The organism is Brevundimonas sp. NPDC007368, from assembly GCF_042869015.1.
GTDB lineage: Bacteria > Pseudomonadota > Alphaproteobacteria > Caulobacterales > Caulobacteraceae > Brevundimonas.
Window position 1 is genome coordinate 1 of record NZ_JBIAFA010000004.1, and the last position, 53,651, is coordinate 53,651.

Here is a 53,651-nt window from a genome sequence, read left to right on the forward strand (position 1 = left end):
CGCCCTGAACGAAGCGGCTCATACCCACCTCCTGCTGACCCGGAAGGCTATCCTAATTCGCTCGATCGGGAGGCGTTTTCACACAGCCTCGACCCGTTGCGGACATTCATTGTCGGGTTAGCATCAAGCATGGATAGATCAGCGCGCCTTGCCGAGGAACTTGAAGGAATGGAGCGGTGAATACCGAGTCGTTCTCACTCGTGCGCTCACCGACTGCGCGGCCGGCTGCTGGGGTATCTTCGGTCAGAACGAACACCTCCGAGGAAACGAAAAGCCTGCCGATCTTGATGAGCTGCGTGATTTGGCTGGAGCTATCGATCGGTTGAGAGCGCGGATTGGCGACGTTCCGTTCGCCCTCCATGAGGAGTTTGAGGCCGCCCGAGGCCCGGTTGATCCGAATGCTCCCGGCGAACCGAAGCTGGCTAAGGCCTGGCTAGAGAAGTTGGCAGGCACATAGGTCCGCTTCCCCCCGTTGCGGACCTCTAGGTCAGCTTTCGGCGTCCGGCTACCCGCACCTAGAACCAACGTCGGGATCTTTGGTCGGTTGGGCGACCGTCCGGGATGACGGGAGAGATTATCGCGTCGCCGAAGCCGCCGCCACGGGCGCGACCGGCTTGTCGGCCTTCTCGGGCTTGCGCGCCTCCCGCTTCGCCTTGTGACGCGACAGGATGGGAGCCAGGGCCTTTCGGTCCGCCGGGCTGAGTTGGTTCAGGGTCTCGACCGCCCCGGTCTCCAGCCGCGAGCGACCGCGCGCCTCGGACGCCCGCGAGCGTTCCAGCAGGGCGGCCACCGCCACCGGATCAAAGGTCTCGCCGCCAGTCAGGGCGATGGCCTCGCGCCGCGCCGCCCGCGCCTCGTCAAAGTCCGGTCGCGCCTGCATGGCGGCGGCGCGCAGCCGCGCCTTGACCTGATCGCGCACCGCCGGGTCCATGCGTTCGATGACGTCCCAGACCGGCTCGCTGCGGCCCGGCTTGTGCGCCTCGGCCACGCGGTCCTCGATCTTGTCGCGCTCCACCCACACGGCTGCGCCCGCTGCGACGGCGAAGACGTTCAGAGCGACCGAAACGGCCAGGGCGATCTTCAAACTGCGCGACGTCATCCGCCCAGAACCTCCGTGTCGTCCGCACTGATCAGACTGGCTTGATAAAGCACCGCATCCGCCTGGACGTCGGCGGTCAGATGGCTGGTCAGGTTGATCCCGAACACCACCCCGGCGCAGGCCGCCGCCGCCCAGCCGGCGCCCGACAGCCAGGCCAGAGGGCCAGGACCGCGACGGCGCGATCGCAGGCCCGCCCCCGCCGCGCTGGCGATCACCGCCTCGCGCAGGGCGTGCGACGCCGCCGGTCGCGGCGCGGCGTCCAGCAGGGCGTCCAGCCCGTCGGCCTCGCGCAGCAAGACCGCCGCACGCGGGTCCGCATCCCGCAGGGCGCGCGCCGCCTCGCGCTCGGCCTCGGGCCAGCGCCGCAGGTCGCCGCCATAGGCGTCGGCCAGAGTTTCAAAACGCTCGTACGTCATCGTCATGGTTCCAGCCCCCGCCTTACCCATTCGCCGCTCTCACTGCATCCGGCGCGTTCGGCGCCATGTCCGCCAGCGCCGTCCGCAGCGCCCGCCGTCCGCGCGACAGCAGGCTTTCCAAAGCCTCGACGCTGACGTTCATCAGCCCCGCCGCCTCGATGTTTCCCATTTCCTGATAGTGACACAGGACGATGGCCTCGCGCTGCCGCTCGGGCAGTTTCGCCAGGGCCGCCTCGACCCGCGCCCCCGTCTCCAGGGCCAGCAGGCCCCGATCCGGCGCCGGCCCGTCGTCGGGGCGATCCGGCGGCGTATCCGTCGCGATCTCGCGCCGACGCCGCAGCCGGTCGTAGCAGAGGTTCAGCCCCACCCGGTGCAGCCAGGTGTCGAACTTGGCCTGACCGGGCGTCCAGCGCGGCGCCTGTCGCCAGGCTCTCAGCATCGCTTCCTGGGCCACGTCCTCAGCCTCCGCCGCGTCGCCCAGCATCCGCTGCGCCAGCGTCAGCATGCGCGGCAGCTTGCGAGCGACCATGGCCTGGATCGCCGCGGGGTCGCCCTGACCCACGCGCCGCACCAGTTCCTCGTCGGGGTCGGCGGTCTTCGCCAATCCAGCCTCTTTCGCCGTTCACGAAACGGGCCGACGGCTGCACCGCCTTCCCCGACATCACCCTACTCCGAAGCGGGCGTCGAAGGCGACGCCGCCGGGGCCGCCTGACGGCGTTCCTGGTGCTTCTCACGCATCTCGGCGCGACGCGCCTGCATGCCAGCGCGACGCTCCTCGCCGGTCAGGCTTCCGTTGTGGTCAGCATCCAGCCGCGTGAAGGTTTCGGTCGCCTTGCGCTCGGCCTCGGCGATGACGACGGGGAAGCGACCTTCGCCGTTCCGCCCCATATGCTGCGCCCCGCGATGCATCCCGCCGCCATGGCCGCGACCGGCGTGTTCGGCGCGCAGTCCACGATGGCCACGCTCGCCACGTCCGGCCCGCCGGCCGTCCGCGCGGGGCGCATCGAACTCGGCGCGGCTGATGGAGCCGTCCTTGTTCGCGTCCAGACGGTTGAACATGGCGGCGCGGCGCTCGGCGCGCTTGGCCTGACCGGCGGCGCGCATCTCCTCGGCCGTGACCGTGCCGTCGTGATTAGCGTCGGCGGCGCGCAGGCGCTCCACGCGACGCTGGACAAAGTCGGCCTGCGACACCGGCTGGGCCATGGCGGCGCGCGCCGGGCGCTGCGGGGCGGCGGTTTGAGCCACGGCCACACCGCTGAAAACGGTCAGGACGGCGATGGCGGCCACGCCGCCAAGGGTCTTGTTCATCTCGATGGTCTCCGCGGGCCGAAGCCCGAAAAACTCCCTGTCGAGAAATAGAACGCCGCCCGGATCAGTTTCCGTCGCGACCACCGTCCAGCCCGCTCGGCAGCGCCGCTTCGAACGCGTTTCGCGCCCGCAGCCGCAACTCGACCAACTGCGCCTTCAGAGTCTCGAAGTCCGACGCCCCCGCCGCTTCCGCCAGCCGCTGCTGGAAGCCCGCCGGCTCGGCGTCCGGGTCGCCACGCCCGTCGAAGGCGCAGGCCATCAACTGCCCCAGTTGCTGGTGCGTGCGCCAGGTCTCGGCCAGGACCGCATCGTCCTTCAGCGCCTCCAGCGTCGAGACCGTCAGCGGTTCGCCCGCCGCCGCCGCGCACAGCTGGCGGTACTGGGCGACGAACTCGGCGTCGACCTGCGCCCCCGCCGACAGCTTCAGATCCCAGAACCCCTTGGGCCGCCGTTCGCGGTCCATCAGGTCGCGCATGGCCCGCACGTCCCGCGCCACGTCCACACCGGGACGCGGCCGCCGCAGCGCCGCCTCCAGCGTCGCCTCGACCCGCGCGCCGAACGCCGCGTCGCTGGCCCAGACCAGCCGCCCGCGCGTCAGGGCCATGAACTCCCAGGTCTCGGCCTCCTCGGCGTAATAGGCCTCCAGCGCCTCCAGCCGCACCGACACCGGCCCCTTGGAGCCCGTCGGCCGCAGGCGCATGTCCACCTCATAGAGCCCGCCCTCGGCGGTGTGGGCCGACAGGGCGGCGATGAACCTCTGCGTGAAGCGGCCATAGAAGAGGTCCGCGCTCCATCCCTTGCCCGCCGAGACCGCCTCGGGCGGCGCGGCATAGACGGTCATCAGGTCCAGGTCCGAGCCCGCCGTCATCTCGCGCGACCCGGCCTTGCCGAGCGCCACCACGGCGACCGCGCCCTCGAACGCCCCGCCCATCCGCTCGGCCTCGGCCAGGGCCGGCGGGGCCAGGCCCTGCATGCAGGCGTCGGCCAGCGAGGTGTTGGTCAGCCCCGCCTGTTCGGCCGTGGTCCGCCCCGTGATGATGTGCATACCGATGCGGAAGGCCTGCTCGCGGTGCAGGCGGCGCACGGCGTTCATGGCGCTCTCGAAATCCCCCGCCTCACGCGCCTCGCGCACCACCTGATCGGCCACGCCGGTATCCGTGCCCAGGGCCGTCATGAAGCGCGCGTCCAGCACCCCGTCCAGCGCCTGCGGCTGCCGCCCCAGAGCCCGCGCCAGTCTGGGCGCGAAAGCCATGACCCCGACCACCAGATCGAACAGCTTCGGCTGGTTCAGGAACAGGGCCTGGACCTGCACCCCCGCGCTCAGGCCCGAGAAGAACACCGCGAAGCGGCGAAAGGCCGCGTCCGGCGCCCCCGTCCTGGCTACGGCGGTCAGCAGTTGCGGGGCCAGCCGGGTGAACAGCTCGCGCCCCCGCGCCGTCCGCGTCGCCGGGATACGGCCGTGGTGCCAGCTGCGGATGGTGTCCGACACCGTCGCCGGCTCGGAAAAGCCCATCCGCTTCAGCGTCTCCAGCGTGCCGGGATCATTTTCGACCCCGGTGAAGACCAGACTGCCATAGGGTGACGACAGTTCCTCGCCCCCCTCGAACAGCTCGCCATAGCGGTGATTGACCCCCATCAGCAGACTCTCGACCCCGGCGTCGAACAGGACGAGTTCGCCCTCGCCCGCCAAGGCCGCCACATCGGCCCGACGCTCGGGATCGACCGGCAGGACGTGGCTCTGCTCGTCGGCCAGCATCTGCACCCGATGCTCCAGCGCCCGCAGCTCGTGATAGGCGGCGGCCAGTTCATCGCGCGCCTCGGGCGTGACATGCCCCCGCTCGGTCAGGGCGTCCAGCGCCTCCAGCGTGCGTGAGGACCTCAGCCCCTTGTCCCGCCCGCCCAGGATCAGTTGCTGGGTCTGGACGTAGAACTCGATCTCGCGGATGCCGCCGCGCCCCAGCTTCAGATTGGCGCCCGCCGCCTCCAACCCCTCGCCGGTCTTGTGGACGTGGATCTGTTTCTTGATCGACTGGATGTCCAGCACGGCCTGATAATCGAGGCTGCGCCGCCAGATGTAGGGAACCAGAGCCTTCAGGAAGGCCGCTCCCTCCTCTGCATCTCCGGCGCAGACCCGCGCCTTGATGAAGGCCGCCCGCTCCCAGTTCTGGCCGACGGATTCATAATAGGCCAGGGCCATGGGCGCGGCGACCACCGGCGGGGTCGAGGACGGATCGGGCCGCAGCCGCAGGTCCACGCGGAAGACATAGCCGTCCGCCGTCCGCTCGCTCAGCAGACTGGCCAGACCCTGAGCCAGCCGGTTCACAAAGCTCTGTGGCTCCACGCCTTCGCCCAGGGCGCTTTCCAGCGCCTCCGGCTCGAAGAAGAGCGACAGGTCGATGTCCGAGGAATAGTTCAGCTCGAACGCCCCGCCCTTGCCCATGGCCAGGACGAAGAGGCCGGGCACAGGCCCGCGCGGGTCATCCGCCGCCGAGATCAGCTTGCCGCGCCGCCTCTGGTCATAAGCCACGCAGCGCAGCGCCGCCTGCGCCGCCGCATCGGCGAAGCGCGACAGGGCGCCCGTCACCGCATCCAGATCCCAGACCCCGCCCAGATCCGACAGGGCCGTCAGCAGATGCAGCTCGGCCTTCAGATGCCGCAGCGGCGCCCTGGCCTCGTCCGCCGGGCCGTCGATGGCGTCAGTCGCCGCCAGGATCTCGGCCAGCCGCGTGTCGGGCGCCGTCTCGAGGATCTGTCGCAGCCGCTCCGGCCAGCGCCGCGCCAGCCCGGCCAGATAGGGCGAGGCCGCGAACACCGGCTCCAGCGCCCCCCAGGCCCCGTCCAGCGTCGCGCGCCAGCCGCCCTCGTCCGCCGCCTCGACCAGCCGCTCGTGGATGCGCCCCGCCGCCTCGGCGTCGCGCACCGGCCCGCACGGCTTCAGCCTCGGTCCCAGGATTCCGTCTTTGTGGGACTCGTTCATCAGGCCGCCGTCTCGCTCGCCGGGGGCAGGACCAGGGCCACGCGCAGGCCCGGCCCCTGTCCGCCATAGGCCCCCGGCCCTTCATCCAGCTGCACCCGGCCGCCGTGGGCCTCGGCCACCGCCGTCACCAGCGACAGGCCCAGACCCGAGCCCGGCTCGGTGCGGCTGTTGTCCAGCCGGACAAAGCGCTGCAGCACCCGCTCGCGATCCTCGTCCGGCACGCCCGGCCCGGTGTCGGTGACGGAAAACTCGATCTCGCCGGACGACCGGCGTCGGGCGCGGAACTTCACCGCCCCGCCCTCGGGCGTATATTTGATGGCGTTGTCGATGATGTTGGCCAGGGCCTGGGCCAGGAAGGGCTGGTTGCCCTCGATCATCAGCCCCTTTTCGATCTCGGCCGAGAATTCCAGCCCCTTGTCCTCGCCCGACGGCTCATAGAGCTCGGCCATGTCGGTCGCCAGTTCGGCGGCGTCGAACACCTTGGGATCGGGCGCCCCGCCGGCCTGAAGCCGAGCGATGGCCAGAACCGTGTTGAAGGTCTTCAGCAGCAGGTCCGCCTCGTCCAGGGCGACGCTCAGGGCGTCGACGCCCGACACCTTGCCCGCTTCGGCGTCGATCAACGCCACCTCCAGCTTGGCCCGCATCCGCGTCAGCGGCGAGCGCAGGTCGTGGGCGATGGCGTCGCCGGCGTGCCGGATCGAGGCCATCGAGGCCTCCAGCCGGTCGAGCATGGTGTTCAGCCCTTGGCCCAGCTCGTCCAGCTCGTCGCCCGAGTGCCTGACCGGGGCGCGCACCTTCAGGTCGCCCTCCTGCACCGCCGTCACCACGCGGTTCAACCCGCCCATGGCCCGCTCGACGCCCCGGCTGATCCACAGGCCGCCGCCGACCCCCAGCACCAGGACCATGATCATAGCCCCCCACAGGGCCTGGGTCAGACGCGACAGATAGGCCTCGATGTCGCCGATGTCCTCGCCGACGAACAGCTGTTCGCCGCCCGACAGGGGCATTTCCACGCCGATGGCCTGACGCTTGCGCACCCGGCCTTCCTCGTCGGTGTCGGTCAGGCGGAAATCGTCCCAGCGCCCGCCCTGCACCGCCGCGCCGGGGTCCAGCGGCGAGGTCGAGATATTGCCTGTGATCGTCTTCCGATCCTTGTCCATCAGCAGATAGAGGTAGGATCCGCCCCGCAGCGTCCGGTCCACCATGGCCTGGTTCAGGGCGTCCACGCCGCGCGTGCGATAAACCGCCGTCAGGGCCTCGACCTCGCTGCGCACCCCGGCCTCAGCCCGCGCCCGCGCCTCGGACGCCGAGGCGACATAGACATAGGCCAGCACCGCGCTGGCCGTGGCCACGAACAACGCCAGAAACAGCAGCGTCAGCCGAAACGGCGTCCGCCTGAAGAGGGAGGGGAGCTTCACTTTTCTCCCTCCCCTTCATGGGGAGGGTGGTCGCGCAGCGACCGGGTGGGGCGGGCTTCCAGATGCGCCAGAACAGCCGTCATCACGCTGTCCAGTTCATCGCGAACAGCGGCGCTGTCGAACCTCAGCGTCGTGAACCCTTCTCTCGCCAGCACGGCGTCCCTCACCCTGTCCTTCGCCGCCTGAGCCTCGACCGTATGCGTGACGCCGTCCACCTCGACGACCAGCCGTCGATCAAAACAGACGAAGTCGAGGATATAGCCTCGAAACGGCGCCTGCCGCCGAAAATGAAATCCTTGGGCGCGGAGCAGCTTCAGTTGCACCCACAAGCGCGCTTCGGGCGGCGTCAGCGCCTTTCGCATGGCGCGGGCCTTGGCGATGATCGCCATGTCCTGAAGCCCTCCCCACCCGGCCGGCGCTGCGCGCCGTCCACCCTCCCCATGAAGGGGAGGGAGAAATCGCTTCTACGCCTCCAGCCGATACCCCGCGCCGCGCACGGTCTGCAGCATGGCCTTGTCGAAGCCCTTGTCGATCTTGGAGCGCAGGCGGCTGATGTGGACGTCGATGACGTTGGTCTGGGGGTCGAAGTGGTATTCCCAGACCTTCTCCAGCAGCATGGTGCGCGTCACCGACTGGCCGGCGTGGCGCATCAGGAACTCCAGCAGCTGGAACTCGCGCGGCTGAAGGTCGATCTCGGTCGCGCCGCGATGCACGGTCCGGCCGATCAGGTTCATCTCCAGATCGCCGACCTTGAGCACCGTCTGCACCCCGCCGGTCTCGCGACGGCGGGCCAGGGCCTCGACCCGCGCGATCAGCTCGGCGAAGGCGTAGGGCTTCACAAGGTAATCGTCGGCGCCAGCCTTCAGACCCGTCACCCTATCCTCGACTTCGCCGAGGGCCGACAGGAACAGGACCGGCGTCTGATCGCCGCCCTTGCGCACCGTCTCGACCATGCCGACGCCGTCCAGACGCGGCATCATGCGGTCCACGACATAGACATCGTAGCCGCCCTTCTGCGATTCCAGCAGACCGAAAGCGCCGTCCACGGCGTGCGTCACCTCATGCCCGGCCTCGGACAGGCCGCGCACCATCGCGGTCGCCGCTTCAGCGTCGTCCTCGACCACCAGAATACGCATGGACCCCTCCCAAAATAGATTCGGCGGCGATGTTAGCGCATCGCCGCCGATCTCGTCAGTTAAGCCTTATTCAGACTTGGGCAACTTGAGCACGAACGGATTGTTCTGCGCCCCGCGCCGGACCAGCAGGAAGACGATGTCGCGTCCGGCCGTGCGCGAGTCCTGGACCGCCTTGCGGAAATCCTCGACCCCGCGCACGGGACCGTTGCCCGCCCGCATGATGACGTCGCCGGGCTGCAGCACGGCATTGTCGCCCTTGCCCCGCGCGGTGATGACCACGCCGTCGGTCCCCGCTGCGATTTCGTACTGCTGACGCAAGGCCGGCGTCATCGGCGCGACGCTGAGGCCGCCCACGTCGACCGAGACCGAGCCCCGCTGCGGCGTCGGCGCATCGCCCTCCGCCTCGCCATCCTGGCGACCATACAGTTCAGCCGTCGAGGGCCGCTTGCCCGAGGTGACGTTGACGGTCTGCGCTCGGCCGTCCCGCAGGATGTCCAGCCGCAATTGCCGGCCCGGCTGAACCGCCCCGACCTGACGCGTCAGGTCGTTGGAATCGCGCACCTCGCGTCCGTTCAGCTTCAGCACGATGTCGCCGACCTTCAGCCCCGCCTTGTCCGCCGGCCCATCGGCGGTGACGTTGTTGATGAAGGCGCCGCGACGCGTTTCCAGACCCAGGGCCTGCTGATAGTCGCGCGTGATGGGGCCGATCTCCACACCCAGATAGCCGCGCTCGATCGTCTCGCCACGGATCAGTCGATCCGTCGTTTCCTTGGCGATTCCGGCTGGAATGGCGAAGCCGATACCCACCGAGCCGCCCGTCGGCGAGAAGATCGCCGAGTTCACGCCGATCACCCGACCGTAGATGTCGAAGGTCGGCCCGCCCGAGTTGCCCTTGTTGATGGCGGCGTCGATCTGAATGAAGTCTGTGTAGGGGTTCTCATTGCCACCGATGTCGCGGGCCTTGGCCGACACGATGCCCGCCGTCGCCGTACCGCCGAGGCCGAACGGGTTGCCGACCGCGATGACCCAGTCGCCGACACGCGGCTCAGCCTTGTCCTCAAACGAGACAAAGGGGAAGTTTCCGCCGTCCACCTTGATGACCGCCAGATCGGTCAGGGGATCACGGCCGATCAGACGCGCAGTCAGCTCCCGCTCGTCGCTCAGACGCACCACGATCTCCTCGGCGTTCTCGACGACGTGGTTGTTGGTGACGATGTAACCGTCGGCCGAGATGAAAAAGCCCGAACCAGTACCCAGAGCCGTAGTCGAGTTGTCGTCCTCGCCCTCTTCGCCCGAACCGCCGCCGCGCGGCTGACCGGGGATGGGCACGGCGCCGAAGCCGGGGATCTGCAGGAACCCGCCGCCATTGGGGCGCTGCACCCGCGTCTTGACGTCGATCTGCACCACGGCGGGCGCGACCTGCTGGAAGATGTCGGCGAAGCTGAGCGGCGCGCCCTGCGGCGGCGCGAAGGCCAGGCCCGCGGCCCCGGCCGAGGGGACCAGCCGTCCCGCCTGTGCGGCGGCGGGCGCGGCCTGGGCGCCCGGCCAGCTGATGACCCCGCCCGCCGTCGCGGCGGCGGCGAAGGTCAGGCCGACGGCCGCCCCCAGAATGAACTCCTTGCGCTTCAGCATCGTCGTCCTTGCAGTCCTGAAAGGCGGAGCTCCAGAAGCTCCGTTCGCCCATGAATATAGGGCGTTACGGCCCAAGCCAATGCACGCCCTCGCGATGGTTGTCCCTGATCCGCGTTCGCCGTGAGGCGCGCTTGCGTCAGGATCGCGGCGAAAGGCTCTCGGTTTCGTCAGGTTCGGCGGTCAGGTCCGCCAGCGCCTGTTCTTCCTCCGCCGTCAGAGGCTGAACCTCGACCCGGCGCCGGCGCGACCGCCAGACGAAGACCGCCCCCGCCCCCAGCACCAGGGCGAAGGGTCCGAACCACAAAAGCCAGGTCCCCGCCCGCACCGGCGGCTGGAACAGGATGTAGTCGCCGTAGCGCCGCACCAGATCGGCGCGCACCGCCTGATCGGTCTTGCCCGCCGCGATCTCCTCCCGGACCAGACGGCGCATGTCGGCGGCGATGCCGGCCGGGCTGTCGGCGATGGATTCGTGCTGGCAGACGACGCAGCGGATGTCGGTGAACAGGGCGCGCGCCCGCGCCTCCTGCGCCGCGTCGGGCAAGGGGCGGTCCGGCGCCGGGGGCGGCTCGGCCATGGCAGCCCCCGCCATCAGGCTCAGCGCCCCGACCAGAGAAGCCAGCCGCCTCACGCCTTGGCCTCCACCGTCTTCTTGCGCGTCCCGGCGCCGACCCGCAGCCGCCGGTCCAGCAGGGACAGCACCCCGCCCAGAGCCATGATCAGCGGCCCGAGGAAGATCAGGCGCGCCCAGGGATTGTAATAGACCCGCACCGTCCAGGCCTGCTCGTGGCTCTCGGTCGCCGCCCGCTCGCCCATGACCACATAGACGTCGTCCAGCCCGCGGAAATCCAGACCCACCTCGGTCGTCGTCTGCCCGCCCGCCGGGAAGAAGCGCCGCTCGGCGGTGACGACGCGCTCGACCGCGTCGCCCGAAACCGGCATGACGGTCAGCCGTCCCTGCTCGGCCAGATAGTTCGGCCCCTCGATCACCTCGACGGCGTCCAGCCTCACCCGCCACGGCCCCGACGAGACGACGCCGCCCAAGGGAACCGCCGCCGCGGCCTCGGCCTTGAAACTGGTCTCGACCACGGCCCCCAGGATGAAGACGCCCAGCCCCGCGTGGGCCAGGGTCATGCCCCAGGCGCCCAGCGGCAGGCCCTTGGCGCGACGCAGGGTCTCGCCCAGCGGCGCCCGGAACGCCTTGGTCCGCGTCGCCACCTCGGCCACCGCACCGAAAATCAGCCAGGCCCCGACGCCCAGTCCCGCCGCCGCCAGCGCCTTCTTCGGCTCGAACAGCATAAAGGCCGCAAAGGCCGCCACGACCGCCAGACCCGCCGCCAGCCACAACCGCTGCAAGGCCCCCGTCAGATCGCCGCGCTTCCACGCCAGCAGAGGTCCGGCGGGCAGGATCAGACAGGCCACGACCAGAAGCGGAACAAAGGTCGCGTTGAAATAGGGCGGCCCCACCGAAATGGTCGCCCCCGAAATCCCCTCGAGGATCAGCGGATAGAGGGTGCCCAGCAGCACCGTCGCCGCCGCCGCCGTCAGGAAGAGGTTGTTCAGCACCAGGGCGCCTTCGCGGCTGATCGGCGCGAATGCCGCGCCCGACCGGATGGCCGGCGCGCGCAGGGCGAACAGGATGAAGGCCGCCCCCGCCGCTGCGCCCAGGATGGCCAGCAGCATCATGCCCCTCTGCGGATCCACGGCGAAGGCGTGGACCGAGGTCAGCACGCCCGAGCGCACCAGAAACGCCCCCAGCATGGAGAAGGTGAAGGCCAGGATGGCGAGGAAGACCGTCCACCCCGCCAGCGCCCCGCGTCGCTCGGTGACGATGGCCGAGTGCAACAGGGCCGCCCCCGCCAGCCACGGCATGAAGCTGGCGTTCTCGACCGGGTCCCAGAACCACCAGCCGCCCCAGCCCAGCTCGTAATAGGCCCAGAAGGAGCCCAGCAGGATGCCGACCGTCAGAAAGGCCCAGGACGCCAGCGCCCACGGCCGCACCCATCGCCCCCAGGCCGGATCGACCCGTTTCTCGATCAGGGCGGCGACCGCCAGCGAGAAACAGACCGAAAACCCGACATAGCCCGCGTAGAGCAGCGGCGGATGGACGGCCAGCGCCGGGTCTTGCAACAGCGGGTTCAGCGACGCCCCCTGCACCGGGGCCGGGTCCAGACGCGCAAACGGGTTGGAGGTAAAGACGGCGAAGGCCAGGAACATCGTCGACAGCGCGCCCTGCACCGCCACGCTCGAGGTCTTCAGCCCGAACGGCAGACCCCGCGCCAGCGCCAGGGCCCCGCCGAAGCCGGTCATGACCAGGCACCACAGCACCAGCGAGCCCTCGTGGCTGCCCCAGGCGGCGGCCACCTTGTAAAGCATCGGCTTGTCGGTGTGGCTGTTCAAGGCCACGTTCGATACCGAAAAATCAGACACGGCGAAGGCGTAGATCAGCGCCGCGAACGCCAAGGCCGTCGCCGCCGCCGAGGCGATCAATGCCCCGCCCCCGGCCCCCGCCAGCACCGGACTCAGCCTCAACCGCCCCGCCGTGGCCAACGCCGTCGTCAGCGCCGCCAGAACCAGCGCCAGAATCAGCGCGAACGCCCCCAGTTCGACGATCACAGGCTGCGGCTCGCGTTGCTTGGCGGGGCTTCGCCCGTCTCGGGACGCCACTCGCCCTTTTCCTTCAGGCGGTCGGCGACTTCGCGCGGCATATAGGTCTCGTCGTGCTTGGCCAGCACCTGGCTGGCCTCAAACACGCGGTCGGGACGGAACGATCCCTGCGCCACGATGCCCTGCCCCTCGCGGAACAGGTCGGGCAGGTCGCCGTGATAGCTGACCTTGCTGCGTCCCGCGTTGTCGGTGACGACGAAGACCACCGTCCCGTCCGCGCCCTTGACCACGCTGCCGGCCTCGACCAGCCCGCCCAGACGGATCACCCGCCCGACCGGCGCGGCCCCCTCGGTCACTTCGGACGGCGAGAAGAAGTAGGTGACGTTGTCCTTCATCGCCCACAGCGACAGGCCGACCGCCAGGGCCAGCACGGGCGCCGCGGCGGCCACGATCCACAGGCGACGCCGCGCCTTGGGCGATTTGGGAAGCCAGCTCATGTCAGGACATCACAGAAGGGTTGCAGCGCGGGCTCATCCGGCCCCGCCCAGTCGATTTTGCAGGTCCGCCCGGCGCGGATCGTTCGGCTCCAGCGCCGCGATCAGCGGCCCCCAGACCGCCGCCGCCCCGGCCTTGTCGCCGCGCTTCAGCGCCGCCTCGCCGAGGAAGTAGCGCGCCCCCAGTTGGTTCGGATCGCGCTTCAGCGCCTCGCGGAAGGCCGCCTCGGCGTCGCCGCCGACCGCGCCCTCGTTGGCCCGAACCAGGCTTTCGCCCAGCCGCGCCCAGCTTTGGGCGTCGTCCGGCTGGATCGCCAGCGCACGGCGGAAGGCCGAGGCCGCGCCGATGGGATCGCCCGCCTCGAACCGGGCCGCGCCCAGCATGGTCAGGGCGCGATGGTCGTCGGGGCGGTCCTTGACGATGCGGCCGATCACCGCCGCCGCCTGGGCCGGCTCCAGGGTCTCGGGCGAAGAGGCCCAGTCGCGCACCCGCGTCTCATAGGCCTGATCCGCCATGCCCGGCGCGCCGAGCCCCAGATAGAGCGCCAGCGACGCCGCCGCCGTCAGTCCAATGCCCCCCAGAACCCACAGACGATCCCTGGCGCCCACGACCGGCGCCCGCGCGTCGCGGCGCGCCGCCAGCAGCCGCCGCCCGGCCTCGGCCCGCGCGGCGGTCCAGCCCGCCTCGTCCAGCAGGCCGCGCGACTTCAACCGATCCAGCTCGGCCAGCTCGCGTCCCGCGGCGTCACGATCAACCGCAGCCTCGGCGTCGGCCCCGCGTCGCGCGCCGGCCAGCACCAGAAGCCCAGCCATCGCCGCGGCCAGTCCCGTCATGATCCAGAAGATCGTCATGCCCTGCGCTCTAGCGGATCAGGCGCGCCGACGCGAGGCTCCCGAGGTCGCAGCCTCGACCGCCACGCTGGGCGGCGCCCCGGCCACCGTCAGTCGGCGCCGCACCGTGCGCTGCGCCTCCCTGGCCCCGATCAGACCCAGCAGCTCGGCAGTCAGGGCGATCCGCTTGCGCGCCACCCCCTCATCCGTCGCCTCGCCGTCGTTCAGCCGCTCCAGCGCCTCGTCGGCCCAGGTCGCCAGCCGTCCGGTCAGACCTTCCGCCGTCTGGCGTCGCTCCGCCTCGCAGCCGAACACCGTGGCCGGGCCGCGCACCAGGCCGATGACCGCCGCCAGAGCCTTGGCCCGATCCGCCGTCGCCGCATCGACCGCCTCGTCCAGTCGCGGCGCCGGACGCGTCATGCGCCCCGCCATGGCCGCGCGCTCGACCGGCAGCACCTTGCCCGTCGCCTTCTCGGCGGCGCTGAACAGTTCGGACAAACGCAGGGCGATCTTCAGCCGCGCCTGCCGCACCGCCTTGCCCCAGGCGCTGTCCGCCCGCAGCGACAGGGTCATGTCGATCTCCGACAGGGTCTCGGCGCACCAGTCCAGATCGGCCTTCAGCAGGGCGGCGTCCGCCCCCGGCGCCGTGGGATCAAAGGCCGCCGCCTCGGCCGCGCGATGCGCCAGCGCCGTCACCACCCGATCGACGAAGACCGCCAGCTCGCTTTCGCTCAGCAGGGTTTCGCGCCCGGCCGTCGGCGTCGCCTGGGCCACGACCCGCAGCATCATGCGTGCGTCCGGCATATGGGCGAACAGCATCTCCATCAGCCGCCCCGCCCCGTCCGGCGCGATCGACCCCGCCTGCCGCAACGCCAACTTCAACTCAGCGACCGCCTCCGGCCCCGGCCGTCCCAGCCAGGTCTCCAGATAGTCCAGGGACCGGCGCGCCAGGGCCGCCAGATCAAAACAGGAAGACAGTTCCGCCAGCTGCGCCGCGCTGGCGCCGGGCCACAGCGCCTCGCCCTGATCGCGCACGGCCGAGGCCGCGCTCAGGCACAGGCGATCGGCCACCATGCGCGACAGCTCGTCGTCACGATCCAGCTGCGGCAGCAATTCCGGCTCATTGCGAGTGGCCAGCCGCCACAGCCGCCCCGGCACGCTTGCAGGAAAGCTCACCCCCTCCAGCCCGTCCTCGCGGCGCCGGAACAGCGGCCTCAGCGGCGCAAAGGCCGTATCCCGCCGTCGCCGGTCCAGCACCTCGGCCTCGACCATGTCGCGCAGCGCCCACGCCCGATCCCCCGTCATCGCCGCCGCCAGCGCTTCCAGCTGGGACAGCAGATGATCCGGGCAAGCGGCGATCAGCTGGGCCAGGGCGGCCCTTTGCGCGACCGACAGGTCCGCCATGCATTCTCCTCGGGCCGAACCGAATCCCGGCCACGGGGGTCAGGGTGCGCCCTTCGGGTTAACAGGGGATTGGGAGCCGCCGGTCCTCGCGCTGAAGTCACGGACGTCGCATGATCGTCCAGTCGCCGTCGCGCGGCCCGGGCGTCAGACGCCATTCGGGCTTGAGCGTCAGGGTCCAGCCCTCGCCCTTCAACCCGTCCTGCGTCGGGGTCGCCCCGCCGTGGGCCACGGTCAGCCGCGACCAGTCCGTCGACAGCAGCCCGTCCTTCTCGACCGTCAGCACGCCCCAGTCGGCGGCGGCGCGAATGACGCCATAAACGGTCCCCTCGGGCGGCAGGGGCGTCACCTTGTTGGGATCAAAGCTGAAGCTCGCCCCGGCGACAGGCGCGACCAGCACCGGGCCGTCGACCAGCCCGGCCCTCAGGCTCGCGACGCGGGCCGCCTGCTCCAGCGCCCGCGCCGCCTCCTCCGCCTGGATCGTCGTCGCTCCGTAGCGCATGCCGCTGGCCGCGAGCGCGGCGTCGTCGGCGGCGATCTGCAGGCCCAGCGCCTGCGCCAAGAGTTGCGGCAGGCCCTCGCCCCGGTCCCATGTGGTCTTCCAGTCCGGCGCCGCCGCGTCCAGCAGCAGGCCGTAGGCCGGCGCCGTGTAGTAGGCGAAGGATCGCGCATAGGCGCGGACCCGGTCCCCCTTGCCCAGATGCTCCGCCAGATGCGGGATCATGGCCTCGTCGCGCGACAGAAGACGACCGGTGTATTCAGCCAGCCCCTCATGCCGCTCCATGGCGTCCTCGGCGGCCTGCGCCTCGGGGAAACGGGCCTGTCGCCAGGCGCGGAAGGTCAGGGCGTCCTCCACCGCGACGCGGCGCGCGGCCGGGTCGCTCGCCGCCAGCGCCGCCGCCAGCGCCCGCAGTTCCAGACGCAGCGAGACCCGCCCCGCCTCCATCGCCAGCTGCGGCTGGTCGGCGTTCGCCGCCTTCAAGCCGATCTGATCCTGAATCCGGTGCCAGGCCTCATGCATCAGCAGGATGGACCGCCCCGGCTCATCCGCCGGCACAGGCGCGACCAGCATGGTCCAGACGCGGCCGTTCCAGCGCACGGCGGTGTTGGCGATCGGCACGGCGTCCGGCAATTGGCCCCGGAAGACCGCGCCGTCGCGTTCCAGCGGCGCATCGACCCCGTCCATGTTGGCGATGACCTGTCGCGTCGCCGGGTCGGCGATCAGCACAGGCCCGCACAGGCTGACGCCCCAGGCCCGCCCGCCGTCCGCCTCGCACAGGGCCCGCGCCTGCTCGAACGCCGCCATGGCCGGGACGACGTCCGGCCGCTCCCCCGCGGCCGCGCCCGTCGCCGAAAGCAACCATAAGACCGCGCCAAGACCCGTCCGCCTGTCGATGAATAACGACGCCATAGGCTTTCCTTATTCCCCACGCGGCTCCACGACCCCGCGGGCAAATATGGCCAAGCTTTAGGCGACGATATTAAGGCGGCGACCGCTGCGCCGCCCTCGGCGTCCGGTGGGTGCCCCATGGCGGACTCGAACGAAGCCATCATCAAGCAGGAAAAGCGGTTCCGTCAGTGAGAGCTTTCCGCATCTGCTCGCGCCGCAGCAGACCAAAGTGCGGATCACGTCGGTGGAGCGTCTCTTCTAGGAAGAGGAACACGGCCGGGGAAACCTCCAGACCCTGTTCATCCAGACGTCCAATCCAACCTAGGGCTTCATCATTGGCTGCCAGCCAGTCCATCCGGCCACTCTCTTCGGCCCATAGCTGCCGATCCACGAACCCCCTCAGCTCACCAATCAAGTTGTGCATCGGACGATCCCCCTAGCCGCTAAGGTTCTTCAAAAAGCCTGTCGCTCCCAATCCTCGGCTCAACATCTGGCGTAGCTTTACTGTTGTAATAGCTGGCGGTGACGCAGACCATCAGTATCCCAACAAGCAGAAGAAAGACCAAAGGCACCGCCTGCCACAGGTTTCTATCTCTGGGTTTCATCTTCTGGCACCTGCAGCCGGCCATCATCCGCCGATGAGGAATTTACTCGCGTCTGCGTCCGCTAACCACCCCTAGCGGACACCCGACACGCCCGCTTCCAGCCTCAGCGCCTCACCCCTCCGCCGCGGGCAACTCCAGCAGCACCTTCAGTCCGCCCATGTCGCTGTCGGCCAGGGTGACGCGGCCGCCATAGGCGCGGGTCAGGTCCTCGACGATGGACAGGCCCAGGCCGGTGCCCGGCGTGTCCTCGTCCATTCGCGTGCCGCGTTTCAGGGCGGCGTCGCGCTGGTCGGCGGGCAGGCCGGGGCCGTCATCCTCGACCACCACGATCATCTGGCCGGGGATCGAAGCGCCGGCTGAAATCCGCACCCGGCGCCTGCACCACTTGGCGGCGTTCTCGATCAGGTTGCCGAAGATTTCCTGCAGGTCCTGACGCTCGCCCAGGAAGGCCAGGTCGTCCGGCGCGCGCCAGTCGATCTCGACGCCCTTGGTCTCGAACACCCGCTCCAGCATGACGGCCAGTTCGTCCAGCACCTCGCCCACCGGCGTGGTTTCGCCCAGACCATGGGCGGCGCGGGCGGCGGCGCGGGCGCGGCGCAGGTGGTGGTCGACCTGGTCCTGCATGACCCGCGTCTGCTTGCGCACCATGTCGGGCAGGACACCCCCGGTCGTTCCCGCCTCGGCCAGCATGACCGCCAGCGGCGTCTTCAGCGCATGGGCCAGGTTGCCGACGTGGGTGCGCTGGCGCTCCACCGTTTCCTGGTTGTGGGTCAGCAGCCGGTTCACCTGTTCGGCCAGGGGCTGGATCTCCAGCGGATAGACCCCCTCGACCCGGTGCGAGCGGCCCTTGCGCACGTCCGAGATCTCGTCGCGCAGGTCGAACAGGGGCCGCAGCCCCACCCGCACCTGGATGAAGACCGCCGAGACCAGACCGGCCCCCAGCAGCAACATGGCCACCCAGGTCACGGTGGCGAACTGGCGCGTGTCGGCGTCGATGTCGGAGCGGTCGACGCCGGCGAAGAAGACGATCGGCGCGGTCCGCCCCGGAAGTTGCTTCATGCTGGCGGCGATGCGCAGGGGCTCGCCCTTGGGGCCGTCCTCGGCGTTGTAGCTGATGGTCTGGCCGAAGGCTTCGCGCAGCCGCTCATCCAGATCCGGCGCATATTCCAGATCGGCCCGGCCCAGAGAGGCGGATCGCGCCACCACCTGCAGCCGTCCGTCGCGGCCCGGCTCGGCCACCATCCAGTACTTGCCCGACAGCAGGCGCTCGGTGCGCGCATCGCGGATTTCGCCGACGAAGACCTCGCCCTCGGGGGTGATGCTGGCGGCCACCACCGCCTCGTCGATGGTGTCGCCCAGGGTGTTGCCCAGCCTTCGCAGCGCCGATTCCTGAAACACCGAGGTCAGCACCACCCCGGTGACCACAAGGGCGACCAGAATCCAGGCCGAGGCCAACCAGATCAGGCGCCGCGTCAGCGACTTGCCCGGTCGCCCCAGCCAGCGCCCCCATTCGTTCCCGTGCGGCTTGGCGGGCGCTTCAACCGCCCCGGCGTCGGTCACGGATCAGGCCGCGTCGCTCTCGCCGGCCAGCGGCGACAGGCGATAGCCCAGGCCGCGCACCGTCTCGATCCGGTCCGAACCGATCTTCTTCCTCAGACGCCCGACGAAGACCTCGATGGTGTTGGAGTCGCGGTCGAAGTCCTGATCATACAGATGCTCGACCAGCTCGGTGCGGCTGATGACCCGCCCCTGATGCATCATCATGTAGTGCAGCAGGCGGTATTCCAGGCTGGTCAGGCGCAGCGGCTCGCCGTTCACCGTCGCCCGCGCCGCGCGCGGGTCCAGACGCAGGCCGCCGCAGGTCAGGGTCGCCGCCGCATGGCCGGCCGAGCGACGCAGCAGGGCGCGCAGGCGGGCCAGCAGTTCCTCGGTGTGGAAGGGCTTGGTCAGATAGTCATCGGCCCCGGCGTCGAAACCCGCCACCTTGTCCGACCAGGCGCCGCGCGCCGTCAGGATCAGAACCGGGGTGGCCTTGCCTTCGCGGCGCCAGCGCTCCAGCACCGACACCCCGTCGATCTTGGGCAGACCCAGATCCAGCACCACCACGTCATAAGGTTCGGTGTCGCCCAGGAACCAGGCTTCCTCGCCGTCCGGGGCGTGGTCGACGGCGTATCCGGCGTCGGAAAGGGCGGTCTTCAGCTGGCGCGACAGATCGACGTCGTCCTCGACAAGCAGCACCCGCATTCAGTCGTCTCCGCGAACCCGGCCGGACCGGCCGTCAACCTGTATGTCCGACACGCGTCCGCCCGGATATTCCCAGCGCACCACATAGTCGCCGCCGCGCTCCTGCACGCCCAGCATCCGGCCGGGACGGTTGGACTGGACCCGCCGGGCGACATCGCCGGGGTCTGCGCGCGGCGCCGAGCGGGGCGCATCACGCAGCCCCTGGCCCGGATAGTTCCGGGGCTGCTCGCGACGGTCCTCGTCGCGGTCCCGGTCGCGGCCGCGCGACTGGGCCGCCGCGTCCGTCAGGGGGACGAGGGCGATCAGGCCGGCCAGCATGAGGGCTCGAATACGCATCATGGTTTGTCTTCTAGACAGGGGCCTCTGAACGGGGGCTGAACGCAGTCTATCGCTGTTCATCCGGACAAGGAACGCACGCGCGCGGATTCTCCGTCGCTGTCGCCCATATGCGACTTGGCCGCGCATGTGGATGAAGATGAAGAACTTCTCATGCTGATGAACGCAGTCTGAAACGCGTCGTTCAGATGCGGCTCAGCCGTCGGGTGGTCTTTTGGGGTCAACGCAGCCGATCCGGTTGCGACGAACCGAAGGAGCCAAGACCATGAAGAAGCTGCTGATCCCCGCCCTGGCCGTCGCCGTCGCCTCGGCCGCCCTGCCCGCCGCCGCCCAGTCGTACGACCGTCACGGTCCCTCGCGCGGCCACGGCTACGAACAGAACTACGGCGGCTGGAACTCGATTTCCCAGCGCAAGCACAACCTGGATCGCCGCATCGATCAGGGCATTCGCAACCATCAGCTCAGCCGCCGCGAAGCCTCGCGTCTGCAGGACGAGTTGAACAGCCTGGTCCGTCTGGAGCGCAGCTACATGCGCGGCGGCCTGACCCGCTGGGAGCGCGAGGACCTGAACCGTCGCTACGACCGCCTGTCGGCCAAGGTCCGCTATGAGCGCAACGACTACAACGGCCGTCGCCACTGACGGCTGAGCGGGAACCGGGCCTCATCCCTCCCTGTCCGAGGCCCGACCGAGGGGCGCGATCCGCAAGGGTCGCGCCCTTTTCCTATGCGGGCTCGATTACCTTGATTTCCGGCCAGCGCCCGCGCGCGCTGGCGACCACCTTGTCCCAGCCCCTGGCCAGGCCGCGCACGGGGTTGGGCCGGATCACCATGTCAAACACGTCCTGCAGGCCATAGGGCGCGGCCACGCTGATCGTGTCGTCCTTCTCCAGCCGCACGGCCAGAGCGAAGGCCGGGGCCACGAACTGGGCCGGAGCATCGTCGGTGCAGGTCAGGGGCGCATAGGGCTCGCCGAACTTGCTCTCGAACCACAGGTGAACCCGCGCCTGATTGCGCACCTCGACCAGATCCCGGAACGGCGGTTCGAAGGCGGCGGCGACCCGCTTGATGATGACGTCCTCGGCGTCCCACGAGGTGTCCGGGTCGAAATAGCCGATGTCATAATCCTTGATGCCGTAGCCGACGGGCCGCCCGGTCCGGTCGTTCCACACCCCCTGATAGACGGCGCCGGAAAACAGCCGCCAATCCGGCAGGTCCAGGTCCCGCATTACAGTCAGCACATGCATCAGCGCCGGGTCGGCGCGGACGACATCGATCAGTCGGGTCTCAAGGCTCATGGGGCGGCAGAGACGGCGATTCCAACGCCCCGCCAAGCCCTTCCCCCCTTCCCTTCTCCCCTTGAGGGAGAAGGTGGCAGGCGAAGGCTGACGGATGAGGGGTGTGAGCGCCTCGCATCCGATGAAGGTCGCCATGCCCGGCCGACCCAACTCCTAGCCGTCGCGCCGACACCCCTCATTCGAGCGCCTGCGGCGCCCACCTTCTCCCTCAAGGGGAGAAGGGCTTCAGCGGATCGGCCAGCCGTGGTCCAGCGGCCCATGCCCCTGCCCCAGGCCCGGCGCGCGGCGGATGGCCTCGGCGACATAGGCCCAGGCTTCGGCCACGGCGGTTTGCAGCGGCAGGCCCTTGGCGATCCCGGCGGCGCAGGCGCTCGCCAGGGTGCAGCCGGTGCCGTGGGTGTGGCGCGTGTCGATGCGCTCGCTCTCCAGCACCGTCTCGCCGTCTCGGGTCAGCAGCAGGTCGACCACCGTCTCGCCCGGCACATGGCCGCCCTTCATCAGCACCGCCCGCGCCCCCATCTCCAGCAGGGCCTCGCCCGCCCGGCGCTGCCCGTCCAGGTCAGCCACGGCGATCCCGGTCAGGGCCTCGGCCTCAGGCGCATTGGGGGTCAAAAGCGCCGCGCGCGGCACCATCAACCGCCGCACCGCCTCGACCGCGCGATCCTCCAACAGGGGCGAGCCGCCCTTGGCGATCATCACCGGGTCCACCACCGTCGGCACATTGTCGGCATAGTCGATCAGGCCCGCCACCGCCTCGACCACCTCGACCGAGCCCAGCATCCCGGTCTTCAGGGCGTCGGCCCCGATGTCGTCCAGCACCGCCCTGGCCTGGGCCTCGATCACGTCGATCGGTAGGGGATAGACCCCGTGAACCCCCAGGGTGTTCTGGATGGTGACCGCCGTGATCGCCGTGGCGGCGAACCCGCCCAGCATGGTCACCGCCTTGATGTCGGCCTGGATGCCCGCCCCGCCGCCGGAATCAGACCCCGCGAGAATAAGAACTCGACCCTTGGCTTCGCTCACGCCGCCGCTCCCGAAAACAGCTTCAACCCGACGATGCCCGCCACGATCAACAGGATGCAGACCGCCCGCACCGCCGTCGCCGGCTCGCCATAGACCAGGACCCCGACCGTCGCCGCGCCCACGGCGCCGATGCCGGTCCATACCGCATAGGCCGTGCCCACCGGCAGCTTCTGCGTGGCGATCCACAGCCCGACCATGCTGGCCACCAGGGCCGCGGCTACGCCCAGCGACAACAGAGGCCGCTGCACGCCCACATACTTGATGCCCGAAGCCCACATGACCTCGAACAGACCGGCGACGATCAGCACCGCCCACGGATTGATTGACAACAGCCAGGACATGGCCGCTGCATGACCCAGCGGCCGCCCCGGGGCAACCGGTTTCAGCCTGCCTTCGCCACCGCCGCCTGCAGCTTCAGCGCCTGAACCGTCTCGCGCACATCGTGAACGCGCACCATCCTCGCTCCGCGCCGCGCCCCCTCCAGCGCCAGGGCCAGCGAGCCGCCCAGCCGGTCGGTCGCCTCCACCGCGCTCGCATCGACACCCTGGATGGTCCGCTTGCGGCTGGCGGCGTAGAGCACCGGGAAGCCCAGTTCGACCAGGGCCTCCAGCCGCGCCGTCAGCGTCAGGTTGTGCGCCGTCGTCTTGGCGAAGCCGACGCCGGGATCCAGCCAGATCTTCTCGCGCGCCACCCCCGCCTTCATCGCCGCCTCGGCCCGCGCCGCCAGATGGGCCGCCACCTCGGCGACCACATCGTCATAGCGGGGGTCGTCCTGCATGGTCTTGGGTTCGCCCTTCATGTGCATCAGCACCACCTGACAGCCCAGCTCGGCGGCGGTGCTCAGACTGTCGGGATCGTGCGTCAGCGCCGTCACGTCGTTCCACATCGTCGCCCCAGAGGCGACGGCGGCGCGCGCCACGCCCGGCTTCATGGTGTCGATGCTGATCATACCGTCCCAACGCGCCCGGATGGCGGTGATCAGCGGCAGGGTGCGGGCGATCTCCTCGTCCTCGCCCACCGGGTCCGAGCCGGGCCGCGTGCTCTCGCCGCCGATATCCAGAACATCGGCGCCTTCGGCGATCAGCCGCAGCGCATGGGCCAGCGCCGCCTCGCGCGTGTCGTGCTGCCCGCCGTCCGAGAAGCTGTCGGGCGTCACGTTGACGATTCCCATGACAAGGGTGGGTCGAGGCGCCATCGTCGCTCCATGGTCACAAATATTATCGACCGCCGAACCAACGGGCACCTGTGGCGGACGGTCGATGCCGTAGCAGAAGCGACCTGGCACGATAATCACAATCCCGAGGTGGCCGGAACACACGACAACGCTGATCCGGCCGTATCCCGCGCACTCGGCGACACCTATGCCGTTCGCATGGCTCTGTCGGTCGCGGACGCTATCCAATGGGCTCAAACTTTTGCCGATGAAGTGACCCTGTATTTGTATGACGCGGGCACCTACGACGCTGACGAAGGCTAGACACACACCGCCCGCTCTTCACCCAATAGTGCGGTGTGCGACAAGAACTCCCGGGGCGCCGGTTTGACTTTCCGCGCGCTGAGGCTCAGCCTCTAGCCACTATGGAACGTTTCGTCAGCCAGGCTCGACGCCTCACCCACGCGGGTCGCCGCGTCGAAGGCATCTAACCCGTAGCGGCCAGCCTGCGCTGTCGCCCGCTACGGGGCGCGTCGCTTCGCTTTCTTCCCTAGTCTTCAACCCATCAGGATCGCGTTCGCCTCACCGGCGCCCGTGAGCACGCCTGCCATGACCCACCGTCAAGACGATCCCGTCGCGCCCCCGCGCGGCGCCGACATCCTGCCCTTCCCCGGCCGCCGCCCTGCGCCGACCCCGACGCCCGCGCCTGCGCCCCCGGCGGACGACGGCGACGACGACGGCCCCTCGGCCGCCTGATTTTTTCCACTCAACATCGAGACCCGACATGACCACCGCCAAACCCCGCGGCCGCCCTCCGGCCCTGCCCGCCATCCTCCTCAGCCGCGCGGACTTCGACGCCCTGGACCGTCTGGTCGGCGACCTGCCCGGCACAGGCCCCGCCGGCCTGCTGCAACAGGAACTGGACCGCGCCGAGGTCTGCGACGACGCCGACATGCCGCGCGACGTGGTCGGCCTGAACCGCTGGCTGCACTATGCCGACGACCGCCACCCCGAGGTGCGCCGCGTCCAGCTGGTCCTGCCGCGCGAGGCCGACATCGACGCCGGCCGCGTCTCCATCCTGTCGCACGTCGGCGCCGGCCTCATCGGCCTGAAAGAAGGCCAGTCCATCGTATGGCCCGACCCCTCGGGCGAAACCCGCAAGCTGACCCCGATCCTGATCGAGGACGAGGACCCCATAGAGGCCGTCGCCCACTGAAAGGCCCTGCGCCGCTAACCCCCTTCTCCCCCTGTGGGAGAAGGTGGGCGCCGGAGGCGCTCGGATGAGGGGTGTCGGCGCAGCGGCTGACCGTCGATCAATCCCGTGTGCTGCGGACTTCGTCGGGTAGGCGGCGCTCGCATCCCTCATCCGTCAGGCCCGCCTGCCACCTTCTCCCTCAAGGGGAGAAGGGAAGCCTACTTCCGCCCGATCAACCCGCCCAGGGCGTCCAGATAGGCGGCGAACGCCGCCCGCCCCTGCGGCGTGATGGCGATGCGCGTCAGGGGCTTGTTGTTCACGAAGCTCTTGCTGATGGCGACATAGCCCGCCTCTTCCAGCTTCTTCAGGTGGACCGACAGATTGCCCTGGGTCGCCTCCAGCACCGTCTTCAGCTCGGTGAAGTCCGCCGCCTCGACGTCGGCCAGATAGACCATGATCCCCAGCCGCATGCGGCCGTGGATGACCTCGTCGATCCGTCCAAAGTCGTCGGCCAGCCCCATGGCGTCAGGCGGCCTTGGCGCCCGCGCGGGCGTCCCGGAACAGGGCCCAGCCCGGCAGGGCGAACAGCAGGAACAGGGCCACGGTGCAGACGCCCAGATAGGCCACCGGCTGACGCACCAGCACGCCCAGGGCCACCGCCGTCACCCACCCGCCCAGCGACACCGCCAGCATCCAACCCTTCTTCTTCAGCACCCAGGCCACATACCAGGCCGCCGCCTGCAGGGCGAAGACGATGGCGGCGTAATAGAGCCAGACGGCGAAATCCTGATCCCGCACCGCCCCCACGCCGAAGACGATGATCACGGCGGCGTTGGCCATGCCGGTGGCGCTGAAGGCGGCCGAGGTCACCCGCGTCGCCAGCGGCCCCCGGTTGGACGTCCCGGCCTTGCGGTCCTTCAGAATGGCCCAGGTCAGGACCGCCAGAAAGGCCACGGTTATGCCGACGACGAAGATCAGATTGGCCAGGTCGGGCCAACGGATCAGGCCGACCACCTGGCCGACGTGGAACAGGCACTGCAGGCCGTACAGCAGCCCCCCCGCCAGATAACAGACGGCCAGGGTCATCGGCGGTCGCCCATTGCCCTCCACGATCGAGCGCATGAAGGCGAGGTCGGCTTCGGGCGTGCGGGACTTGTCGGTCATCGGGTGATTCCTGGCGCGACGCGGCTGCCCCCTTCGGATGGACGCAGCCGCCAAGGTTGGCAAGCTATTCGGCGGCGAGCGGGACGCCGACGCGGGTCCGGCGCCACGGCACGCGCCGCCCGTTCAGCCAGCGCCCCATGAAGCCGTGGCGCACCATCAGCTCATAGCTGGCCAGCGACACGGCCATGACCCCGACCCCGACGATCGCCAGCTTGACCGGCCAGACCAGCGGCCAGTCCTTCACCACCACCTGGGCCGCCATCACCAGCGGCAGATGGAGGATGTAGATCCAGTAAGAGGCGTCGGCCAGATAGCGCCGCAGCACGCTGTGGCCCGACCAGAACCTCAGCGCCAGACCGACCACCGCGAACACCGAGGCATAGGTCGCCACGCCGAAGGCCGCCGCCGTCATGGCCTTGGCCGCCGGGTCGGTCATCGGCGTCAGGATCGGCGTCGGCCCGCCCGACAGCATCAGGGCCGTCGTCCCCGCGCCCAGGGCCAGCCCCAGCCAGACCGGGGCCCAGACCTCCATCCGCTTCAGCAGGTCGCGCCGACGGTCCAGCAGCACGCCTACGCCGAAGGCCAGACCGAAGCCGATCAGGGCCGAGGTCTCGGGAACCAGTCCCGCATCCGGCGTCGGAACGCCGAAGAAGGCGATCCAGTTCGGCTCGAACCACAGAGAGACCGCCAGCGGCGCGCCCAGAATGAAAGGCCCCCACGGCGTGATCAGTCCACCAGCCAGCCGGTCCAGCCCTCGTCCGAGACGCCCAGCCCGATCCAGTCGGGCGACGACGGCCTGCCCGATCACCAGGGCGGCGTAGAACCACAGCAGCACCCACAGGAACCACAGATGGGTCAGGGGGATATTGGTCCAGTCATAGGTCGGCGGCGGCGGGGCGTCGGCCGCCGTCAGCCCCAACAGCGAAGCGTTCCAGATCAGCACCGCCACAATCCCCGCCAGCACCGGCCCCCAGAAGGCCGCCAGCGGCCCGGCGATGCGGATCAGCCGGTCCTTGATAAAGCCGGCCCTACCGCGTCGCTTCAGCATCATGTGGCCGAACAGCCCCGCGATCAGGAAGAAGCTGCCCATGCGGAACAGGTGGATGACGAAGAAGAGCCCGCTGGCCCAGACCGACTTCTGGTCGTCGGCCACGATCCAGATCTGCGCGGGAAAGAAGGACAGGGTCGCGTGCAGCACCACCCCCAGCAGCAGGGCGGCGCCCCGCAGCCCGTCGAGGCCGTGAAGGCGCTCGATTTGATCGAATTGGGATGCCGTCATGGCGTCCTCCTGTTTCGGATAACGCCATATTTCACAGACTAGTCTAAATTACAAACTAGTCTGTTTGAAAACTTTCCGCTCATCCCTTCGGAGGCGGGGACCCAGTGAGAGCTTCGGACGCCGAGTTGGGGTAGCGGCGCCTTGTTCGGCCAACGGGGGGCGCTGGAGGCCAGGGCACAGGATCCCCGCCTCCGCGGGGATGAGCGGGCGAGGAGGGACGCACGAAAAAGGGGCGAGCCACGCGGCCCGCCCCTCATCCTTTTCAGCCCGTCCGAACGATCAGACGGTCGGCACGCTCGTCGTCGGCGCGGCGGCGGGCTCCGACGGCTTGGCCGTCTCGACCTCGACGCCGTCCGAGACCGGCGTCACCGGCACCGAGACCGAGGGTCCGGCCACGGTGTCGTTGGCCTCGTCGCGGTTCGGGGCGACGCCCTTCTCCAGCAGGTCGCGGATCTCGTCGCCCGACAGGGTCTCGTACTCCAGCAGGGCCTGGGACAGCTTCTCGTGGTCCTCGGCCTTGTCAGTCAGGATGCGGCGCGCCTCGTCCCAGCCCTCGGTGACGATGCGGCGGACCTCCTCGTCGATGATCCGGGCGGTCTCTTCGGAGACGTTCTGGCTGCGCGACACCGAGTGGCCCAAGAAGACCTCGCCCTGGTTCTCGCCATAGGCCACGGTGCCCAGCCGCTCGGAGAAGCCCCAACGCGTGACCATGGCCCGCGCCAGCTTCGTCGCCTGTTCGATGTCCGAACTGGCGCCCGAGGTGATGCTCTCAGGACCGAAGATCAGCTCCTCGGCGACCCGTCCGCCCGCCATGATGGCGATGCGGTCGATCATCTGCTGGAACTTCATGGAATAGCGGTCGCCTTCCGGCAACTGCATCACCATGCCCAGGGCCTGACCGCGCGGGACGATGGTGGCCTTGTGCACCGGGTCCGCCATCTTGACGTTGATGGCGACGATGGCGTGACCGGCCTCGTGATAGGCGGTCAGACGACGCTCTTCGTCGTTCATGGCCATGGACTTCCGTTCGGAGCCCATCATGACCTTGTCCTTGGCGTCCTCGAAGTCGCGGTGCGTCACCATGCGACGGTCCTTGCGGGCCGCCATCAGGGCCGCCTCATTGACCAGATTGGCCAGGTCCGCGCCCGAGAAGCCCGGCGTGCCGCGCGCCAGGGTCTTGACGTTCACGTCAGCGGCCAGGGGCACGTCCTTCATGTGGACGCGCAGGATGCGCTCGCGACCCGAAACGTCGGGGTTGGGCACCACGACCTGACGGTCGAAGCGGCCGGGACGCAGCAGGGCCGGATCCAGCACGTCGGGACGGTTGGTCGCCGCGATCAGGATGATGTTCTCGGACGCCTCGAAGCCGTCCATCTCGACCAGCAGTTGGTTCAGCGTCTGCTCGCGCTCGTCGTTGCCGCCGCCGAGGCCCGCGCCACGGTGACGACCCACGGCGTCGATTTCATCGATGAAGATGATGCAGGGGGCGTTCTTCTTGGCCTGCTCGAACATGTCGCGCACGCGGCTGGCGCCGACGCCGACGAACATCTCGACGAAGTCCGAACCCGAGATCGAGAAGAAGGGCACGCCCGCCTCGCCCGCCACCGCGCGCGCCAGCAGGGTCTTGCCGGTGCCCGGAGGGCCGACCAGCAGAGCGCCCTTGGGGATCTTGCCGCCCAGACGCTGGAACTTGCCCGGGTCCTTCAGGAAGTCGACGACCTCCTGCAGCTCGTCCTTGGCCTCGTCCACGCCGGCGACGTCGTCAAAGGTCTTGCGGCCCTTGTGCTCGGTCAGCAGCTTGGCCTTGGACTTGCCGAAGCCCATGGCGCCCTTTGCCCCGCCCTGCATCCGGTTCATGATGAAGAACCAGAAGGCGATGATCAGGGCCACCGGAAGCAGCAGGCCCAGCAGGCCCGACCACCAGGGCTGGCGCGTGCTCTTCACGTCCACGGCGGCGCCGGCGGCCTGCATCTTGTCGACCAGGTCGATGTTGGGCAGGGGCGTGACGGTCGTGAACTTGCTGTCGTTCTTGTACACGCCCGTGACGGTGTCGCCGCGTACGGTCGCCGTCTTGATCTCCTGGCCGTTGATGGCGGTGATCAGCTGCGAATAGGTGATGGCCTGGGGCCGCGCCGCCGCCGCGCCCTGGGCGCCCGGCATGGCGGGCGTGCCGCCGTTCTGGCTGATCGCGGCATAGACCGCCACCAGACCCAGAAGGATCACGCCCCAGATGGCGAAATTACGCAGGTTCATTCGGTCCTCGGTTCCTCGACGCGCGCCGGGGCGCTCCGTCGATCAGCAGTCTTTCCAGGAAAATAGGTCAGTCGGCGGCGTTTCGCCATGCATGGGGTGAAAGAGGCCGGCTTCCTGCGTCGTTTCGCCCAAGGCCAGGCTGAGACGCCGCGCGCCCAGGGCCCGCACCGTCGCCCCGCGCCATGCCAGAATCGGGCCGTCTCCATCGTCCCGAACCAGAACGGGCAAGGCGCCGCGCGCCGCCGCCGGGAGCCCCCCAAGAATGCGCCGATCCGCCTCGGCCAACAGCGCCAACCGCCCGGCCGCCGCCTCGACCCGCCAGCCGCCTTCTCTGGCCGTGATCTCGAAGCGCCCGTCCCAGACGGCCGGAACGCCGGGCGCCAGCGCCACAGGCGCAGGCGGGCGCCGCTTCATCTCCCCCGGCTCGCGCATCAGAAGCACGGTCGCGCCCTCCGCCTCGACCCGCGCCCCCGACAGGCCCGCGACGAAATCCTCGCCCGCCGCCAGCCGCGCCTTCAACGCCGCCAGCCTCTCCCCGCGCGGCGGAACCGCCCCGCCCCCCGCGCACAGCAGGACCGCCGCCAGAGTGGAGCCGGACACGTCGCGGGGGATGTGCAGCACGCCTGCCCAGACGAACGGACCAAGCTCGCAGTCCCGGATCTCATTCTCTCCGTCACCCTCGGGCTTGTCCCGAGGGTCCAGAAACATCCCCCTGGATGCTGATCCGTCGCCGCATGATCCTTCGTCGTCGAGTGTCTGGATCCCCGGCACAGGGCCGGGGATGACGCTGGAAAGGGCGACGGCCGGAACGCCCGCCAGCGCCGCCCGCGCCCGGCTGCGTCCGAACCGCTCATCGGCATTGGCCGGATCCTCGATCCAACCCTGCCCCCGCGCCCGCAGATCGTCCCGCAGCGCCTCGCGCCGCTCATCCAGCAGGGGCCGCAGCAGCATCAGCCCGCGCCCCTGCGGCCAGACCGGCGACGGAGACCACTCGCGCAACCTGCCGATCGTCGAGCCCCTCGCCCGCATCCAGTCGGCCTCGGCCACGTCGTCCAGCGTGTGGGCCAGCAACACGACCCGCGCCCCCGCCGCCCGCGCCGCCTCGGCGATCAGCCCATGCCGCGCCGCCCGCGCCCGCGCCGTCAGGCCCGGCCCGACGACGGGCGCATCCCAGCTCAAGGCGCGCCAATCGGCCCCGACCGCGCGAGCGGCCTCGCCCGCGAACCGGGTCCAGTCCGCGCTTGCAGGATTGAGATGGTGATCCACCGTCAGGGCCAGCAGCCGCCGCCCGCGCGCCCTGGCCCAATCGGCGGCCAGATGCAGCAGGGCCATGGAGTCGCCCCCGCCCGACAGGGCGACCGCGACCGGCTCGTCCCGCTCCGCGTCCAGCCGCGCGTCCAGCCGGGCTAAGACCCGGCCGGTCAGGCTGTCGGCGTCGTCTGGGCTCAGTTGCAGTTCGCCCGCGTGCGCAATTGCGTGGCGCGGGTCTTCTGCGCCGCCGTGGCCGTGTCGGCGTAGCGGCGGGTGAACTCGTTCAGGGCGCCGCAGGCCTGTGTGGCCCGGTCGGTGGCGCGCAGGGCCTCGGCCAGCTTCAGCGTCGTTTCCGGCGCCCAGGGCGTGCGCGGCCAGCCGTTCAGGGCGGCCGCGTAGGCGGGCACGGCGGCGGCGTTGTCGCGCGCGGCGACGTGCAGGTCGCCCAGACGGCTGCTGGCCTCACGCGACTGCGGCGTATTGGGCCAGGTGACGATGACCGTCTCCAGCGCCCGCTGCCCGCGCACGCCGTCGGTGCCCAGCAGGCGCAGCGCCGCCGTCAGGTCCTGGGCCGCGTCGCCGGTGGGCGAGTTGGCGACGATCGGCCCGTTCAGCTCGGCCTGCTCCTCGGCCGCCTTTTCGGCGCGCTCGACCCGGCCTTCCAGATCGCGCAGGCGACGGCTCAGGGCGGCGTTGTCGCGCGTCGCCTCGTCCAATTGGAAGGTCAGGCGCTCGCTGTCGGCGTTCATCCGCTGGAAGGTCTGCTCCACGTCGGCCAGCCGGCGGTCCATGATCTGCAGCTGGCCCTGCATGGCCACGACCTCGGGATCAGGCTCGACCAGCACGGGCTGACCGGCGGCGTTCCTCTGGGTCAGGGCGCGCTCCAGACGGCGGACATTGCGGTCCAGCTGGTCAAGACGGCGCTTGTCCCACTGGACCGGCTCCATCGGCGCGACCTGGGCCACGACCGCGCCCCCGATCAGGGTCAGGCCGATGGCCGTCAGGGCGGCGGATTTGGAAAAAGGCAGCTTCAGCATGTCTCAAGTCGTCCCATCGATTTGCGGCGCTCGCAAGGCCGGGTTCGAGGCAAAGGTCAGTGGCCGAGGCCCAGATAGATGATCGAGACGATGAACAGGGTCGCCGCGATCTCGCAGAAGATCAGCAGGGCGATCGTCCGCCACAGAGTCGAGAAGATCTTCAGGCTGTAGGCGCCCTTCAGCTGGGCGAACATGTGCACCGGCACGATCAGGCTGGCCACAAGTCCCACGGCGGGCCCCGCCCCCTTGATGGTCGTGGCCAGCACCACCACCGCCATCAGCAGCAGCGACATGAAGGTCAGCGAATAGAGGACGAAGACCCCGTGATCGTACAGGGTGAAGCCCCGCTTCCACAGGAACATCAGGGCCACGAAGGGGATCGACAAGGGCACCAGCAGGAAGGCGAACTTGTAGACGGTCTGCTGCAGCTTGTAGAGCGCCAGGTCCGGGTTCTTCAGCTTCTTGGCCACGGTCTTGGTCAGGCCGTTGACCTCGCCGTCCTGGCCCACGTCGGCGGCCAGATCGGCCACCTGCGCCTGCCAGCTCCCGGGCGTCAGGCCGTCCTTGCGGCCCTCGACGGCATCATGCTCCAGCCGTTCCAGCTTGGCCTTCTCGCTGATCACCCCGGCCTGGGCGGCGGCCAGAACCCCGGCGGCGACCCCGGCCCGCGCCCCGCTGTTGGGCGCAGGCGGCGAACCGTCGGCGGGCTCCATCGCCGCCGTGGCCTCATCGACCTCCTTCTGGGCGGCGGCGACGACCACCTCGGCCTCGGCGATCGCCTCGCGCTGGGCGGCGATCTGCTCCGGCAGGCCCTGCAGCTTCACCTCCGAATGCGGCATGAAGCTGAGCGCGAAGAACATCACGAACAGGGTGAACAGGAACATGGCCAGGGGTGAGACGTAGCGCGTGCGCCGACCCTGCACCCACTCGCGCGTCAGCCGCCCCGGATTGAGGATCAGCAGCGGCAGGGTCCGCCAGAAGCGGCCGTCGAAATGCATGACCCCGTGCAGCAGTTCTTCGCCCAGATGCAGCAGGGTGCGGTGCACATGGGCCGCCTGACCGCAGTTGGAGCAGAAGTTGCCGCTGACCTCGGCCCCGCAGTCGGCGCAGCTCGTGTGATGCTCGCCCGCCTTGCCGGTCGGCTTTTCGATGGCCCCCGCGATGATGCCGCCCGTCATGGCGCCGCCCGCTGCTTCCAGATCAATCACTCAACTTCCCCCCGGATTCGGCGCGGACTTTGATCCGCTACGCCCTCAAAGAAAAGAGGCGCCGGCTGCAAAGCCGACGCCTCCCTTCATTCTGTCGCTTCCGCGGTGTTTAGCGCGGGGCGCCCGACACGATGGCGGTGTGGGCGTTGCGGTTCTGAGCCCAGGCGCCTTCGTTCGAACCCTCGGCGATCGGACGCTCCTTGCCGAAGCTGATGGTGTCGATGCGGCCGGCGGGGACGCCGCGCTGGATCAGATAGGTGCGGACGGCCTCGGCGCGACGGGCGCCCAGGGCCAGGTTGTATTCACGCGTGCCGCGTTCGTCGGCGTTGCCTTCGATGCGGACCGTGACCTGCGGATAGCGCTGCAGCCAGGCGGCCTGGGCGTCCAGACGCGGCTGGGCTTCCGGGCGCACCGAGTAGGAGTCCAGATCGAAATAGACGCGGTCGCCGACGTTGACGACGAAGTCCTGCTCCGAGCCCGGCATGGCGGCGCCGACGTTGCCGCCGGTGACGGGGCCGGTCGGGGCGGTCGGGTATTGCGGGCCGGTCGGCTGGGCCGGGGTCGTCGGCACGGCCGGTTCAACCTTGGGCTTGGGCGCGCAGGCGGCCAGGGCGGCGACGGCGGCGCTGACAGTCGCCAGCTTGATCAGGGTCGAGGTGTTCATCGGGTCGTCTCCTTGGTTCGGTCTGAGGACGGCGGCCTCAAGCTTGGCTGTTGTTGCGGTCAGCTAGACTGCGGCGCCGCGTCGCGCCAGACGCGATAACGCACAGTTTATGGGAATGGCTCCGCTCGTGATCGCACGAAGCCGTAAACGGATCAGGCAGGGCAGGAATCCGGCCCCTGCCCGATGCCCAGGCTGGCCGGCGGGGCGTCCAGCAGCCCCGACCAGGCCGGGTCCGATCCGCGTCCGTCATAGCCGGCTTGCGCCACCACGCGGCCCGACAGGTCGACGGTCCACAGACGGGTGTCGCCGCCCGGGCTCTGGCGCGCAAAGGCGATGTATCGGCCGTTCGGCGCCCAGGACGGGCCTTCCTCGAAATAGCTGGACGACAGGATGCGCTCGCCCGTCCCGTCCGACTTCATCACGCCGATGTGGAAACGTCCGCCCGACTGCTTGGTGAAGGCGATCATGTCGCCGCGCGGGCTCCACGCCGGGGCCGTATAGATGCCGCCGCCGCGTGAGATCGGCCGCTGGCCCGACCCGTCGGCCCGCATGGTGTAGAGGCGCGCCGAACCCGAACGGTCCGAGGTGAAGACGATCTGGTTGCCGTCCGGGCTGAACGACGGCGAGGTGTCGATGCCGGGGTCGCTGGTCAGGCGCGACAGCTGGCGCGTGCGCAGGTTCATCACATAGACGTCGGTGTTGCCGCCCCGGATGATCGAGAAGGCCATCTTGGTCCCGTCGTTCGAGAAGCGCGGCGCCAGCACCTGACCGTCGAACTCGCCCAGGCTTTCGCGGCGGCCGGTCGACAGGTTGTACAGATAGATGCGGCTGTAGTCCTTGCCGAGCGCCACATAGGTGACCTCGTCCGGGTTGGACGCCGAGAAGCGCGGCGACATGATGATCTCGTCGCCCTGGGTCAGGAAGACGGGGTTGTAGCCGTCCTGATCGACGATGGTCAGACGCGACAGCTTGTTCAGCTGGGTGCCGCTCTCGGACACGAACAGGACGCGCGAGTCAAAGAAGCCCGCCTCGCCCGTCATGCGCTGATAGATGACGTCCGAAATCTTGTGCGCGATCCGGCGCCACTGCTCCGAGGTGGCGGTGAACTGATAGCTGACCAGCTGGCACTGGCGGTACGGGTCGTACAGGCGGAAGCCGACATCCACCCGCCCGTCGGCGCGCGGCGTCACCCCGCCGTACAGCACCGCCTGCGCCCCGATCGAGGTCCACTGCGGGAAGTTGGGCGCATTGGCCAGGGTCAGCCCGGTCTCGATGAAGCTGGCCGGGTTCAGCGGATCGAAGAAGCCCGACCGCTTCAGGTTGCCGCTGATGACGTTCGAAATCTGCGGCCCGTTCTGGCCGGTGAAGGGCACGACGGCGATCTGCAGCGGACGCAGCACGCCTTCATTCACCACTACGTCCTGCATAGGCGCGGAGGAAGGCGTCGCCTGAGGCTGCGTCTGCGCTGACGCGGGCTGAACCATCGCCGGGGCCGCCATCACGACCGCCGCGGCCGAGGCGAGGAGAAGGTGCAGACGCATGAATGGCTCCAGAGTTAGACGGCTCGTCGGTCCTTATCGCCAGACCGTATGACAAAAACCAGCTTGTGAAAGACAAGCTTGCCCCGGAATGGGGCGACTTTCAGACTTTGGCGTCGCCCCAGCTCAATCCTCCCCCGCTACGCAGGGGAGGATCGCTGAACCTGACATTTTACCGACCGCCGCACTGACGCGCGGTTTCAAACCGGAACGGCACGTCCTGAGCTTGGAAACCGGCGGGGACCGTGAACGGCGACGTCGCCCGCAGCGCCCGCAACATGGCTTCCGAAGCCGCCCGCCAGGTCGGATCGCTGCGCGTGTCCTGCAGGCGCGGCGAGCCGATGATGTCCCCGTCGGCGCTCAGCCGCACGGTGACGCGGATCACCAGATCATCCATCCCCGGCATGTCGCAGTTCAGATTCCAGTTAGGCGTCACTTGGGCGCCCAAGGCGGCCAGTTGCGGCCCCGTCGCCTGACTGGCCTGACCCGCGCCCTGCTGGCCCGTGGCCGGACGGCCCCGGTTCGGCGTCGGGCGCGGCGGGCCGGCCAGGGCGTCCAGGTCCAGACCGGGCGCGGGCTTGGCCGGCGCCGGGCGAGCCGGTGCGGGCGGTGTCGGACGCGCAGGCGCGGGCGGGGTGGGCCGTGCAGGCGCCGGCGGGGTCGGAGCCGGGCGCGGCGGCGTGGGGCGCGGGGTCGGCGTCGGGCGCGGCGCGGGGGCCTTTTCCGGCGGCTTGGGCGTGGGACGCGGCGGCACAGGGGTCGGACGCGGCGCAGGCGGCGGCGGGGTCGGCGTCGGCTCCGGCGGGACCGGTTCCGGCGGCGTCTCGACCGGCGCGGTGGCCCCGTCCTCGGGCGATGGCTCCGGCTGCGGGTTGTCGGCGGGCGCGGCGGCGATCTCGATGTCCGAGACGATCGACACCGGCACCGAGTTCACCAGCGGCTTGGGCTCGTCCTTCGACGACCACGAGACAAGGGCGAGCGCCACCACGCCGGCGTGCAGCGCGAGCGATCCGACAATGGCGGGACTGGGTCGACGCAAAGCCGTCAGCCCTCCGTCGTCTCGTCAGCGGCGGTGTCGGTGATCAGGTTCAGCTTGGTGAAGCCCGAGGCCGACAGGCGCGCCATGACGCGGGCCACGGCCTGATAGGGGGCCCGGCCGTCGGCGCGGATGAAGACCGCCTTGTCGCGCGCCTTGTCGCCGCCCTCTTCGGCCACGCGGATCGCCAGGTTCTCCCAGCGGACCTCGCCCTCGCCGATGAAGATGGCCCCGTTCTGATCGATCGAGACCGTGATCGGCTTGTCGGTCGTCTCGACCGCGCTGGCCTCGGTCTTGGGCAGCTCCACCGGCACCCCGACGGTCAGCAGGGGCGCCGAGATCATGAAGATGATCAGCAGCACCAGCATGACGTCGACCAGCGGCGTGACGTTGATTTCGCTCAGCGGCCGCTTGCGCGCGCGGCGCCGACCACGCCCGCCGCTGGAGCCGCCTGCTCCTCCCATCGCCATGGATCAGACGCCCCGACGCAGGTTCAGGTCAGCCGACGGCGGCGGGGGCGGCGGCGGAGCCGAGGGCGCGCCCAGACGGCGGGCGATGGCCGACTGCAGGTCGTCGGCGAAGGCTTCCAGACGCCCGGTGAACTTGCCCGCCGACACCGAGAAGGCGTTGAAGGCGATATAGGCCGGGATGGCCGCCGCTAGACCGATGGCCGTGGCGAACAGGGCCTCGGCGATGGCCGGCGCCACCGTCGTCAGATTGGTGTTGCCCGCCGCCGCGATGCTGTCGAAGGCGTTCATGATGCCCCAGACCGTGCCGAACAGGCCGATAAAGGGCGAGGCGGTGGCCACCACCGACAGGACGCCCAGACCGTTCTCGATCTTCTGGCTCTCGCGGGCGATGACCGAATCCAGCGCCCGGTCGATGCGGGCGATCAGCATATTGCCCTGCGTGTCCGTCATGGCCCCGCGCGAACGCGCCTCGCGCCAGTCCTGCAGGGTCAGCACCAGCATGCGCGGCAGGGGGTCGGCGGGCTGGGCGCCGGCCTGAGCCGCCACGTCTTCCAGCGACCGGCCGCTCTCGACCTGCTTTTCGAACTCGCTGGCGCGGGCGTTCATGCGGGCGAAGCGCACGCCCTTGTCGATGATGATGGTCCAGGACCAGACCGAGGCCGCGGCCAGGCCGACCATCACGGTCTTCACCACCCAGTCGGCGGTCATGAACAGCTCGATGGGATTCAGCAGCGAGGCGTCGACTGGGGCGGTCATGCGGGGTCCTTGGGTGGGTCCGGTGTCGTCCGACCTTATCGAGCGGGCGGACGTGGCGGTTTCATGGCGGCGGGTCTAGCCGTCGTCGGCTCCTGCGTCACGGGGGGCCGATCTGACAACCTCGTTATTGCGAGGCTTCCCCCGTCAGCCACGGCCCCACCAACGCCACCAACCGCTTCGTCGGTCGCCGCGGCCGCCCGTCCAGATGGATGCAGACCGCCGTCACATCGGCCCGGCACAGCGCCTCGCCGTCGCGCTCGACCGTCTGGCGGATGATCAGGCGCGGCCCCTTGATGGCCTCATAGCGGGTCCGCACCACCAGGGCGTCGTCGATCCGCGCGGGCCTGGCGTAACGGATGTTCAGCTCGGCCACGACAAAGGCCAGAGGCTCGTCCTGCTCCAGCAGTTCGGCATGGCCGACGCCCGCCAGCCGCAGGAAGTCCGACCGCCCCCGCTCGAAATAGCGCACATAATTGGCGTGATAGACCAGACCGGTGAAGTCGGTGTCCTCGTAATAGACCCGCACCGGCAGCAGGTGATCCAGTCCGTCGAAACGGCCGGCGGTCGGTTGGTCGGTCATCGGTCAGCCCCGGGCGGAAGTCGTGACCGAGGCCTTAGCCGTCGGAGCAGCTGCGTTGAAGCCCGGACAGAACTCGGCCTTCATGTCGGCGAACTCGGCGCCCAGGGGCTCGTCCCCCATCAGGATGCGGTTGGGCCGCGAGACGAAGGCCACGGCCTGCCTTTGCCCGGCGATCCCGGCGTAGCCGCAGACCGCCCGGCGCTTGCCGTTTTCCAGATAGCGCACCTCGGCGGTCGGCCCCATCTGCGTCCTGACCTGGGTCAGGGCCCGCTCTGCGGGCGTCGCCTGCGTCGGCCCGAAGCGCGCGCCCTGGCCCACAGCGAACAGGCTCAGAGCGCCGAGCAGCAGCACGGCCGCACCCAGCACGGCGATCTTCTGGTCCGTCCCGATCCCGCCTCGCGCCATCACCCGTCTCCCTTCGCCGTAGAGCATGGCCGGGTTTGATGCGGCGGTGAAGCCCTTTTGCGAATCATTTGCGCCTCACCCTTCTCCCCTTGTGGGAGAAGGTGGCAGGCGAAGCCTGACGGATGAGGGGTGCGAAGACCCTGGCTGAAGGCTTCCCATACACCCTTGCGCCGACACCCCTCATCCGGCCCTGACGGGCCACCTTCTCCCTCAAGGGGAGAAGGAAGGCGGCTACTTCCCGAACAGGTCCGGCGGCGGCGCGGGCTGAACCTGGGGCGCCGTCAGCCCCAGATGCTCATAGGCCTTGGCGCAGGCCACGCGGCCGCGCGGGGTGCGCATGATGAAGCCCTGTTGCAGCAGATAGGGCTCGATCACGTCCTCGACCGCGTCGCGCGCCTCGGCGATCGCCGCCGCCAAAGTGTCCATGCCCACCGGCCCGCCGCCATAATTCTCGATCAGGGCCTTGAGGAAGCGCCGGTCCAGACTGTCCAGCCCCTGCTCGTCGACCTCCAGCCGCGCCAAGGCCCGAGCCGCCGCCAGCCGGTCGATCGCGCCGCCCTCAGCGTCGGCGAAATCCCGCACCCGGCGCAGCAGGCGCCCGGCGATACGCGGCGTGCCCCGCGCCCGGCGCGCGATCTCCATCGCTCCGTCCTCGGTGATGGCCGCGCCCATCTTCCTCGCCGCCCCCCGGATCACCGCCGTCAATTCCTCGGGCGAATAGAACTCAAGCCTGAGCGGAATCCCGAACCGGTCCCGCAAAGGCGTGGCCAGCAGCCCGGCCCGCGTCGTCGCCCCCACCAGCGTAAAGGGCGCCAGATCGATGCGCACGCTGCGCGCCGACGGCCCCTCGCCGATGATCAGGTCCAGCACATGGTCCTCCATCGCCGGATAGAGGATCTCCTCGACCTGCGGGGCCATGCGGTGAATCTCGTCGATGAACAGGACGTCGCGCGGCTCCAGATTGGTCAGGATGGCCGCCAGATCCCCCGCCTTGGCCAGGATCGGCCCCGAGGTGGCGCGGAAGCCCACGCCCAGTTCCCGCGACACGATCTGCGCCAGCGTCGTCTTGCCCAGGCCCGGAGGCCCGAACAGCAAGACGTGATCCAGCGCCTCGGATCGCCCGCGCGCCGCGTCGATGAAGACCTTCAGATTGCCCTTGGCCGCCGACTGGCCGACGAACTCGGACAGGGTCTGCGGCCGCAGAGCGCGGTCATGCTGCTCGCCCGGCTCGGCGTCGGCGGTCACCAGACGCTCGCTCATGATTGACCGCTCATCCCCGCGGAGGCGGGGACCCAGGTTTGAACGACACGACGCACGGCTACAGTCATCGCGCCTTCATAGCCGACGCAGCATTCCATAGCCAAAGCACTGGGTCCCCGCCTCCGCGGGGATGAGCGGATATGAGAAGTCACCGCCCCAGCTCCTGCAGCGCCGCGCGGATCACCGCCGACAGTTCGGCCTCATCCCCCAGCCGGATCAGCGCCTGATCCACGGCCCGGCGCGCATTGATTTCGGCTATGCCCAGGCCCAACAGGGCCGCGACCGCCTCGCCCGTCACGCTCGGCGGCGGCGGGGCGGCGGCGACGTCGGCGTGAACGCCCGGCGCGACTGGCGCGAAATGCCCGTCCCCCAGGGCCTTGCCCTTCAGTTCAGTGACGATGCGCAGGGCCAGCTTGGGGCCCACCATGTTGGCGCGCGCCACCGCCGCCTTGTCCTCGCGCGCCACGGCCGAGGCCAGTTCGCCCGGCGGCAGGACGTCCAGCACGGCCAGCGCCGCCTTTGGCCCCACGCCCTGAATGGCCAGCAGCAGGGTGAAGGCTCGCCGCTCGTCGCGCGACAGGAAGCCGTAGAGACGCGGCCCCGCGTCCTCGCTCCACTGGCTGTGAATATAGAGGGTCGTCTCGTCGCCCGGCGCCGGCAGCCGCCCCAGGGTCCGCGCCCCGCAGGCCGCCACATAGCCCACCCCGCCGCAGTCGATCAGGCACTCCACCTCCCCGACCTCGGCCAGCACGCCTCTCAGACGCCCGATCATGCTTTGATCCTCCCCTGCGCAGCGGGGGAGGGGGACCATCCGCAGGATGGTGGAGGGGGCGACTTCAAACGCAGCATGGGGGGCTCGCCCCCTCCACCACTTCGTGGTCCCCCTCCCCCATACGCTTCGCTATGGGGGAGGATCGCAGAAATCACGATCATGCCGCGCCCCTCAGGCTCGCACTCAAACTCAAACTCCGCCGATGGTGGGCGTGGGTGATCGCCACCGCCAGGGCGTCCGCCGCGTCCGCCTTCACCTCGCCGGCCGCCGGCAACAGCCGCTTGATCATGAAGGCCACCTGGCTCTTGTCCGCCTGGCCGGCGCCCACCACGGCCTTCTTGACCAGGCTGGGGGCGTACTCCGCCACGCTCAGGCCCGCTCTTGCCGGGGCCAGCATGACCGCCGCCCGCGCATGGCCCAGCTTCAGCGTCGAGGCCCCGTTCATGTTGACGAAGACCTCCTCGATCGCCGCTTCATCACAGGAATAGGCGGCGCAGATCGACCCCACCTCCTCCAGCAGCTGCAGCAGACGCTCCGGGAAGGGCGCCTTCTCGGCGGGCGCCACCACCCCGTGCGCGATCCAGCGCAGGCGGCTGCCCTCGCTTTCGATCACGCCCCAGCCGGTGCGGCGCAGGCCGGGATCCAGCCCCAGGATGCGAGTCGTTTCGTTCGCCATCCGTTCCTATTGCCCCAAAGAGGGTTAGCGAACAATGACCGCGCGCCGCGCCTTTCGTATTGCATATGCAACGATCACGTGCTTTGCATATGCAATGGATGTCGCCTCCCCCTGCATCTGCGGCCGCGTGCGCCGCGCCTCGCGCACCCTGTCGCGCCTCTATGACGAGGCGCTGACGGACGTCGGACTGAACATCAACCAGTTCGCCGTGCTGCGGACCCTCGCCCGCCTTGGTCCCTCGCGTCTGGTCGACCTGGCCGAGGCCACCCTGCATGAAAAAAGCGCCCTGTGGCGCACCCTGCAGCCGCTGATCCGTCAGGGCTGGGTCGTCGCCGAGACCGAGCCCGGCGCACGCGGCCAGACCCTCGGCCTGACCCCGGAGGGCGTCCAGAAGCTGGCCGACGCCCTGCCGCACTGGACCACAGCCCAGACCCGCGTCGCCGCCCTGCTCGGCCCGCGCGAAGCGGCCCTGATCGACCTGTTGAGTGAGCTGGAAGCCCATGCCTGACGCCGCCTCCCCGGCCCCCGCCTCCGGCCTGTCGCGCCGCGCCTGGATCATGATCCTGACCGGCGCCGTCATCGTCACCCTGTCCATGGGCGTGCGTCAGTCCTTCGGCCTCTTCCTGCGTCCCGTCGGGCTGGATCTGGAGATCGACCGCCAGACCTTCGGCCTGATCATCGCCGCCCAGAACCTGCTGTTCGGCCTGATCCAGCCCTTCGTCGGGGCCTGGGCCGACAAGCATGGCGCGGGCAAGGTCGCGGTCGGCGGCGCTCTGGTCTATCTGGCCGGTCTGGCCGTGGCGGCCACCGCCGCCGACGCCCTGGGTCTGATGCTGGGCTTCGGCGCCCTGGTCGGCCTGTCCATGGCGGGCGTCACCTTCGTGGTGGTTCTGGGCGCCGTCGGCCGCGCCGTCCCGCCCGAGAAGCGCACCCTGGCCTTCGGCATTGTCACCGCCGGCGGCTCCTTCGGCCAGTTCCTCGTGGTCCCGGCGGCGCAGGGCCTGCTCGACGCGCTCGACTGGCGCCTCACCCTGTTCGTGATGGCGGGTCTGGTCGCCCTGATCATTCCTCTGGCGCTCGGCCTGGCGGGCAAGCCTCCGGCCCCGACCGCCCGCGACGGCCTGCCGCTGAAGGCCGCGCTGAAGGAGGCCCTGACCAATCCCAGCTACGCCCTGCTCAACCTCGGCTTCTTCGTCTGCGGCTTCCACGTCGCCTTCGTCGGCACCCACCTGCCCGCCTACCTGCGCGACATGGGCCTGTCGGGCGGGGTCGGCGCGGCCTCCCTGGCCCTGATCGGCCTGTTCAACATCGCCGGTTCATGGCTGTGGGGCGCCTGGGGCTCCAAGAGGTCGAAGAAGGGCCTGCTGACCCTGCTCTACGCCCTGCGCGCCGTGGCCATCGCCGTCTTCCTGCTGGTTCCGTTGTCCCCGGCCAGCGCCCTGATCTTCGCGGCGACCTTCGGCTTCCTGTGGCTGGGCACAGTGCCCCTGACCAATGGTCTGGTGGCCCAGATCTTCGGCGTGCGCCACCTGTCGGCCCTCGCCGGCATCGTCTTCCTCAGCCATCAGGTCGGGGCGTTTCTGGGCGCCTGGCTGGCGGGCGTGGCCTTCGACCTGACCGGCTCCTACACGGCGATCTGGACCCTCTCCATCGGCCTGGCCGTCATGGCCGCCCTGGCCAATGTCCCGGTGCGCGAGGCCCCGGTCGTGCGCCCTGAAACGGTCCCCGCCGAATGAGCCGCCGCCTCGCCATCGGCGTCGGCCTTATCGCGCTCGCGGCCCTGGGCGGCTGGCTGTGGAGCCGTCACGGCCTCGCCGTCTGGCTCGACGCCGCCATCGCCTTCTGCATGTAGAGCGCCAGTCGGCGCCCTAGTCGTTCCATTAGTCGTCCCTGGGCATGACCGAGAACCCCGCCAGCCCGCCCTGCTGCGCCAGCCGCGCCGACAGGTCGTCGACCCGCAGGGGCATGGGCCCGCGCGCCTTGATGTGGTGTTCGTGAATCTGGCCGTCGTGGCTGACCACATGGCCGACGCGCACCGGCTTCAGCCCGCTGTCGGCCAGCAGGCCGCGCAGGGTCGCCTCGCCCGGCGCCGACCCGCGCGCCCAGCGCAAGGTCACGTCCACCACGCCCACGTGCGGCAGGCGAGCGTCGAGGAACCTCAGGATGGCCAGCACCAGCAGGGTCGCCCCCCCGGCGATCAGACCCAGGTCCCACATGCCGATGCCGAACATCACCCCGACCGCCGAGGTGGTCCACAGCGAGGCCGCCGTGGTCAGGCCGTGCACCGAAAAGCCCTCGCGGAAGATGACCCCGGCGCACAGAAAGCCGATCCCCGTCAGGATGCCGTGCGACATCCGGGTCGGGTCGATCACCAGCCTCTGGTCCGGCAGGGCGACAAAGGCCCAGGTCGCCTGATGCATGGCCGCCAGCATCAGGACGCAGGAGGTCATGCAGACCAGGATATGGGTGCGGAACCCGGCCGGATGTCCGTGATAGGTCCGCTCGATCCCGATCAGGCCGCCCGCGACCATGGCCGCCGCCACCGGCCCGATCAGGCCCCAGTCCAATACTCCGGCCACCGTCATGTCCGCCCCTCAAGCTGCGCAGGACCGCTCACCGTGGACCGCGCCGCGTCCTGCCGCAAGGGTCAGTCGTCGCGGGGATCCAGCACGTATTCCGTCACGCCCGGCAGGGCGCACAGCCGGGTCGCCAGCGCTTTCAGCTCAACCTCGCTCCCCGCCTTGATCCGCCAGCTGCGGCGCACAACCTCGCCCCGCTCGATCAGTTCAAACCGGTCATGATGCGGCGTGGGATCAATGGCCTTCAGCGCGGCCTCGACCTCGCGCTCGGGTGAAGGCCCGTCGCGGCGCCAGCGCACCTCCACGTCCGTCAGCACCCGCGCCGGCAACCGCACGCTGACCAGCCGCAGCCCCACCAGGATCAGCCCCGTCGTCACCGTCCCGACCACGCCCAGGGTGAACAGCCCCGCCCCGAACAGCAGGCCGATGGCCGAGGTGATCCACAGACTCGCCGCCGTGGTCAGGCCATGGATCGAAAAGCCGGTGCGGAAGATCACGCCCGCGCACAGGAAACCGATGCCGGTCAGCACCCCGTGCGCCATCCGCGTCGGGTCCGTGACGATGTTCTCGTCCGGCAGGGCGCGAAACGCCCAGTCCGCCTGCCCCATGGCCGCCAGCATCAGCAGGGCCGAGGCCAAACTGACCAGGATGTGGGTGCGGAACCCCGCCGCCCGACCGCGCCACTCGCGCTCGAACCCGATGATCCCGCCCGCCACGACGGCGCCCAGGATGGGCAGGGCGAAACTCTCGATCTCGGACAGGTTCATCCCACGGCAACGGTCGGCCGCGTCGCCTGTTCCTCGGGGCGGTCAGCCACTGACCCGGCTCCGCTTGCCCCGGTCCGTCATCGAGCGCATCCTTCCTCGATCAGCGATCGCCGAAAGGAAGCCGCCATGCGCGCCGCCCTGTTCGTAGCCTCTCTCGCCGGCCTGCCCTGCCTCATGACGACGCCCGCCGCCGCGCAGGAGACGCAGGATCAGTTCATGGCCCGCTGCACCCAGATTCTGGCCGAAACCGCCAACATGGCCAGCTACGCCGAGGGCGCCTGCGCCCAACAATGGCCCAAGGTCACCCGCGCCAATCAGATGGTGGACGCCATCCTGTCGGTCTTCGTCGCCGGCACGCCTTCGGCGCTCGACCCCGCCGACGTGCAGCGCCGCGCCTCCATGGTCCGCTGGACCTCGCCGTCGCAGGGCCGGCTGGCGGACCTGAACGTCGAGACCACGCGCACGCCTACGACGCAGATCATCTTCAAATGGTCGGCGACGGGCGAACCCGTGCCCTTCGATCCGGTCGAGGCCCTGCGGGTGCGCGGGGCCAGCGTCGATCCGATCGGCTGCTACGCCTTCGGCGCGGGCGAGAGCAACAGCGTCTGGCGCGTCGAGGCGCCGCGCCACGCGCCCTTCGCCCTGACAGTCTACAATCGCGAAGCGCCCACGGCCTCGGCCATGTCCCACATCACCGTCAGCGCCGACGCCGAGCGCAACATCCCGACGCTCGGCGACCTCAGGGCCGCCGAGCCGGATCCGGACTGGATGGAGACCTGCCCCCGCTAGGCGGCAGAATCAGGAGCGATCAGCCCGCGTACTTGGCCGCGTCTTCGTCCGAGATGTCTTCGTTGGAATAGACCGACGACACGTCGTCCTCGGCGTCCAGGGCGTCCAGCAGCTTGAACAGGGTGCCGACGGCCTCGCCAGTGACCGGCACTTCCGACTGCGGCTTCCAGACGATGGCGGTCGACTTCGGGTCGCCCAGCACCTTGGACATGGCCTCGGCCACCTCGTTCAGGTCCTCATAGGCGGTCCAGATGACGTGGCCCGGCGCGTCCTCATAGATGTCCGGCTTGACCAGGTCGCTCTCGACGTCCGAGGCGCCGGCCTCGATGGCGGCCTCCATCACGGCGTCCTCGGTACCGGCTTCGGCGGGATAGGTGATCTTGCCCACCTTGTCCCACATGAAGGCGACCGAGTTCATCTCGCCCAGGGCGCCGCCGTTCTTCTTGAAGGCCGTGCCGATGTTCGAGGCCGCGCGGTTGCGGTTGTCGGTCAGGGCCTCGACGATGATGCCGACGCCGCCGGGGCCCCGGCCCTCGTAGCGGACCTCTTCCATCGTGTCGGCGTCGCCGCCGGCGGCCTTGTTGATGGCGCGCTGGATGACGTCCTTGGGCAGGCTTTCGGCCTTGGCGTTGTTGACCGCCAGACGCAGGCGCGGGTTCAGGGCCGGATCGGGCATGCCCGACTTGGCGGCCACGGTGATGTCGCGCGACAGTTTGGAGAACAGCTTGGAGCGCTGCGCATCGGCGCGCCCCTTGCGGTGCATGATGTTCTTGAATTTCGAGTGGCCGGCCATGAATCTCGCTGCCAGATTTCTGAAACGTGAGGCGCGCCCTTTACTGGATGTGCGATCCTCTGTCACGACTGGGAACCGCCCGACCGCGCCGGGGATTTAGCGCAGGCAATAAGGAGACGCCTATGGCCGCCGCCGACGAAACCTATCTGGACGACGCCTATGACGAGGGCCTCGACCACGCCCACGCCGGCGAGATCGTCGAATGGTACGCCAAGCGCCCGGTCACCGTCTCCACCGCCGCCGCCACCGGCTCCCTGGTCGCCGCCTTCGCCCTGGGCGCCCTGACCGCCGTCGGAACCCTCTTCCTGCTGCGCCAGTACGACGAACGCTAGGCGCCAAGCCCTGTGGATCCTCCCCCGTTCACGGGGGAGGGGGACCGCCGCAGGCGGTGGAGGGGGCGAACGCATCCCCCCTCCTTTAAACTCCACGCAGATCAACGCCGGCGTTCAAACCGCGACGCGCGATCTCGCCCCCTCCACCATCCTTCGGATGGTCCTCACTCCCCCGCTTCGCAGGGGAGGATGGGTTAAGCCAACAACCCCTCGACCTCTTCGCGCGTGCCCAGCGACGGCTGCGCCCCCGGCCTCGTCGCGGCCAGAGCCCCCGCCGCGCAGGCGAAGTGCAGGGCGGCATCCGGCGTCATCCCGTCCAGCAGGGCCACGGTGATGGCGCCGACGAAGGCGTCGCCCGCCCCGGTCGCGTCCACCGCTTCGACACGCGGCGGCGTGGCCCAGGCCATCTCGACGCCGCGCCGATACATGACCGCCCCGCGCGCCCCCTTGGTCACCGCCACCAGACCGCCGCCGACGTGCAGGGCCTCGCCATAGAAGGCCGCCTCCGTCTCATTGACCACGATCAGATCGGCCCGCCTCAGCAGGGCCTCCGACACCGGGGCGGCGGGCGCCAGGTTGGCGCAGACGAAGTCCGTGGCCCGGCCCACCGCCGCCTCGACCGTCTCGATCGGCAGCTCCAGCTGGACGATCAGCGGCGTCTCGATCCGTGACGGCAGCTGTTCCGGTGTGACGAAGTGGTTGGCACCGGCGGCGACCACGATCTGGTTCTCTCCGCCCGGATCGACCGCGATCAGGGCCACCCCCGTCGGCGCCGCGATGTCCGTCTCGACCCCGGACAGGTCCACCCCGTGCGCCAGCATCAGGGCCACGGCCGCGCCCGACATCTCATCCTCACCGACCCGCCCGATCAGGCTGACCTCGACCCCCAGCCGCCGCGCCGCCAGGGCCTGATTGGCGCCCTTGCCGCCCGCATGGCGCGCCAGCGTCGCCCCCGTCACCGTCTCCCCCGGCGCGGGCAGACTGGGCGCGGACGCCACCATGTCCAGATTGATCGATCCGACGACAGTGATCCTCATTGCCCTGCTCCCAGTCGCTCCGCGATCAGGGCGAAAACCCCGTCCGCATCCGCCCTTGTCGCCCAGAAATGCCTGGCCGTCGCCGCGTCGACGCGGAACTCGACCGCCGTATGGCCGCGCGTCAGATCGCTCTCAGTCTCCACGTCGATCCGGCACGGCGCCAGCTCGAACAGCTCCGGCTTCAACAGCCAGGCCACGGTGCAGGGGTCGTGCAGCGGCCCGGCGTCCCAGCCGACGATCTCGCGCTCGGTCCGCTGCGAGAAGCGCAGCATCCCCGCCGCCGTCCGCCCCGAGGCCGTGTCCACCGCCTCGATCATCCTGATGCGCGCCTCGGTCGAGCGCACCTGATGGGTGGCGTCCAGCCCCAGAACGATCATCCGGCAGCCGGACGCGAAGACCTCCGCCGCCGCGTCCGGGTCGGCCCAGATGTTGAACTCGGCGCTGGCGGTGATGTTGCCGCCTTCCGCGCGCGCCCCGCCCATGACCACCACCGTCCCCAGATGGTCCGCCAGCCTGGGCTCCGCCCGCATGGCCAGGGCCAGGTTGGTCATCGGCCCCATGACGATCAGGGCCACGCTGTCCGCAGGCCGCTCCATCACCAGCCTTGCGATGGCCTCCGCCGCCGCCCCCTCGGCCGTCGGCGCGGCGGGCTCGAACGGCGCCAGATCGCCCAGCCCCTCGGCCCCGTGGAACTCGCCCGCCCCCGCCGGCTCGCGCCTCAGCGGCCGCTCGGCCCCGGCGTGGACGGGCACATCTTCACGCCCCGCGATCTGACGCAGGATGCGGGCGTTGCGCGCCGTCTTTTCGGCGCTGACGTTGCCCCCCACCGTGGTCACGGCCAGCAGGTCGAGGTCATGGGAGGCGAAGGCGGTCAGCAACCCCGTGGCGTCGTCGACGCCGGGATCGCAATCAATGATGAGAGACTGTTTCACCGCCCTTCCCTGCCCCGACCGGCCGAGCGCCGCAAGCGCCTCAGTCGCGCGGAGCAGGTGAATGGGCGATCAGTTGGATCTCGACAATGCTGCCCTCGCCGCCCAGCAGACCGCTGGTCCCCACCGCCGTCCAGGCCGGTCGCGGTCCCTGCGAAAACTCGCGCCAGACCTTGGACAGGACCGCGATCTGCTCATCGCGCGTGCCCGCGAACCCCGGCCCGTCCCAGACGTGAAAGGTGTTCAGCATGGCCACGTCGTCCAGGCTGCTTCCCGCCGCCCGCAGCGTCTGGTTCAGTTGGCGCAGGGCGCGGCGCACCTGACCCTCGAAGGCCGTCACGTCGTTCCCCTCGCCCTCAGCGCGGAACACCACCAGCCCCGATACATACAGAACGTCGCCGACCCGACGCGCGGGCGCATAGCCGATTTCATCGTGCGCCCGTTTCTGCCCCGCCGAAGGGATGATGACCTCTCCGCCCGGCGAGGGCAGGCGTTGCGGAAAGGCCGCCTCCTGGGCGACGACCGGCCCGGCGGCCCCCAGCGCCAACACGGTCGCGACGACATGAAGACACAGGCTCATGATCCCTACCTCGCTGCTGCAAAGCCGGAAGCGTTCGCCTCGACGGTCGCTCCCGGCAACTTAAGCTTTTGTCAGAGACACGTCTCAACGCAGACCCGCGCCAGCACCTCGGCCGAGTCCGTCAACGGAACCGCCACGTCGGCGGCGTCCAGCAACAGCGGCACCTCGGTGCAGCCGCCGATGATCCCTTGCGCCCCCGCCGCGACCAGAGCCGCCGCCAGGCCCCGCATGGCCGCCCTTTGCTGCGGCCCCGTATCGCCCGCCTTGACCCCGAACACCACGGCCATGAAACGCGCCCGGTCGGCCGCCTCGGACAGCCGCACCATCTCCACGCCCTCGGCCGCCAGGGCCTCGGCATAGAGCGCCTCGCCGCCCGGCGTCGCCAGCACCCCGATCCGGGTCGCGCCGCCTGCCGCCGCAACGCGCGCCGTCTCCACCACCATGTCGATGAAGGGCAGGCCCGCCGCCCGGATCGCCCCGGCGTGGGCATGGGCAGTGTTGCACGGCATGGCCAGGACCTCGGCTCCGGCATCGCGCAGCCGCGCCGCCATCTCGCCCAGGGTTCGCCCCGCCGCCTCGGGCTGTGTGTGCCGGTTGGGCACCTGGGGGTTCATGTCCATGAGCACCCGCACGTGGTCCTCGTCGCCCCTGGCCGGGGTCAGGGCCTGGACCCGCGCCAGAAAGGCCACCGTCGCCGCCGGCCCCATGCCGCCCAGAACGCCTAAAGTCTTCATCCCGCGCGCCTCTGTCTTGTTCGAAAACACATCTTTCAACCGTTCGCTGACGAAGGAAACCGCCCCCTCGCCGACCCGCGTTCAACAATCATGGTGAACGCGCGAATTCTTGCGGAACCAAGTTTCAGGTCCGTTGTTATTGCATCGGACACATCGGACGCCCCCCAACCCCGATGTCGTCTGTGGCGGTCCGGCCTTAACGCCCCCCCGACTGAGAAGCCGGACCGCCCCCCCTCTCCCTCAATCCAGCCTCAGCACCATGTCCCAGCGGTCGATGCCGGGCGCAAAGCCGTCAGGCGTGACCTTTTCCGCCTCGAAGCCGAACCGCGCATAAAAGCCCTGGGTATGCTGGCTGGTGTTCAGGATCACGCGGCGGATCCCCGGCGTCGCCCGCGCCGCCGCGATCCGCGCCTCGGTCAGCACCCGTCCCAGGCCCTGGCCGTGCAGACTGTTGTCCACCATGCCCCAGCACAGGGCGACGCTGACCCCGTCCGCTTCCACCGCATGGCCGCCGCAGCCGACGATCCGCCCGTCCCGCTCGACCACCTGATAGGGCCAGCGCAGGGCCTGATCGTTCAGAAACCCGACAAAGCCCTCGCGCTCGCTGACGTCGAAAAAGCGCGGCGTATTGCTGTCGAACAGGGCCAGGCAGCCGGCCATGTCCTCGGGTTCATAGGGGCGGGAAAGGATCATTCCCCTTCCTGCCACGCCCGCCTCGCTTGACCTACCCCCGAAACGGGCTAGGGTCGCGCCGTTCTCCGGGGGGTCGCAATCGAGCGGCTGAGATAGAGGTTTCTCCTCTGACCCGTCGAACCTGATCCGGGTCATGCCGGCGAAGGGATGAGTACGCTTCCGGCCCCGGCTTCACGCCACAGGACCGGCACGCCCGACGTCGGCGGACCTCAAACGTTTTGAGGCCGCCATGAACATCAACGTCACGCCGACGACCGAACAGCCGCACGAGCCGAACATCGAGCTCCCCCTCGCCGAGGCCCGCAAGGCCGTCGAGGCCGAGACCGGCCGCATCCCCACCGGCCCCCGCGCCGGCGGCGTGAAGGTCTATGTGGCGGGCGAACTCTACCCCGACATCCGCGTCCCCTTCCGCGAGGTCGCCGTCCACCCCAGCGCCAACGAGCCGCCGGTGACGATGTACGACTCTTCCGGCCCCTACACCGACCCGAACGTCACGATCGACATCAAGCGCGGCCTGCCCAAGGTCAAATCCAGCTGGCAGCTAGACCGCGGCGACATCGCCCCCGTCGCCCATCCGCGCGAGGTCAAACCCGAGGACAACGGCCACGCCAGCGGCAAGCACCTCGCCCCCCGCTTCGACGTCTCCAACCATCAGGTCTTCAAGGGCGTCGAGGGCCGCCCCGTCACCCAGTACGAATACGCCAAGGCCGGGATCATCACGCCCGAGATGGAATACGTCGCCATCCGCGAGAACCTGCGCCGCGAGCAGAACGCCCCCTGCATCCGCGACGGCGAGGACTTCGGCGCCTCGATCCCCGACTTCGTCACGCCAGAGTTCGTGCGCCAAGAAATCGCCCGCGGCCGCGCCATCATCCCGCACAACATCAACCACCCCGAAGTCGAACCGATGATCATCGGCCGCAACTTCCTGGTGAAGATCAACGCCAACATCGGCAACTCGGCCGTTCTCTCCAGCGTCGATGACGAGGTGGACAAGCTGGTCTGGGCCACCCGCTGGGGCGCCGACAACGTCATGGACCTGTCGACGGGCCGCAACATCCACAACATCCGCGACTGGATCATCCGCAACTCGTCGGTCCCCATCGGCACCGTCCCCATCTATCAGGCGCTGGAGAAGGTGAACGGCATCGCCGAGGACCTGACCTGGGAGGTCTTCCGCGACACCCTGATCGAACAGGCGGAACAGGGCGTGGACTACTTCACCATCCACGCGGGCGTGCGCCTGCCCTTCGTGCCGATGACGGCCAAGCGCGTGACGGGCATCGTCTCGCGCGGCGGCTCCATCATGGCCAAGTGGTGCCTGGCCCACCACAAGGAGAGCTTCCTCTACGAGCACTTCGAGGACATCTGCGACATCATGCGGGCCTATGATGTCTCCTTCAGCCTCGGCGACGGCCTGCGACCCGGCTCCATCGCCGACGCCAATGACGAGGCCCAGTTCGCCGAGCTGCGCACCCTCGGCGAACTGACCAAGATCGCCTGGGCCAAGGGCTGCCAGGTCATGATCGAAGGCCCCGGCCACGTGCCGATGCACAAGATCAAGGCCAACATGGACGAGCAGCTCAAGCACTGCCACGAGGCGCCCTTCTATACGCTTGGCCCGCTGACCACCGACATCGCCCCCGGCTATGACCACATCACCAGCGCCATCGGCGCGGCCATGATCGGCTGGTTCGGCACGGCCATGCTCTGCTACGTCACGCCCAAGGAACACCTTGGCCTGCCCGACCGTCAGGACGTCAAGGACGGCGTCATCACCTACAAGATCGCCGCCCACGCCGCCGACCTGGCCAAGGGCCACCCCGCCGCCCGCATGCACGACGACGCCCTGTCACGCGCCCGCTTCGAGTTCCGCTGGGAGGACCAGTTCAATCTCGGCCTCGACCCCGAAACCGCCCGCAAATACCACGACGAGACCCTGCCCAAGGAGGCGCACAAGACCGCCCACTTCTGCTCCATGTGCGGCCCCAAGTTCTGCTCGATGAAGATCAGCCAGGACATCCGCGACGCCGCCAAGGCCCAGAACGACGCGGGCGCCAGCCTCGCCGAGGCCGAAGCCGGCATGGCCGAAATGAGCGCCAAGTTCCGGGCGGGGGGCGGCGTGGTGGAGGTGAAGGTTTAGACGAGAAAACAAAAAAGTTCGCTACCAGCGAACTCAGTTGACACCGCGCGAACCTCAGGCCATATTGCTTTAGTCATCAACAGGTAGAGGGATCGCCATACTTTGAGCCGCGCCAGTGCGGCTCGTGGGGGGCTTAGGTTTCCCGTCGTCTCAAGGGCACATGGTGGGTCGCCTCGGCGCCTCCCTTCCCCCTCGAGAGCGGCGCGCCTGGCGAAGGCGCGCCAGGTGCAAGCTGGGTAAAAACTGCTGTTCTCTTCTCCCGAGTCATTGGCGAGACAGACCCGCATAGTGCGGGCCTGCGATTAGGGAGAACCCAAATGTCGGGTCCTGATGATGACCAACGGCAGGGGCAGCGGACTGCAAAGGTAAAGAAGTCTTGGCAGAGCCATTTCTTCAATATCCAGACAGCTCAGATGATTATCTCCATCGGTCGACTGACCGTAGAGATCATCAAACTGTTTGAAAAGTAGCCCAAAGCCACCCAGTCTTGTTGCCCAACTGGAGGTCATATGATTAGTAAATCTCTGAGACTTCTGAGAAGATTTAAAGGATTATCTCAGACAGAAATCGCTCAGAGGCTTGGCGTAACGAAATCTTGGATTTCGGAGATTGAATCCGGAAAGAAGGAACCGACCCTGAATCTTTTGCATGGGTACGCAGACGTTCTGGAAATTCCATTATCTTCAATATTATTTTTCTCCGAACAGATGGATGGTGACAAGCCCTCCGAACGAGCGAGAACTTTTGTTTCAAAGAAGGTTCTCGCGATAATGGACTATATTGACGCTCATTCGCGGGAAGGAAACGACAGTGAAGACGCTTCCCCGAACACACCCTCTAAAACAGTCCCCACTTCACAAACTCGGAAACCATCGCCAACTAGCGACACTACTTAAGACCGATGTTCGGTCTCTAAAGTCGCTCTCAAAGCTTGGATCAGAAGGTTATTCCGAATGGGACGACATCAACGACAAAGGCAAAAAGCGCCACATTGAGAACCCCAAACCCAAGCTAAAGAGGGTTCAGTCGCGATTGGCGACTATCCTCAGCATGATCGATCCACCTGATTTTCTTACCTGCCCTGTAAAGGGCAGGTCATATGTAACGAACGCTCGTCAGCATGTTGGCGCGGCTCATATCGTGACCATGGATGTGTCCGCATACTTTCCGTCCACGACATGGAAACGCATCTACTGGTTCTTCAACAAGCGCCTTTTGATGCCAGCAGATACGGCGTGGACGCTTGCATCGCTTGCAACGATTGACGGAAGACTGCCAACAGGAAGCCCGTTAAGCCCCATACTCGCCTACCTCGCCCATGAAGATATGTGGCTAGCCACAGGGAGGATCGCCAACGAGGCGGGTTGCA

60 protein-coding genes and 1 riboswitch (1 of these 61 running past the window's edge) are annotated in these 53,651 nt (G+C 69.2%); of the genes, 12 read left to right on the top strand and 48 right to left on the bottom strand.

Annotated features, from left to right (window positions below; all coding sequences use genetic code 11):
• Positions 1–574 precede the first annotated feature (574 nt).
• The 19 genes from ACFYLW_RS09110 to ACFYLW_RS09200 form a co-directional block, all read right to left on the bottom strand.
• Positions 575–1,099, bottom strand: coding sequence for a periplasmic heavy metal sensor (locus tag ACFYLW_RS09110; RefSeq protein ID WP_312063688.1), 525 nt, complete (start codon positions 1,097–1,099; stop codon positions 575–577).
• Complete coding sequence (locus ACFYLW_RS09115; protein WP_313471948.1) at positions 1,096–1,515, bottom strand: hypothetical protein; 420 nt, start codon at positions 1,513–1,515, stop codon at positions 1,096–1,098. Before ACFYLW_RS09115 ends, ACFYLW_RS09110 begins: the two co-directional genes overlap by 4 nt.
• A gap of 22 nt (positions 1,516–1,537) precedes the next feature.
• Positions 1,538–2,119 carry an RNA polymerase sigma factor gene (locus ACFYLW_RS09120; protein ID WP_312066212.1) on the bottom strand — a complete coding sequence of 194 codons (582 nt, stop codon included), beginning with the start codon at positions 2,117–2,119 and terminating at the stop codon, positions 1,538–1,540.
• Between the two features lie 62 nt (positions 2,120–2,181).
• Positions 2,182–2,823, bottom strand: coding sequence for an EF-hand domain-containing protein (locus ACFYLW_RS09125; RefSeq protein ID WP_312066210.1), 642 nt, complete (start codon positions 2,821–2,823; stop codon positions 2,182–2,184).
• A 64-nt stretch (positions 2,824–2,887) separates the two neighbouring features.
• Positions 2,888–5,800 carry a bifunctional [glutamine synthetase] adenylyltransferase/[glutamine synthetase]-adenylyl-L-tyrosine phosphorylase gene (locus ACFYLW_RS09130; RefSeq protein ID WP_390182986.1) on the bottom strand — a complete coding sequence of 971 codons (2,913 nt, stop codon included), beginning with the start codon at positions 5,798–5,800 and terminating at the stop codon, positions 2,888–2,890.
• Positions 5,800–7,218 (bottom strand): HAMP domain-containing sensor histidine kinase, encoded by a 1,419-nt coding sequence (locus ACFYLW_RS09135; protein WP_312066231.1) that lies wholly within the window; start codon positions 7,216–7,218, stop codon positions 5,800–5,802. Before ACFYLW_RS09135 ends, ACFYLW_RS09130 begins: the two co-directional genes overlap by 1 nt.
• Positions 7,215–7,607, bottom strand: a complete 393-nt coding sequence (locus ACFYLW_RS09140) for a DUF559 domain-containing protein (RefSeq protein ID WP_312066229.1) — start codon at positions 7,605–7,607, stop codon at positions 7,215–7,217. Before ACFYLW_RS09140 ends, ACFYLW_RS09135 begins: the two co-directional genes overlap by 4 nt.
• 75 nt (positions 7,608–7,682) lie before the next feature.
• On the bottom strand, positions 7,683–8,354 hold the full coding sequence (locus tag ACFYLW_RS09145; RefSeq protein ID WP_105562419.1) for a response regulator transcription factor: 672 nt from the start codon (positions 8,352–8,354) through the stop codon (positions 7,683–7,685).
• Positions 8,355–8,420: 66 nt separating this feature from the next.
• On the bottom strand, positions 8,421–9,986 hold the full coding sequence (locus ACFYLW_RS09150) for a Do family serine endopeptidase (RefSeq protein WP_313471946.1): 1,566 nt from the start codon (positions 9,984–9,986) through the stop codon (positions 8,421–8,423).
• Positions 9,987–10,122: 136 nt separating this feature from the next.
• Entirely contained in the window at positions 10,123–10,614 is a 492-nt protein-coding gene (locus ACFYLW_RS09155) for a cytochrome c-type biogenesis protein (RefSeq protein ID WP_312066251.1), read from the bottom strand.
• The gene (locus tag ACFYLW_RS09160) at positions 10,611–12,599 is read right to left on the bottom strand and encodes a heme lyase CcmF/NrfE family subunit (protein WP_312066253.1); all 1,989 of its coding nucleotides are present in this window, start codon (positions 12,597–12,599) and stop codon (positions 10,611–10,613) included. The genes ACFYLW_RS09155 and ACFYLW_RS09160 overlap by 4 nt, the downstream gene beginning before the upstream one ends.
• Positions 12,596–13,087 (bottom strand): cytochrome c maturation protein CcmE, encoded by a 492-nt coding sequence (gene ccmE / locus ACFYLW_RS09165; RefSeq protein WP_312066250.1) that lies wholly within the window; start codon positions 13,085–13,087, stop codon positions 12,596–12,598. Before ccmE ends, ACFYLW_RS09160 begins: the two co-directional genes overlap by 4 nt.
• Positions 13,088–13,120: 33 nt before the next feature.
• Positions 13,121–13,936, bottom strand: coding sequence for a c-type cytochrome biogenesis protein CcmI (gene ccmI, locus ACFYLW_RS09170; protein ID WP_313471945.1), 816 nt, complete (start codon positions 13,934–13,936; stop codon positions 13,121–13,123).
• An 18-nt stretch (positions 13,937–13,954) separates the two neighbouring features.
• Positions 13,955–15,319, bottom strand: coding sequence for a hypothetical protein (locus ACFYLW_RS09175; protein WP_313471944.1), 1,365 nt, complete (start codon positions 15,317–15,319; stop codon positions 13,955–13,957).
• Positions 15,320–15,416: 97 nt separating this feature from the next.
• On the bottom strand, positions 15,417–16,622 hold the full coding sequence (locus ACFYLW_RS09180; protein WP_390182987.1) for a hypothetical protein: 1,206 nt from the start codon (positions 16,620–16,622) through the stop codon (positions 15,417–15,419).
• A 247-nt stretch (positions 16,623–16,869) separates the two neighbouring features.
• A complete protein-coding gene (locus tag ACFYLW_RS09185) occupies positions 16,870–17,130 on the bottom strand; it encodes a hypothetical protein (protein WP_312065974.1) in 261 nt (86 codons plus the stop codon).
• A gap of 292 nt (positions 17,131–17,422) precedes the next feature.
• The gene (locus ACFYLW_RS09190) at positions 17,423–18,871 is read right to left on the bottom strand and encodes a sensor histidine kinase (RefSeq protein WP_312065975.1); all 1,449 of its coding nucleotides are present in this window, start codon (positions 18,869–18,871) and stop codon (positions 17,423–17,425) included.
• A 3-nt stretch (positions 18,872–18,874) separates the two neighbouring features.
• On the bottom strand, positions 18,875–19,555 hold the full coding sequence (locus ACFYLW_RS09195) for a response regulator transcription factor (RefSeq protein ID WP_207825428.1): 681 nt from the start codon (positions 19,553–19,555) through the stop codon (positions 18,875–18,877).
• Entirely contained in the window at positions 19,556–19,894 is a 339-nt protein-coding gene (locus ACFYLW_RS09200) for a hypothetical protein (RefSeq protein ID WP_312065977.1), read from the bottom strand.
• Between the two features lie 262 nt (positions 19,895–20,156).
• On the opposite strand from ACFYLW_RS09200, the gene ACFYLW_RS09205 reads away from it, so the two are divergent.
• Positions 20,157–20,531, top strand: coding sequence for a hypothetical protein (locus ACFYLW_RS09205; protein ID WP_312065978.1), 375 nt, complete (start codon positions 20,157–20,159; stop codon positions 20,529–20,531).
• An 82-nt stretch (positions 20,532–20,613) separates the two neighbouring features.
• On the opposite strand, the gene ACFYLW_RS09210 is transcribed toward ACFYLW_RS09205, so the two are convergent.
• From ACFYLW_RS09210 to folP, 4 genes are all read right to left on the bottom strand, one after another.
• Positions 20,614–21,186 (bottom strand): nucleotidyltransferase family protein, encoded by a 573-nt coding sequence (locus tag ACFYLW_RS09210; RefSeq protein ID WP_312065980.1) that lies wholly within the window; start codon positions 21,184–21,186, stop codon positions 20,614–20,616.
• 225 nt (positions 21,187–21,411) lie between these two features.
• The gene (gene thiD, locus ACFYLW_RS09215) at positions 21,412–22,209 is read right to left on the bottom strand and encodes a bifunctional hydroxymethylpyrimidine kinase/phosphomethylpyrimidine kinase (RefSeq protein ID WP_312065981.1); all 798 of its coding nucleotides are present in this window, start codon (positions 22,207–22,209) and stop codon (positions 21,412–21,414) included.
• The gene (locus ACFYLW_RS09220; RefSeq protein ID WP_292083400.1) at positions 22,206–22,550 is read right to left on the bottom strand and encodes a multidrug efflux SMR transporter; all 345 of its coding nucleotides are present in this window, start codon (positions 22,548–22,550) and stop codon (positions 22,206–22,208) included. Before ACFYLW_RS09220 ends, thiD begins: the two co-directional genes overlap by 4 nt.
• 41 nt (positions 22,551–22,591) lie before the next feature.
• Complete coding sequence (folP, locus tag ACFYLW_RS09225; protein ID WP_312065982.1) at positions 22,592–23,404, bottom strand: dihydropteroate synthase; 813 nt, start codon at positions 23,402–23,404, stop codon at positions 22,592–22,594.
• A gap of 9 nt (positions 23,405–23,413) precedes the next feature.
• Between folP and ACFYLW_RS09230 the strand changes: the two genes are divergently transcribed.
• The 3 genes from ACFYLW_RS09230 to ACFYLW_RS09240 all read left to right on the top strand — a co-directional run bounded on the left by ACFYLW_RS09230 (position 23,414) and on the right by ACFYLW_RS09240 (position 24,578).
• Positions 23,414–23,686 (top strand): hypothetical protein, encoded by a 273-nt coding sequence (locus ACFYLW_RS09230; protein ID WP_312065983.1) that lies wholly within the window; start codon positions 23,414–23,416, stop codon positions 23,684–23,686.
• A gap of 285 nt (positions 23,687–23,971) precedes the next feature.
• Entirely contained in the window at positions 23,972–24,118 is a 147-nt protein-coding gene (locus ACFYLW_RS09235) for a hypothetical protein (protein ID WP_313471942.1), read from the top strand.
• A 28-nt stretch (positions 24,119–24,146) separates the two neighbouring features.
• Positions 24,147–24,578, top strand: a complete 432-nt coding sequence (locus ACFYLW_RS09240) for a GreA/GreB family elongation factor (protein WP_312066133.1) — start codon at positions 24,147–24,149, stop codon at positions 24,576–24,578.
• Between the two features lie 197 nt (positions 24,579–24,775).
• On the opposite strand, the gene ACFYLW_RS09245 is transcribed toward ACFYLW_RS09240, so the two are convergent.
• The 17 genes from ACFYLW_RS09245 to ruvC all read right to left on the bottom strand — a co-directional run bounded on the left by ACFYLW_RS09245 (position 24,776) and on the right by ruvC (position 40,906).
• Entirely contained in the window at positions 24,776–25,078 is a 303-nt protein-coding gene (locus tag ACFYLW_RS09245) for a transcriptional regulator (protein ID WP_312066134.1), read from the bottom strand.
• Positions 25,079–25,082: 4 nt separating this feature from the next.
• A complete protein-coding gene (locus ACFYLW_RS09250; RefSeq protein ID WP_312066135.1) occupies positions 25,083–25,721 on the bottom strand; it encodes a hypothetical protein in 639 nt (212 codons plus the stop codon).
• A 64-nt stretch (positions 25,722–25,785) separates the two neighbouring features.
• Entirely contained in the window at positions 25,786–27,000 is a 1,215-nt protein-coding gene (locus ACFYLW_RS09255) for an acyltransferase family protein (RefSeq protein WP_312066137.1), read from the bottom strand.
• A gap of 279 nt (positions 27,001–27,279) precedes the next feature.
• Positions 27,280–29,253, bottom strand: coding sequence for an ATP-dependent zinc metalloprotease FtsH (gene ftsH / locus ACFYLW_RS09260; protein ID WP_312066139.1), 1,974 nt, complete (start codon positions 29,251–29,253; stop codon positions 27,280–27,282).
• Between the two features lie 42 nt (positions 29,254–29,295).
• Positions 29,296–30,585: a tRNA lysidine(34) synthetase gene (locus tag ACFYLW_RS09265; RefSeq protein ID WP_313471941.1), complete on the bottom strand. Its 1,290-nt coding sequence runs from the start codon at positions 30,583–30,585 to the stop codon at positions 29,296–29,298.
• Positions 30,586–30,698: 113 nt separating this feature from the next.
• The gene (locus tag ACFYLW_RS09270) at positions 30,699–31,541 is read right to left on the bottom strand and encodes a tol-pal system protein (RefSeq protein WP_312066158.1); all 843 of its coding nucleotides are present in this window, start codon (positions 31,539–31,541) and stop codon (positions 30,699–30,701) included.
• Positions 31,542–31,597: 56 nt separating this feature from the next.
• Positions 31,598–32,749, bottom strand: coding sequence for a DUF3667 domain-containing protein (locus tag ACFYLW_RS09275; protein WP_312066156.1), 1,152 nt, complete (start codon positions 32,747–32,749; stop codon positions 31,598–31,600).
• Positions 32,750–32,858: 109 nt separating this feature from the next.
• Positions 32,859–33,413 (bottom strand): peptidoglycan-associated lipoprotein Pal, encoded by a 555-nt coding sequence (pal, locus tag ACFYLW_RS09280; protein WP_292083390.1) that lies wholly within the window; start codon positions 33,411–33,413, stop codon positions 32,859–32,861.
• 152 nt (positions 33,414–33,565) lie between these two features.
• Positions 33,566–34,954, bottom strand: a complete 1,389-nt coding sequence (tolB, locus tag ACFYLW_RS09285) for a Tol-Pal system beta propeller repeat protein TolB (protein ID WP_312066154.1) — start codon at positions 34,952–34,954, stop codon at positions 33,566–33,568.
• A 169-nt stretch (positions 34,955–35,123) separates the two neighbouring features.
• Positions 35,124–35,990: a hypothetical protein gene (locus ACFYLW_RS09290; protein ID WP_313471937.1), complete on the bottom strand. Its 867-nt coding sequence runs from the start codon at positions 35,988–35,990 to the stop codon at positions 35,124–35,126.
• A gap of 5 nt (positions 35,991–35,995) precedes the next feature.
• Positions 35,996–36,457 (bottom strand): ExbD/TolR family protein, encoded by a 462-nt coding sequence (locus ACFYLW_RS09295; RefSeq protein WP_312066242.1) that lies wholly within the window; start codon positions 36,455–36,457, stop codon positions 35,996–35,998.
• A 3-nt stretch (positions 36,458–36,460) separates the two neighbouring features.
• Positions 36,461–37,213, bottom strand: coding sequence for a protein TolQ (tolQ, locus tag ACFYLW_RS09300; RefSeq protein WP_312066240.1), 753 nt, complete (start codon positions 37,211–37,213; stop codon positions 36,461–36,463).
• A gap of 124 nt (positions 37,214–37,337) precedes the next feature.
• Positions 37,338–37,793: a tol-pal system-associated acyl-CoA thioesterase gene (gene ybgC / locus ACFYLW_RS09305; protein ID WP_312066238.1), complete on the bottom strand. Its 456-nt coding sequence runs from the start codon at positions 37,791–37,793 to the stop codon at positions 37,338–37,340.
• A gap of 3 nt (positions 37,794–37,796) precedes the next feature.
• Entirely contained in the window at positions 37,797–38,198 is a 402-nt protein-coding gene (locus ACFYLW_RS09310) for a hypothetical protein (protein WP_312066236.1), read from the bottom strand.
• Positions 38,199–38,429: 231 nt separating this feature from the next.
• Entirely contained in the window at positions 38,430–39,458 is a 1,029-nt protein-coding gene (ruvB, locus tag ACFYLW_RS09315; RefSeq protein WP_312066235.1) for a Holliday junction branch migration DNA helicase RuvB, read from the bottom strand.
• Positions 39,459–39,606: 148 nt separating this feature from the next.
• Entirely contained in the window at positions 39,607–40,230 is a 624-nt protein-coding gene (gene ruvA, locus ACFYLW_RS09320; protein ID WP_313471936.1) for a Holliday junction branch migration protein RuvA, read from the bottom strand.
• A 157-nt stretch (positions 40,231–40,387) separates the two neighbouring features.
• Positions 40,388–40,906 carry a crossover junction endodeoxyribonuclease RuvC gene (ruvC, locus tag ACFYLW_RS09325; protein ID WP_312066131.1) on the bottom strand — a complete coding sequence of 173 codons (519 nt, stop codon included), beginning with the start codon at positions 40,904–40,906 and terminating at the stop codon, positions 40,388–40,390.
• Positions 40,907–41,000: 94 nt separating this feature from the next.
• Here ruvC and ACFYLW_RS09330 point away from each other — a divergent pair, with 94 nt between their 5' ends.
• The gene (locus tag ACFYLW_RS09330) at positions 41,001–41,414 is read left to right on the top strand and encodes a MarR family winged helix-turn-helix transcriptional regulator (RefSeq protein WP_312066130.1); all 414 of its coding nucleotides are present in this window, start codon (positions 41,001–41,003) and stop codon (positions 41,412–41,414) included.
• Positions 41,407–42,642: an MFS transporter gene (locus tag ACFYLW_RS09335; RefSeq protein WP_312066129.1), complete on the top strand. Its 1,236-nt coding sequence runs from the start codon at positions 41,407–41,409 to the stop codon at positions 42,640–42,642. The genes ACFYLW_RS09330 and ACFYLW_RS09335 overlap by 8 nt, the downstream gene beginning before the upstream one ends.
• Before the next feature lie 144 nt (positions 42,643–42,786).
• Here ACFYLW_RS09335 and ACFYLW_RS09340 read toward each other — a convergent pair whose 3' ends face one another.
• Complete coding sequence (locus ACFYLW_RS09340; RefSeq protein WP_292085649.1) at positions 42,787–43,491, bottom strand: MgtC/SapB family protein; 705 nt, start codon at positions 43,489–43,491, stop codon at positions 42,787–42,789.
• A 62-nt stretch (positions 43,492–43,553) separates the two neighbouring features.
• Entirely contained in the window at positions 43,554–44,252 is a 699-nt protein-coding gene (locus ACFYLW_RS09345) for an MgtC/SapB family protein (protein WP_312066128.1), read from the bottom strand.
• A gap of 126 nt (positions 44,253–44,378) precedes the next feature.
• Between ACFYLW_RS09345 and ACFYLW_RS09350 the strand changes: the two genes are divergently transcribed.
• Complete coding sequence (locus ACFYLW_RS09350) at positions 44,379–45,041, top strand: hypothetical protein (protein ID WP_312066127.1); 663 nt, start codon at positions 44,379–44,381, stop codon at positions 45,039–45,041.
• 19 nt (positions 45,042–45,060) lie between these two features.
• Here the strand turns inward: ACFYLW_RS09350 and ACFYLW_RS09355 are convergent, their stop codons facing one another.
• A complete protein-coding gene (locus ACFYLW_RS09355) occupies positions 45,061–45,834 on the bottom strand; it encodes a YebC/PmpR family DNA-binding transcriptional regulator (protein WP_292085645.1) in 774 nt (257 codons plus the stop codon).
• A gap of 122 nt (positions 45,835–45,956) precedes the next feature.
• Between ACFYLW_RS09355 and ACFYLW_RS09360 the strand changes: the two genes are divergently transcribed.
• The gene (locus ACFYLW_RS09360) at positions 45,957–46,166 is read left to right on the top strand and encodes a hypothetical protein (RefSeq protein WP_207825389.1); all 210 of its coding nucleotides are present in this window, start codon (positions 45,957–45,959) and stop codon (positions 46,164–46,166) included.
• Between the two features lie 194 nt (positions 46,167–46,360).
• Here the strand turns inward: ACFYLW_RS09360 and ACFYLW_RS09365 are convergent, their stop codons facing one another.
• The 5 genes from ACFYLW_RS09365 to ACFYLW_RS09385 all read right to left on the bottom strand — a co-directional run bounded on the left by ACFYLW_RS09365 (position 46,361) and on the right by ACFYLW_RS09385 (position 50,139).
• Positions 46,361–47,203 (bottom strand): ribokinase, encoded by an 843-nt coding sequence (locus tag ACFYLW_RS09365; protein WP_313471935.1) that lies wholly within the window; start codon positions 47,201–47,203, stop codon positions 46,361–46,363.
• Complete coding sequence (locus ACFYLW_RS09370) at positions 47,200–48,135, bottom strand: nucleoside hydrolase (RefSeq protein WP_313471934.1); 936 nt, start codon at positions 48,133–48,135, stop codon at positions 47,200–47,202. The genes ACFYLW_RS09365 and ACFYLW_RS09370 overlap by 4 nt, the downstream gene beginning before the upstream one ends.
• A gap of 40 nt (positions 48,136–48,175) precedes the next feature.
• Complete coding sequence (locus tag ACFYLW_RS09375; RefSeq protein WP_312065723.1) at positions 48,176–48,712, bottom strand: Rid family hydrolase; 537 nt, start codon at positions 48,710–48,712, stop codon at positions 48,176–48,178.
• A gap of 71 nt (positions 48,713–48,783) precedes the next feature.
• Positions 48,784–49,446, bottom strand: a complete 663-nt coding sequence (locus ACFYLW_RS09380) for an amino acid racemase (protein ID WP_312065724.1) — start codon at positions 49,444–49,446, stop codon at positions 48,784–48,786.
• Positions 49,447–49,686: 240 nt separating this feature from the next.
• Positions 49,687–50,139 carry a GNAT family N-acetyltransferase gene (locus tag ACFYLW_RS09385; protein ID WP_312065726.1) on the bottom strand — a complete coding sequence of 151 codons (453 nt, stop codon included), beginning with the start codon at positions 50,137–50,139 and terminating at the stop codon, positions 49,687–49,689.
• Positions 50,140–50,195: 56 nt separating this feature from the next.
• A riboswitch (TPP riboswitch) is annotated at positions 50,196–50,305 on the top strand.
• Between the two features lie 63 nt (positions 50,306–50,368).
• On the opposite strand from ACFYLW_RS09385, the gene thiC reads away from it, so the two are divergent.
• The 4 genes from thiC to ACFYLW_RS09405 all read left to right on the top strand — a co-directional run.
• Complete coding sequence (thiC, locus tag ACFYLW_RS09390; RefSeq protein WP_312065728.1) at positions 50,369–52,282, top strand: phosphomethylpyrimidine synthase ThiC; 1,914 nt, start codon at positions 50,369–50,371, stop codon at positions 52,280–52,282.
• A gap of 317 nt (positions 52,283–52,599) precedes the next feature.
• Positions 52,600–52,752, top strand: a complete 153-nt coding sequence (locus ACFYLW_RS09395; protein WP_312065729.1) for a hypothetical protein — start codon at positions 52,600–52,602, stop codon at positions 52,750–52,752.
• A 39-nt stretch (positions 52,753–52,791) separates the two neighbouring features.
• Complete coding sequence (locus tag ACFYLW_RS09400) at positions 52,792–53,178, top strand: helix-turn-helix domain-containing protein (protein WP_390182988.1); 387 nt, start codon at positions 52,792–52,794, stop codon at positions 53,176–53,178.
• Positions 53,093–53,651: the 5' portion of a reverse transcriptase family protein gene (locus ACFYLW_RS09405; protein ID WP_181543096.1), read on the top strand. It continues 329 nt past the right edge of the window; only the first 559 of its 888 coding nucleotides appear in the window; it begins with the start codon at positions 53,093–53,095; its stop codon lies off the right edge, out of view. Before ACFYLW_RS09400 ends, ACFYLW_RS09405 begins: the two co-directional genes overlap by 86 nt.

Bases quoted from the DNA above. Each gene is read 5' to 3' on its own strand.
- ACFYLW_RS09110 (WP_312063688.1), bottom strand. From the start codon at position 1,099: ATGACGTCGCGCAGTTTGAAGATCGCCCTGGCCGTTTCGGTCGCTCTG.
- ACFYLW_RS09115 (WP_313471948.1), bottom strand. From the start codon at position 1,515: ATGACGTACGAGCGTTTTGAAACTCTGGCCGACGCCTATGGCGGCGAC.
- ACFYLW_RS09125 (WP_312066210.1), bottom strand. From the start codon at position 2,823: ATGAACAAGACCCTTGGCGGCGTGGCCGCCATCGCCGTCCTGACCGTT.
- ACFYLW_RS09130 (WP_390182986.1), bottom strand. From the start codon at position 5,800: ATGAACGAGTCCCACAAAGACGGAATCCTGGGACCGAGGCTGAAGCCG.
- ACFYLW_RS09140 (WP_312066229.1), bottom strand. From the start codon at position 7,607: ATGGCGATCATCGCCAAGGCCCGCGCCATGCGAAAGGCGCTGACGCCG.
- ACFYLW_RS09145 (WP_105562419.1), bottom strand. From the start codon at position 8,354: ATGCGTATTCTGGTGGTCGAGGACGACGCTGAAGCGGCGACCGCGATG.
- ACFYLW_RS09150 (WP_313471946.1), bottom strand. From the start codon at position 9,986: ATGCTGAAGCGCAAGGAGTTCATTCTGGGGGCGGCCGTCGGCCTGACC.
- ccmE (WP_312066250.1), bottom strand. From the start codon at position 13,087: ATGAGCTGGCTTCCCAAATCGCCCAAGGCGCGGCGTCGCCTGTGGATC.
- ccmI (WP_313471945.1), bottom strand. From the start codon at position 13,936: ATGACGATCTTCTGGATCATGACGGGACTGGCCGCGGCGATGGCTGGG.
- ACFYLW_RS09175 (WP_313471944.1), bottom strand. From the start codon at position 15,319: ATGGCGGACCTGTCGGTCGCGCAAAGGGCCGCCCTGGCCCAGCTGATC.
- ACFYLW_RS09180 (WP_390182987.1), bottom strand. From the start codon at position 16,622: ATGGCGGCGTTCGAGCAGGCGCGGGCCCTGTGCGAGGCGGACGGCGGG.
- ACFYLW_RS09185 (WP_312065974.1), bottom strand. From the start codon at position 17,130: ATGCACAACTTGATTGGTGAGCTGAGGGGGTTCGTGGATCGGCAGCTA.
- ACFYLW_RS09195 (WP_207825428.1), bottom strand. From the start codon at position 19,555: ATGCGGGTGCTGCTTGTCGAGGACGACGTCGATCTGTCGCGCCAGCTG.
- ACFYLW_RS09200 (WP_312065977.1), bottom strand. From the start codon at position 19,894: ATGATGCGTATTCGAGCCCTCATGCTGGCCGGCCTGATCGCCCTCGTC.
- ACFYLW_RS09205 (WP_312065978.1), top strand. From the start codon at position 20,157: ATGAAGAAGCTGCTGATCCCCGCCCTGGCCGTCGCCGTCGCCTCGGCC.
- ACFYLW_RS09210 (WP_312065980.1), bottom strand. From the start codon at position 21,186: ATGAGCCTTGAGACCCGACTGATCGATGTCGTCCGCGCCGACCCGGCG.
- ACFYLW_RS09220 (WP_292083400.1), bottom strand. From the start codon at position 22,550: ATGTCCTGGCTGTTGTCAATCAATCCGTGGGCGGTGCTGATCGTCGCC.
- folP (WP_312065982.1), bottom strand. From the start codon at position 23,404: ATGGCGCCTCGACCCACCCTTGTCATGGGAATCGTCAACGTGACGCCC.
- ACFYLW_RS09230 (WP_312065983.1), top strand. From the start codon at position 23,414: ATGGTCACAAATATTATCGACCGCCGAACCAACGGGCACCTGTGGCGG.
- ACFYLW_RS09235 (WP_313471942.1), top strand. From the start codon at position 23,972: ATGACCCACCGTCAAGACGATCCCGTCGCGCCCCCGCGCGGCGCCGAC.
- ACFYLW_RS09240 (WP_312066133.1), top strand. From the start codon at position 24,147: ATGACCACCGCCAAACCCCGCGGCCGCCCTCCGGCCCTGCCCGCCATC.
- ACFYLW_RS09245 (WP_312066134.1), bottom strand. From the start codon at position 25,078: ATGGGGCTGGCCGACGACTTTGGACGGATCGACGAGGTCATCCACGGC.
- ACFYLW_RS09250 (WP_312066135.1), bottom strand. From the start codon at position 25,721: ATGACCGACAAGTCCCGCACGCCCGAAGCCGACCTCGCCTTCATGCGC.
- ACFYLW_RS09255 (WP_312066137.1), bottom strand. From the start codon at position 27,000: ATGACGGCATCCCAATTCGATCAAATCGAGCGCCTTCACGGCCTCGAC.
- ftsH (WP_312066139.1), bottom strand. From the start codon at position 29,253: ATGAACCTGCGTAATTTCGCCATCTGGGGCGTGATCCTTCTGGGTCTG.
- ACFYLW_RS09265 (WP_313471941.1), bottom strand. From the start codon at position 30,585: ATGGCCCTGCTGCATCTGGCCGCCGATTGGGCCAGGGCGCGCGGGCGG.
- ACFYLW_RS09270 (WP_312066158.1), bottom strand. From the start codon at position 31,541: ATGCTGAAGCTGCCTTTTTCCAAATCCGCCGCCCTGACGGCCATCGGC.
- pal (WP_292083390.1), bottom strand. From the start codon at position 33,413: ATGAACACCTCGACCCTGATCAAGCTGGCGACTGTCAGCGCCGCCGTC.
- tolB (WP_312066154.1), bottom strand. From the start codon at position 34,954: ATGCGTCTGCACCTTCTCCTCGCCTCGGCCGCGGCGGTCGTGATGGCG.
- ACFYLW_RS09295 (WP_312066242.1), bottom strand. From the start codon at position 36,457: ATGGCGATGGGAGGAGCAGGCGGCTCCAGCGGCGGGCGTGGTCGGCGC.
- tolQ (WP_312066240.1), bottom strand. From the start codon at position 37,213: ATGACCGCCCCAGTCGACGCCTCGCTGCTGAATCCCATCGAGCTGTTC.
- ybgC (WP_312066238.1), bottom strand. From the start codon at position 37,793: ATGACCGACCAACCGACCGCCGGCCGTTTCGACGGACTGGATCACCTG.
- ACFYLW_RS09310 (WP_312066236.1), bottom strand. From the start codon at position 38,198: ATGGCGCGAGGCGGGATCGGGACGGACCAGAAGATCGCCGTGCTGGGT.
- ruvB (WP_312066235.1), bottom strand. From the start codon at position 39,458: ATGAGCGAGCGTCTGGTGACCGCCGACGCCGAGCCGGGCGAGCAGCAT.
- ruvA (WP_313471936.1), bottom strand. From the start codon at position 40,230: ATGATCGGGCGTCTGAGAGGCGTGCTGGCCGAGGTCGGGGAGGTGGAG.
- ruvC (WP_312066131.1), bottom strand. From the start codon at position 40,906: ATGGCGAACGAAACGACTCGCATCCTGGGGCTGGATCCCGGCCTGCGC.
- ACFYLW_RS09330 (WP_312066130.1), top strand. From the start codon at position 41,001: ATGGATGTCGCCTCCCCCTGCATCTGCGGCCGCGTGCGCCGCGCCTCG.
- ACFYLW_RS09335 (WP_312066129.1), top strand. From the start codon at position 41,407: ATGCCTGACGCCGCCTCCCCGGCCCCCGCCTCCGGCCTGTCGCGCCGC.
- ACFYLW_RS09340 (WP_292085649.1), bottom strand. From the start codon at position 43,491: ATGACGGTGGCCGGAGTATTGGACTGGGGCCTGATCGGGCCGGTGGCG.
- ACFYLW_RS09345 (WP_312066128.1), bottom strand. From the start codon at position 44,252: ATGAACCTGTCCGAGATCGAGAGTTTCGCCCTGCCCATCCTGGGCGCC.
- ACFYLW_RS09350 (WP_312066127.1), top strand. From the start codon at position 44,379: ATGCGCGCCGCCCTGTTCGTAGCCTCTCTCGCCGGCCTGCCCTGCCTC.
- ACFYLW_RS09355 (WP_292085645.1), bottom strand. From the start codon at position 45,834: ATGGCCGGCCACTCGAAATTCAAGAACATCATGCACCGCAAGGGGCGC.
- ACFYLW_RS09360 (WP_207825389.1), top strand. From the start codon at position 45,957: ATGGCCGCCGCCGACGAAACCTATCTGGACGACGCCTATGACGAGGGC.
- ACFYLW_RS09365 (WP_313471935.1), bottom strand. From the start codon at position 47,203: ATGAGGATCACTGTCGTCGGATCGATCAATCTGGACATGGTGGCGTCC.
- ACFYLW_RS09375 (WP_312065723.1), bottom strand. From the start codon at position 48,712: ATGAGCCTGTGTCTTCATGTCGTCGCGACCGTGTTGGCGCTGGGGGCC.
- ACFYLW_RS09380 (WP_312065724.1), bottom strand. From the start codon at position 49,446: ATGAAGACTTTAGGCGTTCTGGGCGGCATGGGGCCGGCGGCGACGGTG.
- ACFYLW_RS09385 (WP_312065726.1), bottom strand. From the start codon at position 50,139: ATGATCCTTTCCCGCCCCTATGAACCCGAGGACATGGCCGGCTGCCTG.
- thiC (WP_312065728.1), top strand. From the start codon at position 50,369: ATGAACATCAACGTCACGCCGACGACCGAACAGCCGCACGAGCCGAAC.
- ACFYLW_RS09395 (WP_312065729.1), top strand. From the start codon at position 52,600: ATGTCGGGTCCTGATGATGACCAACGGCAGGGGCAGCGGACTGCAAAG.
- ACFYLW_RS09400 (WP_390182988.1), top strand. From the start codon at position 52,792: ATGATTAGTAAATCTCTGAGACTTCTGAGAAGATTTAAAGGATTATCT.